This window comes from Adhaeribacter radiodurans, from assembly GCF_014075995.1.
Lineage (GTDB): Bacteria > Bacteroidota > Bacteroidia > Cytophagales > Hymenobacteraceae > Adhaeribacter > Adhaeribacter radiodurans.
This window is the reverse complement of sequence record NZ_CP055153.1, coordinates 4,556,048-4,613,718: the sequence shown is the minus strand read 5'-3', so window position 1 is coordinate 4,613,718 and position 57,671 is coordinate 4,556,048. Positions and strand designations below refer to the sequence as shown.

Sequence of the window (57,671 nt, the reverse complement as noted above, 5' to 3'; positions counted from 1 at the left end):
TGGATACAAATAAGGGAGTCCAGCTAGGGTCCGTAAAGGCGGTAACTAATATATCTCCTTCTTCCAGATTAGCCTCTTCCATGTTTAAGATTACCCGCGCCCGCCCTTCTGTTACTCCCGCAGAAACAGCCAGGCCTACTATCGCTTTATTGGGCAGATTTTCCCGTTTATACGTACCTGTAATGACTTCCCCCTCGGAGGTGATTACCCGGGGTGGCGTTAGTCTTTCATACCATTGGTAGTACCCTTTTCGTTGGCAGATGATTGGGTAATCTAGTTTATGGGTGCGGACAACCTCGCGCAGCTCTTCAAACGTGAGGTAGTAGATATCTTCTTTTTCGTGAATAGCAAGAGCTTGCACGAGTCGCTCCGCTTCCTTCAATAGGGCTTGCTTATAAATAAAGTAACGATTCATCATGCCGTACTTGGGGTATTCCCGGTAACCAATGAAGTTTCGGAGCAAACTGATCTGGTGTTTAGTTTCTTGGGCTTTTTGTTCACCATCCGGCAATTGCTTTAATCGTTCCAGCAAGTCTTGTTCCTTCTTCAAAGCTTCCTGTTGCCCTTGCGCAAATTTCCGCTTGCCGGCACCAGGCTCAAAGTTTTTAATATTACTAAGAATAAGAGGAATAAGAATGGTTGGTTTTTCGCGCCAACGCGTTCTGGTAATATCAATTTCCCCGACGCAGCGCATCCCGTACAAGTCTAAGTAAGCACAGATAGCCTCTCGGGCTTGCTGCCCGCCATTCAATTGAATTAAATCGTCCGGAAAGTTCTCCTCTTGTACGTGCTGCAAATACGCCATTACTTCGGGGTACGGACGAATTGCATCAGCGACATCCAGTAGCGCCAATCCCATTTCTGACGTAATATTGTTTGGTGCCGACTGAGAAAGCGTATCTGCTGCATTTTTCTCCCCTAACCACTCCCTCATTTTTTCATTAATCCACGATAGAGCATTCATGCCCGTCATAATCGCCCCAAAACTTTGCGTATCAGATAAACTTTGCCTTAGCTTTAGCCGGTCTTCCAGGATAAAATCTATCAACTCCACCCCTGACTTTGCCTGGATGTCCTGCTTTAAGGTTTTAATTAATGCCTGGCTGCTCTTAATTAAATCAGCAACAATCGTCGGATCGTTTTCGAGCTGCACTTGAAAGGCTGCCGGCACCATACCTTTATGGCTGGAACTGGGTTTCAACTCAGTCTTATCCTCTGGCAACGGTGGAATAAAATCTTCCCGCTCTAAGATGGTCGTCAGGGCGTCTTTGATTAGCGGATCGGATTTGCCCAGCACATTTATTAAAATCTCTCTTCCGGCAGCAGAAGCTAAATCCGGGGCAACATCAACAAACAACCGGCCACCCGCTTGATACATGGGCCGGGCAGCGGTTAGCTGCCACAACGACAAGCCTAATGGTTTCATAGGATCGGTCATCATTTGTTGATGGCCAACGGATACATACACGTGATTTTCAAAATCCTTCGCTTCCGGGATGGGGAATAAGGTGGTGATGGGCCTACTTTGGACAATATAAAAGGTATCCTCTACCAAACACCATTCAATGTCCTGGGGGTGGCCGAAATACTTTTCGATTTTTTTGCCGAGGCGCTCTAACTGTAAAATTTGTTCATCCGTCAGCGCTTGCCTGTTCTGGAGCTCCTGCTCCAGCTCCTGTTCTTGCGTTCCACCATATTTAACCGCATAAATGCCCCGCTTTTTAGCAGCTATTTTCTTATCGATTATCTTGCCGTTACGTACCTGGTAATTATCTGCATTTACCAGGCCGCTAACCAAAGCCTCGCCCAGACCAAAGCTGGCATCAATGGACACCACCTTCCGATTAGAAGTAATGGGATCGGCGGTAAACAAAATTCCGGCTGCCTTTGGAAATACCATTTTCTGAATTACCACCGCCAAATAAACTTTACGGTGATCGAAGTTATTTTGCAGGCGGTACATTATGGCCCGCTCCGTAAACAACGAGGCCCAACATTTACTAATATGCTTAAATATTGCCTCTTGGCCGATGATGTTCAAATAGGTATCCTGCTGCCCGGCAAAAGAGGCGGTTGGTAGATCCTCGGCGGTAGCGCTGGATCGTACGGCGTAAGAATTTTCTTTGCCAAGTCTGGTGAGGAACAACGTGATTTCTGCCCGAATGTCCGGCGGAATGGTTATTTCTTCTATAATTCTGCGGATTTCAGCACTTAACTCGCCAATTTTATTTCGGTCTTCTACTTTAAGAATTGCTAAAGATTCCAGTAGATTTTGAACCAACGGTGTTTCTGCTATAATTCTTTTAAAAGCCGCCGTAGAAATACAAAAGCCATCCGGAACCTGAATGCCATGTATCCGGGAAAGTTCGCCCAGGTGGGCACCTTTACCCCCGGCCAATGCCAGCTTTGTTTTATCAATTTCCTGAAAACCCAGAATGGAAGACCTACTATTTTTCATTTTGCGCTTCTTTATTATTCAGATGATGCGTTGATTCCTGCATGATTTCAATTGCTTTTGAAAAGTAGGATTCAATAATTTTAATTTCCTCGTTTGAAAAAGAAGCCGTAAGATTTTCTGACTTGCTCCGGTACTCTTTATATAGCGGTTCCAGTAGGGCCATTATATTGTTGGTGTTTGGTTGAATAATAACTTTGCGTCTGTCGTCTTCGGCGAAGCATCTTTTTACCAGGTTTTTCTTTTCAAATCGGTCAATTAAACCCGTAACAGCACCAGTAGTCAGGCCGCTTAAATTAGAAAGTTCGCCGGCCGTCATTTGCCCTTTTTCAATTAAGAAGCCTAAGTATTTATGGTCAGTTCCGGAAAGTCCGGCCTGGCGGGCAACGGTTTCGTGCATCTGGATAGAAGTGTAAGCATACAGTTGGCTTAGCTTTCTTATTCGTGTGATTAAGGCGTTATCCATAAATTATCTTATCAACTAAATATCTTAGTTACTAAGATAAGTTGAAAATAAATATAGACAAATAATTTTGTTGAGTTTTTAAGCCTTATGGATTTCCAAAGTGGAGTTGTATTAAGTAAAAAGGCACCAGTAACCTGTTAGTATACTTTTGTGATAAATGAATGATTATCAGTAATGTTTACCAATAATTTCGGCAGCATGAAGAGTAATTAATTATGTTTAATTACTAAATAAAAAACCCGCTCTAAAAGCGGGTTTGAATTCAATAATCCGGATGGAAATGGATGCCATAATTAGTAGTTTAATTAGCTGGTACTAACATTGAATTAATAATGAGGCTAAAAGGATTAGGTTTTAGTAAATTTTTTCCTTTAGCCCTATAATAGTGGAGAAGAAACCAGGCCATTTCCCCATAGCGGGCAGGCGAAGGCTTCCATATTCCATAGCTGATTAGTAATTGTTTTAAGAGCTAATTACTTCTTACAAGTAGAAATTTTAACTTTTGACTAGGCTTTAATGACGAATGCTTTTAATTCGGCCATTTTATCTTCGCGAAACCGCCATATATCGCAGTATAAATGGCGGGCTGCTTCTCCGTTTTCATCCTTAAGGGTAATTTCCCCAATTGCAGTAACAAAATCACCGTCGCCAATTAAGTTTTCGACTATAAATTGGGGAGGTTCTGTGTAAGCCTCTAACATCCACTCTCGGACGGCTTCTTTCCCCTCTAAAGTTCTGTCGCCTACAAATACCCATTTAGTGTCTTCGGTGCAATGAGACAGAAATCCCTCATTGTCGCCGGTGCGAATAGCCGCGTTTGCCTTTTCTAAAATTGCTTTATTATTCTCCATAATGTAAATTTTCTTTTGTTTGATGTTCCAGCTTATTACAAATGAATTTTTAGTAAAATTTGCTGCTAACGGTTAACGAGTTTGCGTAACAGCGGAAATAAAAGCACCATAGTTTAGGTTATCGCTACCGTAGCCAATACTTTTTGTCAATTACTAAATTACAAAAAAGCCCCGCAAAAAGTATTGGAACTATAGAAGCACCAAAGTTGAATTTTAGTTCTTCGCCTTTGTTGTTGTAATAACTACCACGAACAACACCATTCACCACGAAACCGATTTGTCGGGAAATTTTACCTGCTTCCGAAAATACTCGTCCTTAAGAAGTTCTATTTCTTTTACTTTGTTTGTAATCAGGTCAACTTGCTGTTTATTCAGGTTGCCAAACTGCAAAATACATTCAATTAATTGTTTCATTGGCGCAAAGGTAGGCAATGGCCTTAGTTATAATTTACCATTTGATAAAAAGTACCGGACTGTGTGTTCGTTGTTAACATTTAGTAAATTTTGTTAGCCCTTGCTTTTTATTTTGCTTGCTTTTTGCAGGTTATAATCCAGAATTTTTGTGAACGTTTGTTTTCCATATTCTTGGCAGGCTCATCTATCTCTTTAAATTCAACTATTCCATATTTGCCAAATTCCTCTTCTACAGAGTCTGAATCATAGAAAAATAGTTGAACGCCGTGCTTCGTTTCAAATCTGTCCTTACTTAATTTTTCTCCATTCCCATAAGCAGCATCATTTTTTGAAATTGCCACAAAAACCATGTACCCATTGGGCTTTAGTTGATGGTAACAATCATTAATCAACTTAATCCGCTCTTTTTCATTTAACAGGTGGATTAAAGCGTAACAAAAAATTCCATCGTATAACTCCTGGTCAAACGGCATAGCACTAACCGAACCGAGATGTATTCTTACATCATTTCCGTAGTGCTTTCGGGCCAGGTCAATGGCGGTTTCTGAAATCTCTATCCCAGTTACCTTAAATCCAGCATCAGTGAAGATTTTTGCATTTCTACCGTAGCCAAACCCAGGTATTAAAATTTTGTTAAGCCCATTTTCTTTAAATAAGTTTAGGGTTACAATTGCGGAATCTGCCGGTTCAAATCCCCACATAGTCTTTTTATCTCTAAAGCTTAACTCCCAGAATTCTGTCATAAAATTTCCTGTAGATTCAAAATACGAAAATATTTCCCTTTGCTTGTTGTTAACTTTAATAGTATTACCAACAATGCGGCATTGGAAAGTATTAATCTCAATTAACCGCAAAAGCAAAATAGTAATGTTTTTGCTAGTAGTTATGTTGTTATCTATTTTCGTTGGGTCGCTGCTTGTATCTGTGCAGGATAGCGTTCGCCAACGATTTTGATTGCCGCCAGTGCCGAATTTATTTTACCTAGCTCGTCCGTTGTCAATAAAATAGTTGTAGCGCCCATATTTTCTTGTAAGCGGTGCAACTTTGATGTACCCGGAATTGGAACAATGAAAGGCTTTTGAACCAATAGCCAGGCTAATGCAACTTGTGCCGGCGTAGCATTTTTGTCGGTCGCAATGGAAATTACTAAATCAACCAACGCCTGATTGGCTTCCCGGTTTTCTTTGTTAAAACGGGGCGAAAAACTTCTACCGTCTGTTTTATCAAACTCGGTGCTAGCATTAATTGTTCCTGTCAAAAATCCTTTGCCTAACGGGCTAAAAGGAACAAAACCAATTCCTAATTCTTCTAATGTAGGTAGGATGTCTGTTTCGGGTTCCCGATAAAACATGGAATACTCACTTTGCAAAGCCGTTACCGGCAAAACAGCGTGCGCCTTGCGAATGGCCTCGGCAGTTGCTTCCGATAAACCGAAATGTTTTACTTTACCCTGTTGAATTAAATCTTTTACCGTTCCTGCCACGTCTTCAATCGGCACATTAGGATCAAAGCGATGTTGGTAAAACAAACTAATCACGTCAGTTCTTAATCGCTTCAAAGAAGCTTCGGCTACTGCTTTTATGTTTTCGGGGCGACTGTCTAATCCTAATAACATTTTACCTTCTTTGAAACCAAATTTGGTGGCGATTTCTACTTCATTACGAAATGGTGCAAGTGCTTCGCCAACCAATAATTCATTATCGGCATAGCCTTGGGCTGTGTCAAAAAACGTTATGCCTTGTTCAACCGCCGAACGCAACAATTTAATGTTTTCTTCTTTTGTAGGGGCGTTTGGAAAACTTAATCCCATAGCACCAAAACCCAATGCAGATACTTCTAATCCGCCGTTTCCTAATTTTATTTTTTCCATTTTATTGATTTTAAAATTTGACATTACAAAACTGGTTCAATAAAAAATGGAATCATTTGCCATTTGGCAAAAAGCGATTTTAGCCAATGTTTTTTCTTATTCGGCTCAAGGAAGATTGCGTAACTCCCAGGTAAGAAGCGATATATGATAAGGGTACACGATTTACCAACGTCGGAAATTTTTTAATAAAGTCAAGGTAACGTGTAGTTCCGTCTTGCGAAACTAACTCACTTCTTCTTGCCATTTTTTCGCTGTGGTATTTTGCAATTATTTTTTGAAGAATAGTGTCCCAGCCAATAATAGTGTCGGAAATTTCTTTCCAATCTTGCTTAGAAAAAACAATCAATTTACACGAAGTAATGGCTGACAGGTATTCAGAAGGCGTAAAAACTTCGTCAAGCGTGTTGCCCGATAAAATCAAATGGTTTTCGTCAATAAAATAACGGGTAATTTCTTCGCCTTTGTTGTTGTAATAAAAAACCCGAATAACCCCGTCGGTAAGAAAGCCAATTTGTTTAACTGTTTTTCCCGCTTCCCAATAATAGTCGTCTTTGCGAAGTTCTAACTCTGTTGCTTTGCTTTTTATCAGGTCAATTTGTTGCTGGTTCAAATTGCCAAATTGTAACACATACTCAATAAATTTTTCCATTCATCAAAGTTAGAAGTAGTTATCTGTCGGTTATTTGCCATTTGGCAAAAATTGTAGGGTGGTAGGCGGGACTCATCGGTTGATTGACTAACCGTTATGGTCGTCTATAATTGTCTGTAACGTACTTGTGTAAACGATGGCGAGGCCGTCGGCTGAAGCTAGCGTTTACACGTGGTTAGGGGGAAGTTGTTTTTTAGTTATTGTTTAGAATATCCCTTGTTTCCATCAGAGCGAATCCTAATAAATTAAGTCCTTCCCAATTTTCAGGATTTTCGGACTTTTTGTCGTCGGCTGCTAACCCAATCCCCCATATATTATCAACAGGACTTGCCTCTACCAGTATTCTATCTTTGGTATTTATTAAGAATTCTTGCAAGTCTTGGTGCTGTCCGAATTTTTGAAGGCTTCCATTGACCACAATTTTAAAGCGTTTTTCTTCCCAAACGGAATCGTCGAAGTTCTTGACCTTACGTCCAATGGCTTTGGCTTCACCAGGTGTCCTTGCCTTTACTATTTTCTCAAAAGCATCATTGTCACCAAACAGGTTTGCCTTCTGAGCCATCATCCAATGCTCTGCGGTTTTGTAGATTACATTATCAACCGAAAAAGGGGCAACCCACCACTGGCTAAAACAAGAAGCTGTAATTTCTTTTTTACTTGACTGGTGACCCCAGAAGTAGAGATATTTAAATCTTTTCCCTTCTTCCAAGGTTCTTTTAAGCCATTCAATACTATACTTCATTTTTCTTTCAATTACCCCTAACTAACAGATAAACGGAGTAACTCCGGTTATCGGCATTATATTTTACTTCCTTATTCCATATATCCATCCAAAATCAACCGAATCCGAAATGCACCTCCATTATTACCCATTTATTTCCATTAAGATACAGCCATAAAATACACCTAAAAGATATTGCAGAACGGACTTTAAATGAGGAACAGTTATTACTGCTTTATGCCGTATTTTCGCAAATCCGCATCAATGCGGCTGTTCCAGGTTTCCTGCATGGCAGCGTTGGTCCCATGACCGGTTTCGCCGTCGTACTTTTCCTGCATCTTGTTCATTTCCCGGAACGACTCGATAAATTTGTATTGCACGATGCTGTTGTAATCGTCCAGGGTTAAACTATCCGGTTGAATTTTGCGCTTAAAGCGTTCGGCTACTAGTTTTACAATATCAAAGTGCCGTTGTTCGTGGTTTAAGCTATAGGCATCGCGGGCCGCGTCTTTCACCCACGACGAACTCCGGATTACGTAAACTTTTACGGTTAAATTTAACTGAATTACTCCGTTTATTACTTCGCTGCCGCCCTGGTAGGCAAAACTCGGGAAAACCAAGGCGGCGTACTTACCCCCGCGGGGAGTAGCAGTAAAGTCATTCCACTTTAAAGGGCGGTTAGGCGTATAAAAAACCGTATCATCTTCGGCGTTGCGCACGTAATCCGTAAAATTTACCTGAATACCTGTAGCTAGTTTTTCATTCCGGCCGGCTTCCTGGTCCATCCAAATATTTATGTACCGAATTCCCGCAATTAAAGACTGGCGCAATGTTGGTTCTATTACCGTAAGCGAATTGGCCGGGCGGCTGTAGCGGGCACCACCCCGGTATTCTACTAAATGCACGGGTTTGCCTTCGCGTCGGTAATCATAGGCCAAAGCAATCGAAATATGGCCATCTACCCGCCCTTTGGTAGCACTCGGGGTTTCTACTACTTTACATTCTTTCAGGCGAATAATTAACGGACGTAGTTTATTATTTTGCGCCCAGCTACGCTGAATAAATTCGCGGATGCCGGCCAGACCGCCGCCTTGTAAATCTATGGGTTGGGGAGTAGTAGCCAAGGGTAGGCCAGGAGCGGCCGGAGCCGGAATTAAATAAGCAACGGCTTTACGGTCTTCGCGTTCGTCTTTTACTTCGGCAATGTAAAATTCTTTGGGCGTAAAAGGCAGAGGCATATTACGTAAAACAATAGGGGCCATTTTAACGGTGGGCTGCGTGGCCGCGCCGCAAACCAGAGTAAGGCATACTAATACCCAATATATAAATTTATACCGGATTACAGATGATTTATACTTTATAACCAAGTTAATTGTACTTTTAAATGGATGCGTCATTTCTTAGCAAATAGCCTGAAAGGTAGCTTATGGATGATACGTACTACGCAAAACTTTATTGCGGTGGTCAGGCCAGGTAAAACATTTGCCACCTGGTTTCGGTTCGTTCCTTTAAACCTGGATCGAGGCGGTGTACTATCCGAAAAAGTAAATTCTGAAATATTTCTTACCCGAAAGTCCAGGAAAACTAGTTTTGTGAAAACTAAAAAAGAATTTGCGTAGTATCTCGGCTTATCTTAAAATGTCTTCATTATTCTAAACAATCAGCTCTATGACAAAAACCATTTTTATTGCCTCGGCCGAACCATACAGTGGTAAATCGATGGTAGCATTAGGTTTGGTGAATATGCTGCTGGGCAAAGCTCAAAAAATAGGGTACTATAAACCTATTATTCAGTCGAACCCCGCGGAGAAGAAAGACGTGCACATCCAAACCATTGTTAATTATTTTAATCTGCCGGTGCAATATTCGGATACTTATGCTTTTACCGGGCAGGAGGTATTGCGCTTAATTGAGGCTGAAAACGAAGGCGAAATTATAGATACCATTATTAATAAGTTTAAACGGTTCGAAGAAAATTACGATTTCACGGTAGTAGAGGGAACGGACTTTGTAGGCGAAGGAACCGCTTTTGAGTTTGATGTAAACGTAATGGTAGCCAAAAACCTGGGCATCCCCATAATTCTCGTAGTTTCGGGCGAGCGCAAAACTACGGCTCAGGTAATTAATTCGGTGATAACTACTTTGCGCAATTTTGAAGCGCGGGAACTGCAGATTATAGCCGTAATTGCCAATAAAGTAAATCCGGACCAGGCCGATGATGTACGCGAACTGTTGCAGGGCCAACTACCCCCCGATTTAATTTTTACGGTAATTCCGGATGATAAAAGTTTGAAAAACCCGACCATGCGGGAAATCTACGAAAACCTGGGCGGTAAATTACTTTTCGGCGAAGAGCAACTCACCAACCGGGTAGATAATTTCGTGACCGGAGCCATGCAAGTGCCGAATTTTTTAAAGCACATAAAAGATAATGTATTGATAGTAACCCCCGGTGACCGCGGCGATATTATTATTTGTGCGTTGCAGGCCAATTTATCGGTTAATTATCCCCGTATTGCCGGTATTGTACTTACGGCCGGTTCTGAACCCGAGGAGCCAATTCTGCGCTTAATCGAAGGTTTGCAAACCGTAGTACCTATTATTGCGGTAAAAACCGGTACTTTCCAGACTACCACCGAAGTAGGAGCTATTAAATCGCAGATTACACCGGATAATACCAAAAAAATTGAGCTGGCCATTGATACTTTCGAGAAATACGTGGATGTGGCCACCCTCGATCAAAAAATTATCACCTTTACCCCCGAAGGCATTACGCCGCACATGTTTCAGTACCAATTGGTAAAATGGGCCAAAAGCCAGAAAAAACACATTGTGCTACCCGAAGGGAACGACGATCGCATACTTAGAGCTGCCACCCGGTTAATTAACCAGGAAATTGTAGATTTAACCATTCTGGGCAACGCAAGTGAAATTGCCGCTGCCGTAAAACGGATGGGCTTGCCGCTGGATATGAGCCGGGTGCGCATTATTAACCCCGCCGAATCGGAATACTACGAAGAATACGTGCAGACTTTATACGAACTCCGGAAAAGTAAAAACGTGGAGCTGGAAATGGCTTACGACCTGATGACGGACGTATCGTATTTTGGTACTATGATGGTGTACAAAGGCCACGCCGATGGCATGGTTTCGGGGGCAGTACATACCACTTTGCACACCATCCGGCCGGCTTTGCAATTTGTGAAAACCAAACCGGGTGTTTCCATTGTGTCGTCGGTATTTTTTATGTGTTTGCCCGATCGCGTATCGGTGTTCGGTGATTGCGCCGTAAACCCGAACCCTACGGCCGAACAATTAGCCGAAATTGCCATTTCTTCCGCCGAAAGCAGTCGGCGGTTCGGGATTGAGCCGCGCGTTGCCATGCTCTCGTATTCGTCGGGTACTTCCGGCGAGGGCGAAGAAGTAGAAAAAGTGCGCCGGGCCACCGAAATTGTAAAGCAAAAACGCCCTGATTTAAAAGTAGAAGGACCCATTCAGTACGATGCGGCGGTAGACCCCGTGGTAGGAAAACAAAAATTACCCAACTCCGAAGTGGCCGGCCAGGCCAGCGTACTTATTTTCCCGGATTTAAATACCGGTAATAATACCTACAAAGCTGTGCAACGCGAAACCGGCGCTTTAGCCATTGGTCCAATGCTGCAAGGCTTAAATAAACCCGTAAACGATTTAAGCCGTGGCTGCACCGTAGATGATATTTTTAATACCGTGGTAATTACAGCTATTCAAAGCCAGGGGTAGGGGAGTTGCAGGTTTAAAAGTTAGAAAGTTGCAAGGTTGAAGATTGAAGAATGTAATCCTAACTGGCGCGAGCGTCCTCGCTCGTGTCTATTATGTGGTAGGCCTCTGGCCGAGCCAACGGATAGGCTTCCCTTTACAGTAACTAAGTTAGATTCCTCCCGGCCAGAGACAGGACGATAAGCATCACGAGCGTGGACGCTCGCGATAAGGGAGATTATTGTTCCGTGATAGGAAAGATTATTAATCAATAAGTAGAAAATTTAAATAAAAGTAAGCTCTACTTTGAGCAGCGTATAACCTAAAACGTTAAACCTACTACGTAATAAAAACTACATGAACATATTTGTTGTAAACGCCGGCAGCAGTTCTATTAAATACCAATTATTTAGAATGCCTTCCGAGCAACCCATTTGCAGTGGTTTAATTGAACGGATTGGCTTAGAAGATGGCCAAATTACCCATCGGGTATTTACCAGCACTCCGGAAAATGTAATTCGTTTAACTTTAGATTTGCCCGATCATGCGGCCGGTTTACAGGAAGTAGAACGCTTATTAACTGACTCCGAAGCAGGAGTAATTCAGAATCCCGATGAGATTGAGGTGGTCGGGCACCGGGTAGTACATGGCGGCGAAACTTTTGCTGCTACTACCATTATTACTCCGGAAGTAAAAGCCGAAATCAAAAAATTATTTCCATTAGCGCCTTTACACAATCCTTCTAATTACCTGGGCATTGAAGTAGCCGAAAAAACCTTCCGTAAAGCTCGGCAAGTAGTTGTTTTTGATACGGCTTTTCACCAGTCCATGCCGGAACGCGCGTTTCGGTACGCCTTACCCCAATCATTTTACACCGATTTAGGCATCCGGGTGTATGGATTTCACGGAACCAGCCACAAGTACGTAGCCGAGCAAGCGGTGCAGTATTTAGGTAAACCCAATGCCAAACTTATTACCATTCACCTGGGAAATGGTTGTAGTATTACCGCAGTTAAAGGCAATCAATCCCTGGATACCAGCATGGGCTTTGGCCCTTTAAGCGGTTTAATTATGGGAACCCGTTCCGGTGATATTGATCCTTCCGTAATTTTTCATTTAGTAAACCAATTAGGCTACGACCCGGAGCAGGTAAATGCTTTATTAAATAAACGCAGCGGTATGCTGGGCTTAACCGGTTTCAGCGACATGCGCGATATTACCAAAGCCATTGAGGAAGGAGATACGGTCGCCAATCTGGCTTACGACCTGTACGCGTACCGGATTAAGAAGTACATTGGGGCTTATGCCGCCGTGTTAAACGGTTTAGATGCTATTGTATTTACCGCTGGTGTAGGGGAAAACGATCCGGAAGTGCGCGCCCGCGTTTGCCATGATATGGACTATTTAGGAATACAACTAGACGAAGAAAGAAACCTGATTCGCTCAAAGGAACTACGCGAAATTAACCGTTCCGAATCGCCGGTGAAAGTATTCGTTATTCCTACCAACGAAGAACTGGAAATAGCAAAGCAATGTTTTGAACTGCTAACATAATCAATGTAGTGGTATTTACTGGAATAGATAAATTGGGGTAGGTAGTTATAACAAATTAAATTTTACTAATTATACTATATCTAATGCAGCTTATTTAAAGTTTTAGAATAAACAGTTCCTCCTACGTTAATAGCATTCAAATTTTACGTATTGTAAGTTTTAGTAAGTGACTTATATTCATATAATTATATTTATTCTCTGCATTTAATTTCTTAAACTGCTTATTTATATAAATATAAAAATAAAAATTAACATAAATTTAATAAGGGTATTGCTTTAATTATAGTTGGAAATTCTTTATTTAATATTTATCATTAAAGATAATATAGGTTTATTTAAAGCTTTACCAGCCTTTTTCATAATCTCTCAGGTTTCCTATGTTTTCGTAACCGAAATTAATTTTGGAATGCAAGCCCTTGAAGCTGCATTTGAAAATTATTTATGAAATTATCATAAATAATAGGTAACAATTTAGCTGTAGACGGAATGTATAAGGTAAGCTTTTTAATAAAGTAATTTAATCAACTTGTTTAAGACTAACCTTTGTTGATAAATACACTATTGCCTAAATGGTGAATAGGTGTAAACCGCCTTTGTGTGATATTTTAATGAAGTAATTGGGGAGGTTATAGTTCCCTAACCAGATGCTTAGATGTTTGACCTTGTATAAAGTACTGTTTGTTTTTTTGATACCTTAAATCGCCTATGAAGAAAAAACTACTAATATAATCCGCCTGAATAAATTCCTTTAAACTTTCTTGTCAACCTGTTAAGCAGAAGATAAACCTGCCATTCTTTGGAATAGCCAGGATAAAGTTGGCCATTCGGTCCATCAGGGAGCTTACTATTGCCTGTAATAACCAATTTTGATAGTTCTCAATTTTAAAGAATTAAATAACCAGCCAAGAGAAAATTCTTTTCTGCTGAATTCTAATACCCATATATAACCTTACGGTAACCCAAACTACTAAATATGAAAAAAATCTACTTATTGTTCTTCTGGTGGGTTCTTGTGCTTATAACCGGCCGCAGCTTTGGTCAGACTTATATTCTGAACGAAGACTTCTCTTCGGCTTCCGAAACTACGCCACCTACAGGCTGGCTCAATAATGCCACGGGAGGTGGAGCGGCCGATAAGTGGCGCTTTAATAACCCGGGTATCCGTACCCTCAATTATCCGTTTACGGGCAACTTCGCTATTTTCGACAGCGATAATTATTCACAGGCAGATGGGGCGGAAAACGTAATTCTGGAATCTAAGTTTTTCGATGCTTCCATCAGTAGCAATACCCTGCTTACCTTCGACCATTTTTTTGCCGGCGGTAAAAACGGCAAAGGCACCCTCGAAATATTTAACGGTACCACCTGGAGCGTGCTGGATACCTACGTAGATAGTACCGCTAACCCCGAAAGCAAACTGTATAACATTTCGGCGAAAGTAGGCGGGGTAACCAATGCCAAAGTCCGGTTCCGCTGGACAGGTAATGCCTCGTACTACTGGGCCTTAGACAATATCAGGATTTATGCGCCTTTGTCGCGCGACGGCGGGTTGGTAAAGTTAAGCGCTCCCGAAATGCCTTTTAGTTCGGGCAGCCAAGCCATAAAAGTGGGTTTGGGCAACTATGGCATTAATTCCTTAACCAGTACAACCTTAAACTGGCAGGTAAACGGGGTCGCCCAAACTCCCTATAACTGGACCGGCTCTTTGGCTTTCGGAAAAGTGAAGGACGATATTACCCTGGCCAATTATAATTTTCAGCAAGGCAAAGCTTACCAGTTAAAAATCTGGCAGGAGAACCCGAACGGGCAAAAAGACTTAAATGCTCTAAATGATACGATAATTGCCACCTTGTATAGCAGCCTTTCTGGGGTGTACACGATAGGGGGCAGTTCACCAGACTTCAAGACGTTCACCGAAGCGGTGACGGTTCTCAACAATGCGGGCGTGGTTGGACCGGTGACGTTCAAAGTACGCAACGGCACCTATAATGAGCAGGTGGTGATTGGCAAAGTAACCGGTGCTTCAGCTACTAACAAGATTGTATTTGAGTCAGAGAGTGGCGACAGCACGAAAGCGGTTCTAAGCTATAATCAGGAAAATTCAGTGCTGGATTATACTTTACTGGTTAATGGGGGAGAATACCTCAGCTTTAAGAAGCTTGGCTTTATTAGGAGTAGTAACAGCAATATAGTGAAGATTGAAAAAAGTAGGTATACGGATTTTGCTAACTGCTCTTTCAATAGTGGTAATTACTATTTTCAAGCGAAAACAATAAGTATACGTGAGTCTAACAACATCACTATTGCAAATAGCCGGATGTTATACACTTACATAAGTTTACAAAGTACTAGTGGTGATGTAGCAGGTTGCAGTGATATTATTATAAGGAGAAACCGAATAGAAGGTTTAAAACCAGGGTATTATTCCGTATATGCATATGGGGCCTATGCGCCTATGAACAAAGTATTTATAGATTCAAATCTTATTACGGGAGAGATCAATTTAATCCATAGATGGAGCAATAGTGCCATAACCAGTAATACAATCAGTGATGGCAAAATTTATCAATATACCGGTGGATATAGCACTTCAGGCAACGTGATATCGAACAATAGTATTGTCGCTTCTGCCCAAACGGGTTATGCTATCAACATTGAAGGCAATGGTGTAGCAGAAATCAGCGGTAATAAGATAACGGGTGTTACTAATGCCAATGCTATAAATTTAAATGGGGCACAAGGCACCTTGATAGCCAACAACTTTGTGCAGACGCAAGGGCAAGGAACGACTTACGGCATATCGCTGAATAGCAGTTCGAATGTAAAAGTAGTTTTCAACAGCGTGCATACCACGGGGACGGACCTGAGCCAGGCGCGGGCTTTTTCGGTGCAAGGCAACAACGGCAACTTCACGGTGAAGAACAACATCTTCGCCAATTCCGGTGGGGGTTATGCGGCTTTTATTGGCACGGCTCTGACAGGTACCAACGACCTCGACTACAACGACTATTATTCTTCGGGCGGCAAGCTGGGGCATTATGCCGGTACGGACTACACGAACCTAAGCACGTGGGGGCAGGCCTTGAAAGGGGATGCGAACTCCAAAGCTGTTAACCCCTTCTTTAAAAATAAAACCGAGCCACATATAAACCACATTGCTTTAAATAATGCGGGTACAAGTATCAGTGGCTTTACTAAAGATATAGATGGAATTACCCGGGATGCGAGAAAACCAGACATTGGTGCCAAAGAATACATTCCAGTAGCAATCGATGCCGGCTTAGATGCGATAACTTCTCCTCAAAGTCCATTGAGCGGTACAACTATACCCGTAAAAGTCCTATTGCGCAATCAAGGATTAAGTACACTTTCTTCGGCTACTATTAATTGGCAGGTAAATGGTGTAGCCCAACCACCAATTAACTGGAGCGGAAGTTTGGCAAGTACTGCATCGGAGGAAGTTACACTCAAGACTTATACTTTTACCGGTGCTCCTTTGTTCAATATAAAAACTTGGACCAGCAGCCCTAACAATCAGCTTGATCCTAATCGTTATAACGATACAGCAACGGTGCAGAACCTGGTAGCGGCTCTTTCTGGGGTATACACGATAGGGGGCAGTTCACCAGACTTCAAGACGTTCACCGAAGCGGTGACGGTTCTCAACAATGCGGGCGTGGTTGGACCGGTGACGTTCAAAGTACGCAACGGCACCTATAATGAGCAGGTGGTGATTGGCAAAGTAACCGGTGCTTCAGCTACTAACAAGATTGTATTTGAGTCAGAGAGTGGCGACAGCACGAAAGCGGTTCTAAGCTATAATCAGGAAAATTCAGTGCTGGATTATACTTTACTGGTTAATGGGGGAGAATACCTCAGCTTTAAGAAGCTTGGCTTTATTAGGAGTAGTAACAGCAATATAGTGAAGATTGAAAAAAGTAGGTATACGGATTTTGCTAACTGCTCTTTCAATAGTGGTAATTACTATTTTCAAGCGAAAACAATAAGTATACGTGAGTCTAACAACATCACTATTGCAAATAGCCGGATGTTATACACTTACATAAGTTTACAAAGTACTAGTGGTGATGTAGCAGGTTGCAGTGATATTATTATAAGGAGAAACCGAATAGAAGGTTTAAAACCAGGGTATTATTCCGTATATGCATATGGGGCCTATGCGCCTATGAACAAAGTATTTATAGATTCAAATCTTATTACGGGAGAGATCAATTTAATCCATAGATGGAGCAATAGTGCCATAACCAGTAATACAATCAGTGATGGCAAAATTTATCAATATACCGGTGGATATAGCACTTCAGGCAACGTGATATCGAACAATAGTATTGTCGCTTCTGCCCAAACGGGTTATGCTATCAACATTGAAGGCAATGGTGTAGCAGAAATCAGCGGTAATAAGATAACGGGTGTTACTAATGCCAATGCTATAAATTTAAATGGGGCACAAGGCACCTTGATAGCCAACAACTTTGTGCAGACGCAAGGGCAAGGAACGACTTACGGCATATCGCTGAATAGCAGTTCGAATGTAAAAGTAGTTTTCAACAGCGTGCATACCACGGGGACGGACCTGAGCCAGGCGCGGGCTTTTTCGGTGCAAGGCAACAACGGCAACTTCACGGTGAAGAACAACATCTTCGCCAATTCCGGTGGGGGTTATGCGGCTTTTATTGGCACGGCTCTGACAGGTACCAACGACCTCGACTACAACGACTATTATTCTTCGGGCGGCAAGCTGGGGCATTATGCCGGTACGGACTACACGAACCTAAGCACGTGGGGGCAGGCCTTGAAAGGGGATGCGAACTCCAAAGCTGTTAACCCCTTCTTTAAAAGTAAAACGGACCTGGATACAAATCATATAGCCCTTAATGACGCAGGTACGCCCGTCACCAATATTACCAAAGACATTGACAGTACTACACGGAATAGTAGTAAACCCGATATAGGAGCTAAAGAGTACACGCCAATTGAGATTGATGCAGGGCTAGATGCCATTATTACTCCTACAAGTCCGCTTATTAGTACATCGGTGCCAGTGAAAGTATTACTAAGAAATCAAGGGCTAAATACACTTTCTTCGGCTACCCTTAATTGGCAGATAAATAAGGTAACTCAAACACCTGTTAATTGGAGTGGTAACTTAGTTAGTGGGGCATCGGAGGAAGTAACCCTAAAAACACATAACTTCTCGGGGGCTTCCATTTTTGACATTGATGCCTGGGCTACTAATCCCAATAGCCAACAGGACCTGAACCGCTATAACGATACAGCAACGGTGCAGAACCTGGTAGCGGCTCTTTCTGGGGTATACACGATAGGGGGCAGTTCACCAGACTTCAAGACGTTCACCGAAGCGGTGACGGTTCTCAACAATGCGGGCGTGGTTGGACCGGTGACGTTCAAAGTACGCAACGGCACCTATAATGAGCAGGTGGTGATTGGCAAAGTAACCGGTGCTTCAGCTACTAACAAGATTGTATTTGAGTCAGAGAGTGGCGACAGCACGAAAGCGGTTCTAAGCTATAATCAGGAAAATTCAGTGCTGGATTATACTTTACTGGTTAATGGGGGAGAATACCTCAGCTTTAAGAAGCTTGGCTTTATTAGGAGTAGTAACAGCAATATAGTGAAGATTGAAAAAAGTAGGTATACGGATTTTGCTAACTGCTCTTTCAATAGTGGTAATTACTATTTTCAAGCGAAAACAATAAGTATACGTGAGTCTAACAACATCACTATTGCAAATAGCCGGATGTTATACACTTACATAAGTTTACAAAGTACTAGTGGTGATGTAGCAGGTTGCAGTGATATTATTATAAGGAGAAACCGAATAGAAGGTTTAAAACCAGGGTATTATTCCGTATATGCATATGGGGCCTATGCGCCTATGAACAAAGTATTTATAGATTCAAATCTTATTACGGGAGAGATCAATTTAATCCATAGATGGAGCAATAGTGCCATAACCAGTAATACAATCAGTGATGGCAAAATTTATCAATATACCGGTGGATATAGCACTTCAGGCAACGTGATATCGAACAATAGTATTGTCGCTTCTGCCCAAACGGGTTATGCTATCAACATTGAAGGCAATGGTGTAGCAGAAATCAGCGGTAATAAGATAACGGGTGTTACTAATGCCAATGCTATAAATTTAAATGGGGCACAAGGCACCTTGATAGCCAACAACTTTGTGCAGACGCAAGGGCAAGGAACGACTTACGGCATATCGCTGAATAGCAGTTCGAATGTAAAAGTAGTTTTCAACAGCGTGCATACCACGGGGACGGACCTGAGCCAGGCGCGGGCTTTTTCGGTGCAAGGCAACAACGGCAACTTCACGGTGAAGAACAACATCTTCGCCAACTCCGGTGGGGGCTATGCCGCATACATTGGTGCAGCTCTGAGTGGTACGAACGACATTGACTACAATGATTATTATTCTTCGGGCGGCAAGCTGGGGCATTATGCCGGTACGGACTACACGAACCTAAGCACGTGGGGGCAGGCCTTGAAAGGGGATGCGAACTCCAAAGCCGTTAACCCTTTCTTCAAAAGTAAAACGGAATTTAGAACCTACCAGCGTAATTTAAACGGAGCCGGTATACCGGTGGCTGGCGTTTTACTGGATATTGATGGTGAGATTCGCAACAGCTCCGCCCCGGATATTGGCGCCGATGAATTTACCGTCGACTTTGGGATTACCCGCCTCATCAGCCCGGCCCTGGATTGTGACCAAACCTCGTCGGAGTCGGTAACGGCTAATATTATTCAGTTCGGAGATATTCCGTTTACTAATCTGAAAGTAGCTTACCAGGTAAACAAAGGCCCCATATTTACCGAAACCATTCCGGGCTCCATTAACAATGATATTGAATATACCTTTAAGGAAAGCCAGAATTTGTTAAAAGAAGGGCAATATGATTTTAAAGTTTGGCTCGTAGGTATTCAGGACGATAATGTAAGTAATGATACTTTACGGGTTGCCCGCTTTAAAAAGCCAAGTCCTACCGTTAGTTTTAATTTTACGACTAAATGCGCGGGGGTAGCGGTACCGTTCCTGGGAACTGCCAGTGTAAGCCCCGGTACCATTACCCGCTACGAATGGAATTTCGGCGATGGGGATAGTGCTGTGGTGCAGAACCCGAACCATATATACGCTCAATCCGGAACCTATACCGTTACCTTAAAAGCTTACTCCGACGAAGGCTGTTACAGTGCCGTGAGCAAAACCGTTACCATAATTGCCACGCCCGAAGCCAAATTCGCTGAGGTGGAAGCCTGCATAAACGAGCCGTTGACCTTCACCAACCAAAGTACGGTTAGTTCTGGTTCTATGACGTATAACTGGAACTTTGGGGATGGCAGCACGTCCACGGAACAGCATCCTTCCCACACGTATCGTGCCTCCGGAACGTATAAAGTGCAGCTAACGGTAAGCAACACCCTGGGATGCTCCAATACTTACACGCAGGAGGTTAAAATCTATTCTTTGCCAACTGTTACGCTGGCCGCTTTTACCCCGGTTTGTACCGAGGCAGCAACCTTTACTTTAGCTGGCGGCTTACCGAAAGGTGGTTCTTATTCCGGAACCGGCGTAAAAGATGGGCAATTTAGTGCTTCCGTTGCCGGCATAGGTACCCACACGATTACTTATACTTATACCAATGAAAACGGCTGTACCAATGCAGCCACATCTACCATCGTGGTAAAATCCTTGCCTACTGTTTCGTTTACCGGTTTACCGACCAGTCTATGCGTAAACGCTGAAGAAGTTACGCTTTCCGGTTCGCCGGCAGGAGGGGTTTGGGTAGGAAATGGCATGAATGCCAATGGGGTATTTAACCCGGCTACGGCCGGAGTAGGTACCCATACCATTGAGTATATTTACTCTGAAGCCGGTGGTTGCTCGAACAAAGCTACTAAAACTATTACCATCAACGAGGCACCCGAAAATTTAACTGCCAGTAGCAATAGCCCGGTAACTGCCGGCGCTTCCTTAACTTTGAGTGCTGCTACTATTACCAATGCAATCTATGCCTGGACTGGCCCTAATAATTTTACGGCAACGACCCAAAAGGCTACCATCGAGAATGTGACTTCTTCGGCTGCCGGAACCTACACGGTTACAGCCACCGTAAATGGTTGCAGCGTTTCGGCAACGGTTTCTGTTTCCATTCAGCAGGCAGTAGCGGTTAGTAGTTTTAGCCCGCTAAGTGGTCCGGTGGGAACCGTAGTTACTATAAAAGGAAGTGGATTTACCAATATCAGCAGCGTAAAATTTAATAATACTAACGCTTCTTATGCGGTAAAAGATGCTCAGACTATTGTGGCTACCGTACCTGCGGGCAGCAGTACCGGCTTAATAAGTGTAACTACTCCCAATGGCACCGCCACCAGCAACAGTAATTTTACAGTTCTAAGCAATACCATTACCGGTTCCGCCTTAAGTGTTTCCAGATTGTGCGCCGGCAGCCCCGTAAATGTGCCTTTTACTACCACTGGTTCTTTTAACGGCTCCAATATCTTTAAGGTGCAGTTATCCGATGCAAAGGGTTCCTTTGCCGTGCCCATTACTATAGGAGTAGGAAATACCAGTCCGGTTGCGGCCTTTATTCCGGTTACTACTATTACCGGCACTGGTTACCGGGTACGAGTTATATCTTCTAATCCGGCGGTTATCGGTACCGATAATGGTACCAATTTATCAGTGCAAGGTAAACTCGCCACCCCCGTAGTTTCGGCAAACAGTCCTGTATTAGGTGGCGTTCTGAAATTGCGCGTCAACACGGTGCCCGGAGCTACCTACAAGTGGACCGGACCAAATGGTTTTACTTCTACTTTACATAACCCTACTATTAACAAGGTAACAGGTAGAGCTGCCGGCATGTATTCAGTTACCGTTTTGGTAAATGGTTGTACCAGCAACCCGGGTACTGTTCAAGTAATTATTGTTCCGGTTCCCAAAGCCATTACCTTAGTAGTAAACACGGTTAGCGGCTATTCCAATACCCAGGTGTTAGTGCCGGTACGGGTAAAAGATTTAAAGAATATTATGTCCATTCAGGGCAGTATTAACTGGAATACTGCTGTGGCAACTTATGTAGGTGTTGAAAGTTTTGGTTTGAAACAGATGACCAGGAGAAATTTTGGCACTACCCAGGTAAATACTGGTAAACTGTCTTTTTCCTGGAAAAGCGCGGGAAGTATTTCGCAGAGCTTAAATGATAATGCAATCTTATTTGCGGTTCGTCTTAAGTTAGTAGGCCCGGCAGGTTCCTTTACACCTATATCCGTAACAAACAAACCCGTGAAAATAGAAGTTACAGATAAAAACCTGAATGTGGTGGAAGTAAAGACTAAAGCCGGAGCGGCCATTATCTTATCCGAAGTAGCAGTAACAGGTACTATCCGGAGTGAAGCTGGCAGTAGCATAAGTGGGGTAACCATTAAAGCTACCAGCAGCAAAACCAATCTTGGCTCTAAAAAGGTAACTACTTTGTCCAACGGAAATTACCGGTTCAATCTGTCCTATAATCAACCCTACGTACTCACTCCATCTAAGAAAAACGACGTAGAAGTGACGAATGGGGTTACTACTTTGGATTTGGTACATATTCAACGCCACATTTCTAAAAAACAATTGTTGAACTCTCCATACAAAATTATTGCTGCCGATGTGAACGGTTCCGGTACTGTAACCAATCAGGATATTAATTTAATCCGGGCTTTCATATTAGGTTATACAAAGAGCTTCCCTGGAGGACGTTTATGGAGATTTGTGCGCAGCGATTTTACTTTTGCTAGTATCACTAATCCATTTCCTTTCGACAGTGCCCGTACGTATAGTAAAATAAGTTCTTTAAGTAATCAGGATTTTATCGGGATGAAGTTGGGAGATGTAACCAACAGTTGGGATGCGACAAATGCCCGGATTCAGATTGCCGGAGATTTAAACTTTAACCTGCTGGATCTGAAAGTATTGCCGGATACCGAAATTCGGGTGCCGGTAACGGTGAAGAACTTTAGAAACGTGAGTGGTTATCAGTTTACCTTAAACTGGGATCCAACCGTGCTCGAGTTTACGCAAGTAGAAAATGCTGCGGTAGAAGGTATTTTTGGTACACATAGTGTGCGGGATGGTAAGCTTACCACTGCCTGGTCGGTTAATGACAATGACAGCTTGAGTTTAGCGGACGATACGCAGGTATTTCAAGTACGGTTTAAAGTAATTGGGAATGGTGGTACAAAAAGTAAAATAGCTATTAACTCTGCTATTACCGGGAGTGTAGCTTATACAGGTAGTTTAAAGCAGTTAAATGTCTTAAATACCGAGGCTTTAATAAAAGTAAAAGATTTTGGCTTTGAGTTAAAGCAAAACTATCCGAACCCATTCCGCAGCGAAACTACCATTGGCTTTACTGTGCCCGAGCAACAACAAGTAACGTTCACTATTTATAACGCGTTAGGCCAGGTGGTGAAAAGAACTACTGGCATTTATCCGAAGGGCGAGCACGCTATTATCTGGAAATTAGATGATTCTAGCGGCCTTAAAGTAAGTTCAGGTACATACTTCTGCCGGATGCAAGCGGGTAAGTTTTCTGAAACAATACAGATGATTGTTTCGGATTAGCCAATAAAGGACATGATCATTCATATCAAACAAGATGTCTTAATTTTAATCTGTTTAGGATAAGTCTTCAAAACAAAAAGCCGAATACTAACTTAAAAGAGAAAATCTTTAGGTTAGTATTCGGCTTTTATTTTTGAAATTGACATTGTAAGATTGAATTCCTTAATGACTAAACCCGCTCAAAAGAACTACGCGAAATTAACCGTTCCGAATCGCCGGTGAAAGTATTCGTTATTCCTACCAACGAAGAACTGGAAATAGCAAAGCAATGCTTCGATTTGCTAACGGATACTACGCAATAGAAAATCCAACCTGGATAATTAGGAGAGAAAAAACAAACCTGGGTTAAGAAGTAACTAATTTAAGAGAAGAACGGCTTAGCAAAACAGTTATTTCTGGCTGTTGCCGGATGTTGGTTAAAGCGCGCTGAATATAGTTTAACACCGATTGGTAACTTAAATCCATTAATTGCGCTATTTCCGTAAGGCTTAAATCTTCGTAATACCGCAGGTAGAGCACTTCCCGCTGCCGCTTAGGTAAATTGTTAAGCAACGATGTTAATTTTTGGGCGATTTCGTGATTTGCTTCCGACTGTACCGTTATTTCTTCGGCGGAGAAAACAATTGTGGCGTCTGGTTTAAAAATTTGGGTGAGTAATTTTTGCTGCTTTTTTAAATGCACCAAAACCAATCGCCGGTAAGAAGTAAATAAATAAAATTTAATGGATTGCACGGCGCTAATTTGTTGCCGGGAAGCCCACAAATTAGCAAACAAGTCCTGAATGCAATCTTCGCTAATGTCCGGGTTATGGCTTAATTTAACTCCGTACCGGAAAAGACTTTTATAATACGTTTTATGAAGTTGGGCAAGTGCTGCTTCGTTTCCCTGGCGTAAACTTTCCCATAGCTCCTGTTCCGGCAAATCAGTATGCTGCTGAAACGAAGTTTCATGTAAGGCCGGGAAGGGTAATATTAAAGCCATAAATAATTACACCAGGTAAACAACAATTTCTGTTTTAATAAATATTCCTTAGCATTAATCTCCCGGCATTTCTGGTTAAAAAAGCGTCGTCGGCCCAATTTTACAAGAGCCGGTTAAAAATCAATAGGATAATGAAAGGCAGTTATAATACTACTAAAAAAATTTGAAACAAGGTAATTCTGCAGCACATAAATTATACACATTCTAATATCTGAAATTCAAATTTTTTAAAATTCTTGCTCTAATTTCCCTATAAAAGCTATTAAAGTAGATAATAGAAATACCAACTACTATAATTTTATTTAAAAATGTCAAAACAACAATTAATTTTTTGAAAATTATTAAAGAGGATTGCATTAAACCTGTAGAAATCATATTTATTTAAAAAACACTCTTTCAGGTGGGTAGAAAATGAATCGAATTCGCTCTTAATAATTAAAGAGAACTTATTCAGGTAATAAACGCCACATGAACTTGCCGGACTATACACTTCAGGATTTTCTACAGGATACAACCTTTCCGCATTGGGTGTATAAAACTAATCCGGTGGAAGAGCAAAGATGGAGTGCTTGGCTAGAAGCAAATCCCGATAAAAAAATAGTTGCCCAACAGGCGGCTTTAATGCTTATCGGTATCTCGGTGGTTCCAACTCCCATTCCGGATAGCCAAGTGCAGGAAAGCTGGCAACGCTTAAAACACCGGCTTGCCTTTCAGGAGAACGCCGAACTATTACATCCTGGTAAAACTACTAATCGTTCCTATCAGCAATGGTCAAAATGGGCCGCTGCTTTTATTTTATTTTGCCTGGGAGGTGCTTTATTTTACTACGCAACCCTAAAGGAAAAGCAGCAAATCTATCGCACCAACTACGGCGAAACCGCTACCCTTATTTTACCCGATTCTTCTATGGTGGTGCTAAATGGGAATACCACTTTGCGTTACCCCGCTAACTGGAACTCCCGTGAAAGCCGGGAAGTGTGGCTGGAAGGTGAAGCTTTTTTTAACGTTTTAAAAAAACCGGGTAAAGGAAACGCAAAATTCACAGTGCATACTCCCGAAGTTAATGTGCAGGTATTAGGCACTAGCTTTAACGTAACCAATCGGCGCCAGAAAACCCGGGTGGTACTTAATTCCGGTAAAGTTAACTTGTTTGCCAAAGGCTCCGCCGAAGAACCCTTAACCGAAACCTTAAAGCCCGGCGAAATGGCAGAGCTGATTCCCTCAAAGCAAAAATTTACGAAGCGGCAGGTAAATCCGGAAGTATATTCTTCCTGGACCCACAAAAAACTCATTTTTCAGGCTACGCCGCTGGCCGATATTGTGACTTTGCTGGAAGAAAACTACGGCTACCAGGTGCAGGTAACCGATCGAAAAATATTGAGCCGTACCATAACTGGCGAGATTTACATTGATAATGTAAATACCTTATTGGTAGCACTATCCACCTCTTTTAATTTAAAATTCGAAAATAAAGATCAAAGAACATTACGCATCACCTCACCTATATAATGCCTTGTAAAATTTAAAAAATATAAATTAAAGCTCGTGAAAAATGATTACTAACAAGAAAAAAGTGCTGCTCCGCAATGCCTTAATTCTGGCCTGTATGGCCTCTTTACCGGAGGCTTACGCGCAAGATCTGTTATTAGCGAACAATCAGCCCAGTAAAAACCAAAGTGTTGCTACTTCCACCAAAAAAGCTCTTTTAACAGATGTATTGCAAGATTTGCAGCAGCAGTACGATGTTTCTTTTATTTACGAAACGCAGAATCTGGCGGGTAAATTAGTAAATGCCGGAGCGCTGCCTTCGGGCAAAATGGAAAAAGGGTTAGATAACTTATTAGCTACTGTTAATTTGCGCTACGCTAAAATTAACGAGCGAACCTACGCCATTGTGCCAGGAACAAAAAACGCCGAAATCCGCGAAAATAGCGCCTTTGGCTCGCTTACCGCGACCAACGAAAACGCGGAAAGCAATACGGCTATAGAATGGTTAGCTGCTAGCCGTCCGGCGCTGTTGCCGCATTATAAACCAACCAAAGCCCCAGACTGGCAAATTACCGGTACGGTTACCGGTTCCAATGGCGAAGGTTTACCCGGCGTAACTGTTTTATTAAAAGGTACTACCACCGGAGCTACTACCAGTCCGAACGGTACTTTTTCGTTAAATATTCCGGAACAGGCGGGCACTTTGGTGTTTTCGTTTATTGGTTATGCTACCAAAGAAGTACCGGTAAGCGGCCCAGGCCCGGTTAACGTTACCCTCAGCGAAGATACCCAAGCTTTGGAAGAAGTAGTGGTAGTGGGTTACGGTACGCAAAAGAAAGAATCCGTAACAGGTGCCATTAGTTCGGTTTCGGCGAAGCAAATATCTGAGTTGCCGGTACCTAGCGTGGCGCAAGCCATCCAAGGTAGGGCTGCCGGTGTAAGCGTCGTAAATACGGGTACTCCGGGTTCTAACCCAATTGTACGGGTAAGAGGCGTGGGTTCCATAAACTTTGCGGCCGATCCGCTGTACATAGTAGATGGGGTTCCAACCGGTGGTTTATCTAACATCGATACCAAAGATATTCAATCAGTGGAGGTGTTAAAAGATGCGGCAGCAACGGCAGTTTACGGCTCCCGAGCGGCGAACGGCGTTATTCTGATAACTACTAAAACCGGCGGCAAAGACGGTAAAATAAGAGTGACAGTAGATGCTAACTACGGTGCCCAAACTGCCTGGAACCAGATAGAAACTTTAAATACCCAGCAGTACCTGCAATATGCCAATACTTTATTAAATGGAGCACTTCCTCCCCGTTTACAGCCCGACAACTTTAACCAACCCATTTACCCGGGGGCTACGCAGACCTATGCTCAAACCAATACAAACTGGCAGGATGCGCTTTTCCGGACCGCGGTGCTTTCCCAAAATAACATAACCATTTCGGGCGGAACAGATAAATCGCAGTTTTATACCAGCGGTGGTTACTTTAAGCAAGATGGGATTACAGTAGGTACCGGTTTCGACCGCTATAGCTACCGGCTGAACTCTACCCATAAACTAAATAGCATATTTACCGTGGGCGAGAACTTAATGGGTTCTTATACTACGCAGCAATATGAACCCGCTGATAACAGAACCCGGATTATTCACGCCATTCGTTCTTTACCTTATTTACCAGTGCATGACCCAACCTTATTAGGTGGTTTTAGAGCGGCCCAAAACTCCATTGATGGTTCTGACCCTTTCAACCCTATCCGGTTAGCCGAGTTAGATCAGAATGAGAACCGTAATTTTAAAATTTTAGGGAATATTTTTGCCGAAGCTAATATTACTAAATGGTTAAAATTCAGATCTACCGGTGGGCTTGACTATTACAACAACCTGCAGGCTATTTATCTCCCGATTTTTAACGATTTATCTTCTGGCTCCAGACCGGCTTCTACCATTAATAATAACAGAGGCACTGGCCGTACTTTTGTTTTAACTAATCAGTTAACAGTTGATAAAACGTTTAATAACCATTATATCAACTTTACTGCGGTGCAAGAACGTACCGACCGTAGAAACATACAGGAGAACATGAATGGTAATCAACCAAACTCAGTGGTTGTTACTTTAAATCAGCCGCTTAACCCAGGTTTAAGCCAAACCATCGGAGAGAATGTTTTACTTTCTTACTTAGGCCGGTTAAATTATGAATTCAAAGGCAAATATTTACTGAGCGCTTCGTTCCGGCGCGATGGTTTTTCGGGTTTTGCACCAGGCAACAAATGGGGTAACTTTCCGGGTGCTTCTGTTGGCTGGCGCGTTTCCGAAGAACCTTTCTTAAAAGGTGTTTCGCAACTTTCGGATTTAAAATTAAGAGCTAGTTACGGTAAAATTGGTTTTAATGGCATTGGTAACTACGACTACGTAGTAAACGCTAACTTAAATGCCACTCTTTATCCGTTTGGTGATGCCAGATCATTAGGTACTTATACCAATGGTTTAGCTAATCCAGATCTTAAATGGGAAATTACCACCATGCAAAACTATGGTTTCGACTTTGGTTTATTCAATAACAAAATTGTATTCTCTGCGGAGTATTACCAAAGATTAACCGATGAAAAGAATGGTTTAATTTTGAGCATTCCAACACCTAACTCCTTTGGATTTGGTGGTGGTGGCGTTAACGCCAACGTGGGCCAAATGAAAAACTCAGGATTTGAATTTACGGCGGGCTATAACCAAAACGAGGGAGCCTTTAAATGGAGCGTTAACGCGAACTTAACTACCTTAAAAAATGAAGTAGTAAAATTCAGTTCTCCTACGGCTACCCTGGATGAAGGTACCGATCAGGACTTTGCCGCTGGTTATGCCATTACCCGTACGCAACAAGGTCAGCCAATCCAATCTTTCTACGGCTGGGTAATTGATAAAATTTACCAAAACGAGGAAGAAGTAAAAGCCGACAATGCCGCTGCTGTAGCTAAAAAAGGAGCAGGCGCCTTCTATCAAACAGAAAAAACAGCTGCCGGCGATATCCGGTTTAAAGATTTAAACAATGATGGTGTAGTTAACAGCGACGACCGGCAATTCTTAGGTAGTTATTTACCTAAAGTTTCTTACGGGGTTAATGCTTCGGCTAACTACAAAAACTTTGATTTAAGCTTATTTGTACAGGGTGTAACGGGTAATAAAGTTTATAATGCTACCAGAGCAGCTTTAGAAGGTGGTTTGCGTTTATTTGGCGCCGGTACAGCCGTTTTAGATGCCTGGACTCCTACTAATACCAACACTGATGTGCCAAGAATGGTAAACGGCGATCCAAACCAAAACACCCGTCCTTCCGGCCGGTTCTTAGAAAATGGCGCTTTCACCAGATTAAGAAACATCACGCTTGGTTATACCATTCCTACAGCTGCCCTTACCTCTTTCTCTAATGGCAAAGTAAGCGGCCTAAGAATTTATATAACTTCTCAAAACCTGTTTACAATCACTAAATACTCAGGTTTAGATCCGGAAGTTGGCCAGGCCCGTGGATCGCTTTTAACCAATGGTATTGATTTTGGTACTTATCCGCAGCCAAGAACTTTCCTGGGTGGTATTCAATTAAATTTTTAATTAATACCTATTATTTAAAAATTATAAACAGTTTTTAACATTATTATAATGAGAAAAATATATTTATCGGCCTGTTTTGTAGGAGTACTACTCTTAACAAACTGCCACGATGATTTAAACACGGTTAACCCCAATAACCTTACCTCTGCTACTTATTTTAAAAATGCCAGCGAATTACGCGAAGCAGTTAACAGTATATATGCCGTAGCTCACTCTAACCGGTTAGCTTCCCGGGAGTGGTTTTTTGCGCATTCACTTCGTAGCCCGGACCATAAACCAGGCGGGGGGCAGCTGGAAACGCATCGCCGGGCAGTAATTGAAGGTACGGTAGCTCCAGGTAATGGCGTAGGTACCGAAATTTGGAATGGGTTTTATACCTTAATTCATCGGGCGAATACCGTAATTGCCAACGCCGCCACGGCAGAAGGTGATGCTGCTTCTATAAAGCAAAGCTTGGGGGAGGCTAAGTTTCTGCGGGCCTGGGCGTATTACGAATTAGTAAATTTCTTTGGTGGGGTTCCGGTATATACCGCTCCGGTTGCGGGTGTGGATGCTTTTGCCCCCCGATCAACTCCAGAAGAGGTATACAAACTAGTAGTACAAGATTTAATAGATGCCCAAACTAATCTGACAGCGGGTCAAACCATGGCTAACCAACCTAGCGATAGCAAAGGCCGGGCAACGGCGGATGCAGCTACTGCCATGTTAGGTAAAGCTTATATCCAGCAGGGCGATTACGCCAAAGCAAAGGTAGAACTGGAAAAGTTAGTAGGTAGATATAGCTTAACCCCGGTTTATAACCACAACTTCAGAGAAGAAAATGAATTTAACTCGGAGTCCATCTGGGAAATTAATTATGTAGGACGCCCCAGCGATAACGGTTATAACTGGGATGGAGAAGGTAATGGACAAACGGCTGCCCAATCTACGGTTCGGAGCCAGGAAACCAGCCCGATTGCCTGGCGGAACCTGATCCCGGCGGAGTATTTAATAAATGAGTACGAGGTGCCGGAAACTGGTTCTCCCAAAAGAGACCCGCGTTTAGATTATACGGTATATTTTACCGGAGATCTTTACGATGCTGGAACTAAAACTTTAACCGATGCCCAACAAAACGGGGAGACTACTAATTTCCATGGTAAAACTTTAAAAGCCAGTTGGGAAAAATACACCGTTATTTACCAGAAGCTAAGAAGCCAGCCTACCGAAACCAATTTACTAGATCCAGGTTTCCATCCGGGTGGTATTAACACCCGGGTAATCCGGTACGCCGAAGTATTATTATTATTGGCCGAATGTGAGAATGAAGTTGGTACCCAGGCAGCTGCGGTGGCTTACTTAAACCAGTTACGTAACCGGGCCGATGTAATGATGCCGGATTATCCGAATGCGCAATTCCCAACCGGGTCAAAAGAACAGGTTTATCAGGCCATTGTGCACGAAAGTGCAGTGGAAAGAGGCGGTGAAGAAGGCCGTGACTTCGACATCATGCGTTGGATGAAAAAAGGGGTGATAACTTCGCCTTACACGCTCTTTACCTTTAATCCGGCCCGGGATTATGTATTGCCCATTCCATCGGATGAAGTAAACAGGAATCCTGAGTTATCTTCAAGCGGCTTACCGGCTCAAAACCCTAATTATTAATTTTCCTGAAATTGTTTGAAGTAAAAACCCTTAGCCTTAGCTAGGGGTTTTTTGCTATACTTATTTTAAAAAAATACTTTTCAATATTTAATCCCGAATAGTTATAATTATTCTATAGTTCAAATTCAGCCGGTTTTTAAACGCGGCCAGGTTTATGCCACTATGGTTTAACCCTCCTTTTAATAGGAAACCGCTAAATACAATGGGGTATAACATATCAAGAAAACATACTGGTCAGTCTACTTTACTAATTACCAATACCAAGTGAATCCTGTTTAATTAAATCTTAATCGTTAGTTTACATTACATCATAATTGCTGCCATTGCTGTAGTTTAATAAAAGTTATTAGTGTATAAAATTGAAATTTAGTATTTTAGAGTAAGTGTTTTGTTTTTGTCCATGTCAAGAATTACCCTTTTTTTACTGTTATTATTTACTAGTTCTCTCTGGTCTTGCCAAAATAAAGAACGGGCAGCGCACGAAGAGATGCTTCTATTACTGCAAAAAACCGCAAAGCAATACAATCATCATCAGAATAAGTTTGCTTCCAGTGCCATTCTAGCGCATTACGATTCTTTATACCAACACTCTACCTCAGAACAGGATAAGATAATGCTAAGCGCTTCCAGGGCGCACGCTTTATTAATGGTGGGCAAAGAACAGGAAGCCGTTAATTTACTGCACGATGCCCAGTTAAAATTGGAAGCAATGGGGCTAGGTAATAAAGCTTTTAGCATCCTGGGACCTAAATTAGCCTTAGCTTACCTGCGGCTCGGCGAAAGAAGTAATTGTGTGATGCACCATTCTTCAGAAACCTGTATTTTTCCCATCCGGGGCACTGGCATTCACACGAAGCAAGTGGGCTCGCAAAAAGCAATTGAATTGTACCAGCAATTAGTGGCCGCTCATCCTGCCAACTTAACTTACCGGTGGCTGCTTAATCTATCTTACATGACTTTGGGGGAATACCAGCAGGTAAAAAACGTGTCTTACTATTTACCGGACTTAGATGTAGATACTTCTACTTTAGTAAAACCATTTCGGAATATTGCTAAGAATTTAAAATTAGACATAAATAATATGGCCGGCGGCAGCATTGCCGAAGATTTTGATAATGATGGCTATATAGACCTGGTTACTTCTGGCTGGGGATTAGCCGACGAAATGCATTATTTTAAAAATAATGGCCATGGCACTTTCTCCGATCTTTCGGAAAAATCAGGTTTAAAACCATTGGTGGGTGGGCTAAACATGATGCAAACCGACTACAATAACGACGGTTATAAAGATATTTTTGTTACGCGCGGCGGCTGGGTAGAAGACGAGTTTGGTCGGCAACCCAATTCTTTAATCAAGAATAATGGCGACGGCACCTTTACCGATGTGACGACTATTAGTGGTCTGCTCTCGTTTTATCCGACCCAAACCGCTACTTGGAACGATTTCAATAACGATGGTTGGTTGGATGTTTTTATTGGCAACGAATCCCGGCCGGGTAATAGTAAATTTATCAATCCCTGCGAAATGTACCTGAATAATCAGGATGGCACCTTTACCAATGTAACCAAAGAAGCGAATGTGCAGCTGGTTGCCTTCGTAAAAGGGGTAACTTCCGGCGATTACGACAACGACGGACGCCAGGATATTTTTATCTCTACCATGAACGGCGACCGGTATTTATTGAAAAACACATCTATCAAAGGCAAAACGCCCATTTTTAAAAATGTTACCGCTTCGGCAAACCTGGATAAAGATAAAGGGCATACCTTCCCGACTTGTTTCTGGGATTTTGATAACGATGGTTGGTTAGATATTGTAGTGTGCGACTATAATTTTGAAGCTCCTTTGGCCCATTACGCGGCGGCCGAAGCCATGAAAAAACCAGTTAAAAATGCCGGCATTGTTTACCTGTATAAAAATAACCGGAATGGCACATTTACTAATATTTCGGAGCAAGTAGGCTTAGATAAAGTTGCTTTTGCCATGGGTTCTAACTTTGGCGATATAGATAACGATGGTTTTTTAGATATGTACTTGGCCACAGGTAACCCCGATTACGAATCGTTGGTGCCTAACAAAATGTTTAAAAACTTAGGCGGGCAAAAATTTGCGGATGTAACTACCGCAGCCCGGGTGGGGCATTTGCAAAAAGGCCACGGCGTATCTTTTGCCGATATGGATAATGATGGCGACCAGGATATTTACACTGAAATGGGTGGCGCTTATATCGGTGATGCATACCAGAATTCTTTTTTCCTGAACCCCGGCCAGAACAATAACCGTTGGATTTATCTTGATTTAGTAGGTGTTAAAGCAAACCGCAGTGCTATTGGGTCGCGCATTAAAGTTACTTTCCGGGAAAACGGCATTGCCCGGAGTGTTTACCGCGACGTTAATTCCGGCGGCAGTTTTGGTGCCTCTCCTTTAAGACGGGAAATTGGTATTGGCCAGGCCAACGTGATTGACGAAATAGTAATTCAGTGGTCCGGCACCAATCAAAAACAAGTTTTCCGAAACATCCAACCCAATCAGTTACTTCGGATAAAAGAAGGTGAGGCCAAACCTGAAGTTATACCATTAAATAAAATAAGCTTCGAAGCAGTTAAGCTGCCTAGTTTAACCCAACTTAAATAATCAATATGCCCAGGTTGCCAAATTTAAAGCGGGGCAGCAGCTTAATTATTAATCGAGTTTAAACCACTGGTATTTTGTAAAGGGGCAAACTTCCTACTGCTTACTAATCAGGGATTATTATTATCCAGCGGAAATCATTACATTACTCATTAACTTTTTCTAAATACATTGATCTTTCCCTAATGAAGCCCATACGTGTACTATTTGTTTCTGCTTGTATTTTTCTATTAACCAATTGCCAGTTTTTTAAAAAAGAACCAGTCTTATTTACCTTGCTTGCCCCGCAGGATACCGGAATTGCTTTTAAGAATACGATAACTGAAACCGATTCTTTAAACATATTAACCTACGGGTACATGTATAATGGGGGAGGAGTGGCCGTTGGCGACGTGAACAACGATGGCTTACCGGATCTTTACTTTTCGGGTAATATGGTTTCGGGCAAGCTGTACCTGAACAAAGGCAATTTTAAATTCGAAGATATTACGGCCCAATCGGGTACCACAACTAACTTATGGGTGAACGGGGTAACCATGATCGATATTAACCAGGACGGCTTGCTGGATATTTACGCCTGTACCGTTAATCCGGCCGCAGATACCACGTACACGCCCAATCTGTTATTTGTAAATAAAGGTATGGATGCTGCCGGCAAGCCGGTTTTTAAAGAAGAAGGAAAAGCCTATAATCTGGCCGATGAAGGAAATAGTACCCAGGCGGCGTTCTTTGATTATGACAAAGACCAGGATTTAGATATGTATCTGTTGCGGAATGCCACCGACAATTTTGATAATCCGAATGTTTCCCGCCCTAAAATTACTAATGGTACTTCCCGGAGTACGGATAAATTGTTTCGCAACAATGGTAATAACACGTTTACGGATGTGTCTAAAGAAGCCGGTATTCTGATAGAAGGCCGGGGATTGGGTATTGCTGTGAGTGATATTAACCAGGATGGTTGGCCCGATGTTTACGCGGCCAATGATTTTTTAAGTAATGATTTGCTTTGGATTAATAATCAGGATGGCACCTTTACGAATAAAATCAGCCAGTACTTAAAACATACCAGCTACAACGGCATGGGCACCGACATTGCCGATTATAACAATGATGGTTTGCCCGATATCATCGAAATGGACATGCTGCCGGAAGACAACAAACGGCAAAAATTAACCATGGAAGCGCCCAATTACGAACGTTTTAGTTTAACCAAGCGCCTGGGTTACGAATATCAATACGTGCGTAATACCCTGCAATTAAATAACGGCAACGGTACTTTCAGTGAAATTGGTCAACTGGCAGGTGTTTACGCCACCGATTGGAGCTGGAGTGCCCTCCTGGCTGACTACGATAATGATGGCTGGCGCGATTTATTTATTACGAATGGCTACTTAAAAGACATGATCAACTTGGATTATATACATTACCAATCCCAACAATCGATGTTTGGTACGCAGGAAGCCATGGAAGCGAAGCTAAAAAAAGAATTTAATAAATTGCAAAGCGTTATTGTGCCTAATTATATCTACCAAAATAAGCATGATTTAACTTTTGAAAATAAAACTACTAAATGGGGCTTAGAAAAGCCTTCTACCTCTAATGGGGCCGCTTACGCCGATTTAGATAACGATGGTGATTTAGATTTAGTAATTAATAATTTAAACAGTGCTGCTTTTGTATACCGCAACAACACCGAAACGGTACAACCTGCAAATTTTATAAAGCTGAATTTGCAGGGGCAGAAACCAAACCAGGAAGGTATAGGAGCTACTGTAAAATTAAAAAGTAAAGGCCAGCAGCAATTCTACGAACATTACCTGACGCGCGGTTATCAGTCTTCTCAGAGTAAAAACATTCACTTTGGTTTAGGCAAAGTAACTACCGTTGATTCGCTGGAAATAAATTGGCCGGATGGCCGGTTTCAGTTGCTAACAAACGTACCCGCTAATCAAACCCTTAAATTAAATCAGGAAAATGCGGTTTTCCGGAAGCTTAAAGTTGAACCCGAGCCAGCGCCGCTTTTCCGGAAAGTAAACGCCGAGTACGGAATTGCCTTTAAACACGAGGAAAACGATTACGTTGATTTTAAAAACCAGCCTTTGCTGCCGCACAAGTACTCGCAAACCGGCCCAGGATTGACCGTGGGCGACGTGAATGGCGATGGCCTGGATGATTTTTACGTGGGCGGTTCGGGCAATTACACGGGTACTATCTTTTATCAAACTAAACAAGGCCGCTTTACTAATAAACCACTAAGCCATATTCCTAATAAGGCAGACGACACAGGAGCTTTGTTCTTTGATGCCGACGGAGATGCAGATCTGGATTTATACGTTGTAAGTGGAGGAAATGAATTTAGAACCGACGCCAACCAATACCGCCATCGCTTGTACCAGAATGATGGAAAAGGAAATTTTATGCTCGATAGCCTGGCTTTGCCCCGTATAGTTGCCAGTGGTTCGTGCGTAACTGCGGCTGATTTTGATAAAGACGGAGACCTTGATTTATTTATAGGCGGCCGAAACGAACCACAAAAATATCCGTTGCCAGGTCAGAGCTGTATTTTGCGTAACCAGGGTGGCCGTTTCTCCAATGTAACAAAACAGGTATGTCCAGAATTAGAACGTGCCGGAATGGTAACTTCTGCCCTTTGGACAGATTTTGATAACGATAACCAAATTGATTTATTGGTAACCGGCGAGTGGATGCCGATTTGCTTTTACAAGAACAATAAAGGGAATTTTACCAATGTTACCGCCTCTATGGGTTTGCAAAATTCCAATGGCTGGTGGAACAGCCTGATGGCCGGTGATTTTGATAATGATGGCGACATGGACTACGTAGCCGGTAACTTAGGACTTAACTCCAAGTACAAAGCCAGTCCGGAGCAACCCGTTAGCGTGTACGCCAAAGATTTTGATAAAAACGGCAGCATTGATCCGGTAATAAGTTATTTTATTCAGAATACCAACTACCCAGCCCCGCCGCGTGATGCTCTTACCGACCAGATAGTAGCCATGCGCCGCCGTTTTCCCCGGTACTCTGATTATGGCACCAGTTCTATGGATGCACTTTTTACCGACGAAGAATTAAAAGATGCTACTAAGTATAAGAGCTACACCTTTGCCAGCAGTTATATCCAAAACAACGGCAACGGAAAATTTACCCTGCAGCCTTTACCCATAAATACCCAGTATGCACCGGTTTTTGGAATGAACGTTGCCGATTTTAATTACGATGGTAACCTGGATATTTTATTAGTCGGGAATTCTTTTGCGACTGAAACAGCATTGGGGTATTACGATGCCTCGAATGGTACTTGTTTGTTGGGTAACGGCAATGGCACATTTAAAACAATACTCCCTAAAGCAGCCGGCCTGAAAGTTTCCGGTGATGCAAAGGCCATCGCCCGGGTATTAAATAGTAAAAATCAGCCCTTAGAAGTAATTACTTGTAATGCCGATAGTTTACAGGTGCTACAGGCACTAAATCCAGTTGGCAAAAACCAGGTTATCCGTTTAAGTCCCATGGATGCCTATGCGGATCTGGTATTTAAAAACGGAAAAAAAAGGCGGGAAGAATTCTTTTACGGAGCAGGTTATCTCTCTCAGTCCAGCCGCGCAATTGTAAGTGCTGAACTTGCCACAGTAGCCATCACAGATTTTAGCGGCAAGCAACGGCAGATTAAACTTTAATTAAAGTGCGTTCGAGATCAAGACTTGTCTGCACTAATAATAACTAAAAGTGCTAGCATGAAAGATAAAATTTTGTTTGCGGGTTTTTCCTTTCCATTTTAGTCATCCTTTAAGGATATAACCAGCAGGTAACCGATTATATTCCTACAGAATGACGTAATTAAAGATGAAGGCGCTTTAATTCTTTTCTTATCTCGAACGCTCGTTAAATAGAAATAATGACTATTTATTTGCTGATTTGCTGGTATTTTCTTTATAAGGTAGAACCAGTTAGCTAATTACAAAGATACCAGTTTGGCTCTCTCGGGCCTTTTAGCGTTCCGGTGCTGCAAAGCAGCATGGCGCAACGGAGTGAGCCAAGGTTCGCTAAACCGCCCTCAACAGCCAAACGAGGCCCGCCGGCCACAAGGCAAACTTGAAGTATAATAGATAGAACTATTACCTGGAGACTTGAAAAGGCTCCAAACACAAGCCTTTCATAAGTCTTTATAATTAGATTTGGTAAAAGAAAAAGGCTTTAAAAATAAAGGCAGTACCCGCTTACAGGTACTGCCTTTATTTTTAGAATCAAAGTATCGAAGCTGCTATCCGGAATTAGTGGTGAAGACACCATTAATGGCGACGTACTTCAATCTTATTGCATAGTCTAATCAGCTTCTTCAAAAAATTAGATTTAATTTTTAAATCTGCGAGTAGGAGGTAGGTGTTAAAAAAGTACGGGTAATATTCGATACAATTTTAGCGTCGGCGTACTCGGGCATACCGCTTATTTTTTTCCATTCTTGGTCGCCTCCAAAGGCTTTCCAGTTACGGTCGTGTTCGGCCATGTCGTCGAAAGTAAGCAAATATGTTAAGTTAGGACGCATTTCGCCAATTAAGGCTTCGCCAAAAAATACCGGGGTTAAACCTACCCGCTTAAATATGGCAATTTCGCCAATGTTAAACATTTCAATCTTCTTTTTACCGGCGGCTTCGCTGGCGCTTTCGTAACGGCGAAGTTCAAAAATACGAGGTTTGTTGGCAGGTATTTCCATTTTAGGCATTCCGGAAAAAGCCTCCAGCAATGAGCTTTCAATGCGCTCGTAAGCCGGTTCAGTTGCCGGAGCGTTTAAATAAGCGGCCCCTTTTTGTTGAAAAGTGGCATCGGCCAGCAGCCGTTCGTTAGATTTACTAAAATCATCCAGCGACTTGTACGGAATAATAGCGTAAATTTTGGTTTGGCCAGTAGGTTGTTGTTCCGTAAAAACGCCCACATTTTTACTGCCCAAACGATTAAGCGCCGGGATAGCCGCATTTTGAAAATAATCTTCGACTAGTTTTTGCTGAGTTTCGTTTTTTAAGGTGTATACCCGCAGTTCGTAGTATTCAGGTTTATTGGCTTTTTGTTTTACCGAAGCCATAGCAGGGTTTAAAAATGGAACAGCACTAGTAAGGCAGCCGCTCAGGAGCGAAGCTTTTACGAAAGTCCGTCGTTTCATCATAAAGTAAAAAAATTATGTAAATGGTAAGTTATAGCGAGTTTAAATCAAAGCAAATCACAATATCGCAAGAAAAAACAACTAGTTACTAGGTTCTGGTTATTAGTAAATTTACTTTATTTTAAGTAAGTCAGCATTTGTTCCGCAACAAAGCGGTTTCCGGCGGCATTTAAATGTACCCGGTCAGTGGTTAAAATACCTTGTTCGGCATTTTCAGTGTTCCGTTCTTTTAGGTGGGCAGTAAATGCCTTACGTAAATCACAGAGTTTTACTTTAGTATCGCGGGCTACTTTCCGGCTGATAGCGGCATATTGGTCCAGCATAGCATCTTCGGCGTTGCCGCCATCGGTTTTTTCTCCGATTACGCTGGGGGTACACAAAATTACTTTTGCGCCGCTGGCTTTAATTTGGTTAATAATATCTTTTAAACCGGCTTCGTACGGTTCAACGGCGGTTCCTCCGGCTTTATCTTTGCAGCACGGATGGGTAAAATGCCACACATCGTTAATGCCAATGTAAATAAAAACTAAGTCTGGATTTTTGGCGAGGACATCGGTAGCAATTCGTTTTTGTAAATCGGGTACTTTGTTGCCGCTTATTCCTGCTCCAACCAAGTTATATTCATCTGATTTACCTTTCTTTGCTAATTCCTGATTTAATATATCAATATAACCGCCGGGTTGTACGGCTGCCTGGGTAATGGAATCACCAAAAAAAACAACGGTTTTGGCTTTAGGTGCGGAGGTAAATGCCCAAATAAGACCTAGGAGCAGGAAAAAAGGAAGTGCCAAAAAGCGGGTGTGTTTCATATAATATGTATAAAATAATAGTTTTACAAAATTACTTTTATCTGTTAAGCCAGCACTATCCTGTAAAGCAATAGTGGTAGCAGAATCCTGAATTTGATTCTTTTTTTGTACAAAACAAATTTGCTGTTCGGAAAAATTTTAACTTGGAGGTTTATTAAGAAAAGAGTCTCCGGGAACAAAAAAATAGTTAAATAGTTTATGTAATTAATAAAGGAGGTGTTTTATCTGAAAAGTAAGTACTTATCAGGTAATTAGCTCCCTTGATAGTAGTACTTAGTACCGAATTAAAATCTACGTTCATGCTCGCTCCATTGGTTGTTCATTCTCCTATTAAATGTAAATGCTTAATTATAGACGACGATATTTTTTCGACAAAGATTATTCAGAAATTTGTATCTAATACCGATTTTTTAGATCTGATGGGTACGGCGAATGGAGGAATTGAAGCTGCCCGAATGCTAAGAGATACTCCGGTAGATATTCTGTTTTTGGATATGGAAATGCCGGATATGTCGGGGCTGGATTTACTAAGTACAATCAGCAACAAAGATTTCCTTGTGATTGTAACTAGTGCCAGCCGGGAATACGCCGTAGAAGCTTTCGAAAAAAACGTGATTGATTACCTGGTAAAACCCATTACCTATCCACGGTTTCTCATTGCTGCCCAAAAAGCGTACGACAGATTAAGCCAGCGCCAGTTTACCAATACACCGGTCGCCGATTTTACCTTTGTGAAAGTTGAGCAGAAGCTTGTAAAGATATATTTTGCTGATATTCAATACATAGAAGCTCTCGGGGATTACGTACACATTGTTTCTCATAACAAGAAAACCATTGTGTATACCACCATGAAAGCGATTGCCAATCGTTTCCCGGTTAATAAATTTATCCGGGTGCACCGTTCTTTTATCGTTAATTTAGATGCCATTACAGCAGTAGAAGATAATAACGTAACCATCGGCTCTAAATTTATTCCAATTGGGGCTACTTATGCCAAAGGCGTATTACAACTGCTCAGTAAATTTTAAATACTCTGATTTCTTTCGTACAAATTATTTAAATCGGCCTGAGCCAATTCTACCAGATACCCTGCAATATTGGTTGAGGTAGCTTCCAGAAATCTTTGACCTTTTTCGGGGGTGGAGCGAGCCGGATTACCAACACCAGTATCGTTGGTAGCTTTGGTCCAGGCGCGGGGAGTCCAGGCCCAACCTTCCTGATGCGCCTTTAATTTTAATTTATTACTTTTTCCTAAGCCAGCTTCCGATAAGGGCAATACCCAATCGGGAGTCACATGCATTACCGCACTGGTTTCGAGTTCGCCGGCATGGTCGCCGGGTTCATCAAAAAAATCGGTATCCTTTGCAGTTCGCCACCAATTAACCGTAGAAATAAACATATCCGGATGGCTACCCTGCAATTCCCGGATTATCTGCCGGAAATCGTTGCCACCATGGGCATTTAGAATAACCAGTTTTTTAATGTTTTGCCCCGAGAGCGAATCAACAATATCGCGCAGTACCAAGGCCTGAGTAGCCGGGTTCATATTTATGGTAAATGGAATATCTAACTGGCCCGTATTAACGCCAAACGCAATAGAAGGCAGCACCATTACTTTAGTATCTTGTCCCCAGGCCAACCGGGCTGCCTCAGCCGCTACGTGTTCGGCCAGAATAGTATCGGTGGCGTATGGCATATGGTAATTATGGGCTTCGGTAGCTCCCCAAGGCAATATTGCTACTTTATAGCGATTCTCTTTAACGGTTTTCCAGTTGGTTTCGGAAAGAATATAAGGTCTGGGCGACATAGCTTTCGGAGTTTTTGTCAAAATGTTGAGCTGTTTAAAAAGTTAAATTAAGAATTTTGCTTTACGTTAGGTTCGCGTGTGGGTTAAAATGTTTTCCGAAAGTTTGCTTCTGGAGCTAGTGATTGAAGCTGTGGTATCTAAGTGGTTAATAGGATAAGTCACCATTTTGTGGGGCTATCTAGCTTGACAAGTAACCAGTTTGCCTCGTTGCCAGCGGGCTTCGTTTGGCTCTCTCGGGCGGTTTAGCGAACCCTGGCTTGTCGCACTGCGCCATGCTACTGCGTAGCACCGGAACTCTAAAAGACCCTCCACAGCCAAACTGGTGTAAAGTGTACTTAGCTAAGGTTTTTACTTTTTTTTAGTATAATTAGATGGTATGAAGCCAAATTTATTAGAATTTGCTGAGAGGGGAAGCAGAATCAGGAAGTTTAATTCCGTTAATCCTTGTCATTAGTAGCAGCTCATTAAAATCATTATTCTTTTCCTTAATGATACAAGATGTAAAAGAAAAGCTGTAGCTATAAGCAACAGCCAAACGAGGCCCGCCGGCCACGAGGCAAACTCAGTTGTATCTAATAAGATGGAACCAGTACATGGAGAATTGGAAAGGCTCCAAAGAACAACCTCAAAGTGCGTTATTGCAACTACTTCTAACTATTTGGTATTATTCAGGTGCACTAAATCACGAATGAAAAAGCAACGTTAAAATTATCAGATGTTATAGAAGCCTTTTTAAGTGAAGCTTTAGCTAAATTCAAGAGTTGATAACTAGTAGAATTACCAAACCCAACTCAAAGATAAGTAGATAAAGCTTAAGCGATGCTTACCGATTTTTCGCCGGCGGGGGCAGTGGTCGACTTAGGTTCTATGTCGAAGAGGAAGTGGTTGAGTTTAGAACGAAGATCGGCTGCAGCCAGGTTACGGTACACTTCGCCGTTGCGTACCAGCGCAATTTGGCCGGTTTCTTCCGATACTACCAATACTACGCTATCTGTTACTTCGCTTAATCCAATAGCGGCCCGGTGCCGCAAACCCATGGAGGCAGGTACATCGTTGTTTTCGGTAACCGGTAAAATACAGCGGGCCGCTTTAATGCGATTATTGGCAATAATTACTGCTCCATCGTGCAATGGACTAGTTTTATTAAAAATAGAAAGCAATAAACGTTTCGATACCACTGCATCAATTAAATCGCCGGATTCGGCGTAAAATTTTAGTTCGGAGCTGCGGGCAAATACAATTAAGGCTCCAATATTTTTACCAGCCAACGATTTGGCCGCTTCAATAAAAGGAGTAAGATTAATACGGTTCTCGTTTTCGGATTTGCGCCACGGAAAACCCAGGAAAAATTTATCGCTGTTAAAAGGCGTACTTTTGCCAATCATCATTAAAAAGCGCCGGATTTCCTGCTGAAACAAAATAATCATGGCGAGTACCCCAACTCCCATAAATTGCCCTAAGATAATAGTGAGCAATTCCATACCGGCGGCTTTTACAACCAGGTACAACAGGTAAATAGAAAGCAAACCCACAAATATTTTAAGGGCTACACTACCGGTTAGCACTTTATATAACTGATAAAGCAATACCGTTACGAGCAAGATATCTGCTATATCGAGCCAGTTTATTTCTAAAAAACCAATGGTAAATAACGGTATCAAAATTAAATTCAGTTTATATAAAGTTACAGGTTAGAGGTTGCAAGTTGCAGGTTATAAGTTTATCTTAAATTATTTATTCTGTTTAGGTTTTAGTTAAAAAATTAGGTAACGTCTATTTTTAATATTTATTTCCGAATTATGTTGCCACTTCTTTTTTAAATTTTAACTAGTAATAAAACCAATACAAGTTGCTATCAACCGAGATGCCGTAATCATGCTATGAATCATTTAATAACATGAAACCTGCAACCTGTAACTTAGATCAACCTGCTTACCAATTTTATGGTTTGTACGGCCTCTTTTACGTCGTGTACCCGTAGAATGCTGGCACCTTGTAACAAAGCAACCGTATTTAAAGCAATGGTGCCCGGCAGAGCCTCCGAAGCTTCAATGCCCAGGGTTTTGTAAGTCATCGATTTGCGCGATAAACCAACCAAAATCGGTAATTCAAACAAGCTAAATTCGTTTAAGTTTCGCAGTAACGTAAAGTTTTGCTCTACGGTTTTGGCGAAGCCAAAGCCTGGATCTATAATAATATCTACTACTCCGGCGGCGCGTAGTTGAGCTACTTTGTGTTCAAAATACGTTACCAGCTCTACTATTAAATTATCGTAACTGGTTAACTGCTTCATGGTTTGGGGCGTACCCCGCATGTGCATTAAAATATACGGTACTTTTAATGTAGCAGCAGTGGCAAACATTTTATCATCCAGACTGCCTCCGGAGATGTCATTAATAATAGAAGCTCCGGCTTGTACGGCGGCTTGGGCTATCTCGGAACGAAAGGTATCAATTGAAATAAAAGTACCCGGAAAGGCCCTCCGGATGGCTTCAATGGCGGGTATCACCCGCGCCTTTTCTTCATCTACCGAAATATCGGTGGCGCCGGGCCGCGACGAATAACCTCCAATATCCAATATATCGGCTCCCTCTGCCAACATTTTTTCGGCTTGTGCTACTACCTCATCGGTGGTAGTGTGCCGACTGCCCTCGTAAAAAGAATCGGGCGTTACATTTAATATCCCCATTACTATAGGGGAAGCCAAAGAAAGGATTTTTCCGTGGCAGTTAAGCGTACTCTTTTTGTAAAAAAACGTATCTTTCGCCTTCAAACCGGGATATCTGTTTACGATTCTCTAAAATAAGCCGAAAAAGTTGATTAATCAAACGCTGTCCGAATATAAACGGGTTATTCAGGCCTGTCAGGAAATTTTTATTAAAAAAACTATTGATTACGGTACTGCCTGGCGCATTTTGCGCTTGCCTTCCATCACCGATCAAATATTTATCAAAGCCCAGCGCGTCCGATCTATCCAGGAAAAAGGCGTACAGAAAGTACCCGAGGATATTACCTCGGAATTTGTGGGAATTATTAATTATTGCGTGATTGCGCTCATGCAAATGGATTTGGTAGGCGAAACAGAACTGGAAATTCCTTCTGCTAAAGTAGCCGCCTGGTACGAGGCGCACATCGAAAAGAATATTCAGTTATTATTGGCAAAAAACCACGATTACGGCGAGGCCTGGCGCGATATGCGAGTTTCGTCTATAACCGATATTATTTTAATGAAGCTTTACCGCACAAAGCAAATAGAAGATAATCAGGGACAAACCTTGATCTCGGAAGGGGTAGAAGCCAATTACCGCGACATGATTAACTATGCCGTATTTGCACTTATAAAATTAAATTTTGGCAGCCATGAAATTAATTAGCAAACTAAGTTGGCTTTTTGTAGGCGGCCTGTTTATTTTTTCGGGTTTAATTAAAATAAACGATCCCGTTGGCACAGCCATTAAATTGGAAGAATACTTTGACGTATTTGCGGCCGATTTTGCTTCATTTTTTTTATTTTTTAAACCTTATGCGCTTTATTTCTCTATTTTTTTAAGTGCGCTGGAGATAATTTTAGGTGTGGCTTTGCTGCTGCGCTGGCGTTTGCGCCCGATTTTAAGAGGCTTACTGGTATTAATAATCTTCTTTACGTTTCTTACTTTTTACTCGGCTTATTTTAACAAGGTAACCGATTGCGGTTGTTTCGGCGATGCTATTAAACTAACTCCCTGGCAGTCGTTCTCGAAAGATATAGTATTGTTAATTTTAATTATAATATTGCTGGCCACCCGTCGCTATCTGCCCGAAACCAAAACGGCCAGAGTAGCAGGTGCATTAGTAGCTCTTACGGCTATTTTTTCGTTTGGCATTGGAATCTACGCTTATAACCACGAGCCGTTTATTGATTTCCGGGCGTACAAAGTAGGTAATAATATTCCGGCTTTAATGAAACCTTCTTCGCCGTTGCGTTACAAATACATTATGGCGAAAAACGGGGAGGAAAAAGAATTTGCCGATTATCCTACAGACTCGACCTGGAAGTTTAAACAGATGATAGCTATAAATCCGGAAGATGGTCCTAAGATTACCGATTTTAACGTTTGGAACGATCAAGGCGATTTTACCCAGGAAATTTTTAACGGTAATAAATTACTGATTCTGGTGCAGGATGTAACTAAAGCCAATACTAAGAGTTTTGCAGAAATTAATAAATTGATTGCGGCAGCCGAAAAGTCGAATAAGAATATTAAACCAATAATACTTACGGCGAGCAGCAGCCAGGATTTTGATGTATTCCGGCACGAGACTAATATAAGCGCGCCTTACTATTACGGCGATGCTACTGTTCTTAAAACCATGATGCGTGCGAACCCGGGTATTATGTTATTGAAAAACGGACAAGTAGCCGGTAAATGGCATTATAACGACACCCCAGATATTCAAACGGTAGACCAAAAGCTATGAATTGGCTGCGCTTCGTCGGGCAAAGATTAGTACATGGCCTGCTGATTATGGTGGGAGTAGTAATAGCCGTCTTTTTTTTGTTCAACGTTTTGCCCGGCGATCCGGTAGCCATGCTAGCTGGCCAGCGGAATGATATTGCTACCCGAGCGGCCATTACGGCCGATTTAGGGTTAGATAAACCTTTACCCGCGCAATTGTTATACTATCTCAACGACATCTCACCGGTTTCGGTGCATCCGGATACACCCGATAATCAACAGAAATATAAATATCAGCGGCTTTTTTTTATTACTAATAAAGCATTCGTTTTAAAACAACCTTACTTACGGCGGTCATTTCAAAGTAACCGACCCGTTACCGAAATTTTACTGGAGCATTTAGTAGGTACAATTTGGTTAGCGGGTGCCGCTATGGTAGTAGCTACTCTCTTCGGCGTATTTTTAGGCATTGCAGCCGCTCTTAAACCGCATAGCTTCCTCGACCATTTCTTAATTACAACTTCAGTGTTAGGAATTTCGGTGCCTTCGTTTGTGGCCGCTATTATAATTGCCCTTACGTTTGGCTTTTACTGGAGTAATTTTACTAGCCTGAGTCTTACCGGGCAGCTTTACGAAACCAATGCTTTTACAGGCCGGCATTTAGTTTGGCAAAATTTAATATTACCCGCCTTAGCTTTGGGTATTCGACCATTAGCCGTAATTATGCAGCTTACCCGGGCTTCGATGATTGATGTTCTAACCCAGGACTTTATTCGTACTGCCCGGGCCAAAGGCTTGTCTTACTACCAGGTTGTCTGGCGGCATGCTTTAAAAAATGCGTTAAATCCGGTAATTACGGCAGTTTCAGGTTGGTTAGCTTCGCTAATGGCCGGAGCCTTTTTTATCGAATATATTTTTAACTGGAAAGGCCTGGGTTCCGTTACTTTGCACGCCGTCGAAAATCTGGATTTTCCAGTAGTAATTGGCGCCACTCTGCTTATAGCCTTCTTATTTATCTTAATTAATATCCTCGTTGACTTGCTTTACGCCGTAGTAGATCCGCGGGTAAAGTTGTAACTCTTCCGCCCTAAAGGGCACCTCCCATAAAAACAGGGACGAAGAGGCCGTATAACCTTCTTAGTGCCTTGATAAAAGAATTTACTAGAGTATATCATTACTATTTTAATTATTTTAAACTTAATGAGAGGTGAGTAGTTTAACTGATTATTAGGGTTAGTGCGCGCATAGGGGTATAGAGAAAAATTGTTTTTAATACAGGAAGAAGTAAGATTAACGGAGTTTAATGCAAATGAACAGCTTCTTCTCCCTTGTTCTTAGGAGAGGTGTCGCAAGCCGAGGGGTAATATTAAGAGCTATAACCAAGATATAAATGCTACTTAGTGAACAAGTTAAGGCGAGTAAGTAAAACTTATCTCCTTCTTTCTAGCTTGCTAATGAAACTCTTAATACTTTTACAGCCATATTTAATAATATTTGTGACAGAAAGCCGTATTTATTTGGTAGGTATGCCAGGGTCGGGTAAAACTACTTTAGGCCGTCAACTAGCCACGCACTTACATTTGCCTTTTATCGATTTAGATCATTACATAGAAAGGAAAGAAGGCAAAAGTGTCCGGAAGATATTTGAAAAAACCGGTGAGTGGTGGTTTCGGAAAACCGAAGCGTTGGCATTGCGGCAAGCTACCGAAGAAAACGACCAAGCAGTAATTGCTACCGGAGGTGGCACTCCTTGTTTTGAAGGAAACATGGATTTTATTAATCGGCACGGGTTAAGTATTTACCTGCAGGTACCGGTAATTGAAATTTTATCCCGGATGAAAGCCGAAGGTATTGCGGTCCGGCCTTTGCTGGCCGGAAAGACGGATGCCGAATTGCATCAGTTTTTTTCCGAAACATTAGCCAACCGTCAACAGTTTTACTCGAAGGCAACTTTAACCTATGCCAGTTTAAATCCTACTGTTGCCGAATTGTTTCAGTTGGTAGATAACTGGCGACTAAAAAAGGTATAGCGGTGTGCTTTACCCTTTTTATAAAATGAATCTTTTTTACTTTATAAGTACGTTTAATTAATCGTTTGTTAAAGAGATGAAACCAAATCACAAAGGCTCGGCACAACTTTTTAAAAATCCGGTTCTGGAAAAACTAACGCATACGCATATTGCGTTGCCTATTTCCATATTCATAGTAATTGCTACCGGTCTTATTTATTACGGTTTAACCCACGGATTTATAACGGTTTTATCGGCTCTCGGACTTTTTATGGTAGGTTGGTTTATCTTCACTTTTGTGGAGTATATGGCCCACCGGCATGTTTTTCACATGGATACCGATACGGAAGTTAAGAAAAACATTCAGTACACTTTTCATGGCAATCACCACGATTATCCCAAAGATAAATCGCGGTTAGCCATGCCCCCCATTGTTAGTTTGTTTATATCATCGTTTTTCTTTTTTGTATTTAAGCTAATTTTTGGTTCGGCGGTATTCGGTATTTTATCTGGCTTTTTATTTGGCTACGCGGTTTATTTGTTCGTGCATTATGCTGTGCATGCCTACGCGCCACCTAAAAACTTCTTAAAAATTCTATGGGTTCACCATAGCATTCACCATTACAAGCACGATGATAAAGCTTATGGCGTTTCGTCGCCGCTGTGGGATTGGATTTTGGGAACTATGCCACCCGAAAAGTCTAAGTAATTTCAGGTTATTAAGTTTTAATCAGATTAAACTTTTCTAAAAACAAAAAGCTCCCGAAAAGGAGCTTTTTGTTTTTAGGGGTTATTCGTTTTACACTCTAGGTCCGCGTATTTTGCGTAAAATCCAGAGAATGAACAATACTACTACTACTATCCCAATAACGGCAGTCCACATGCCAGCTTTAAAAATGTCGCCGATTACCTCACAACTAGTTACAGTGAGGGCCAGAAACATAATAAATATCGGAAAAAAGTATCTAAAATTTTTCATAGTTAGTTGGTTATAAAGCTTGATAAATAAAGTTGATTTCCGGCGATTCTAATAAAAATAACAGAATAAACCAGTATATAGAAGTAATACTATAGCCAGAAAAAAAGGTTGGATAAATAGCGCTGGAAACGCTAAAATTATGTTTTTCTTCTTTTTTATCTCCCGGAAATGGTAACGCTGTAGCCACGGGAATTATTAAATTAAAGCCTTTTAGATTGTTCCCTTATTTCCTCATTAATTTTGTAAAGTTAAAGTCACAAAAACGCTTCAAAAACCAATTGATTTTCCGTTTCCTACTTTGCCTAGAGTATTTTTTGCCTAGAGTATTTAATATGGAGCATTACTAATTCCGGAGAAATTAGTAATGTTCCATATTAAATACCTGTACGAAAACAGAAAATAATAGCACCGAACTCAACTTTTATCGGGGTTTTTAGTAAACTTTTGTAAAACGACTCATTCATTTACTAACAAATAATTCCATGGCAGAAGAAAATAAAAAAGGTAAAACAATAAAAGACGACGAAGGTCATGAATTTACATTCGACGAAACAGCCGAATCAAATGAAGGTGATCTGCAGGTTTTGGATGTAACCGATGAAGAAGAGAAAAAGGGCGGTACCGTAACCGACGAAGAACGGCAAGCCAATTTTGATTTAGATTAGCTAATTCATCATTTGTAATTGAAAGCCGAACCAGTTAAGTTGTTGGCAATGAAGTTAGATAGATAAAATTTCGGTTCGGCTTTTTTTAAAAGGATTTCTCTATAGTAAATTTTTGGTTAAAGTTGGAGCAAATAACATTCGTGTTCCTACTCTGTGTTATAAGTTGCCGGATACTTGCTAAATGAGACATTAAAACTACTGGAACTATAAAGCAGGGTAACCAAACAAACGGGAAATACAACAAAGCAATATTTGGCTGGTCGAAGGCAAACTGCTGAAAAGGCGTTGGTACGGATAAAATAGCATTTACCACAATATTTAGTAAAAGCCCCAAACAAGCAAAATTCCAAATTAAAAGTAGTTTAGGAGATAAGTGGTGCTTCACAAAGCCAAAGTAATAAACAATTGGTGCCGTTATTCCGGATAGGATATCCAGGTTACGACCTTCAAACGTCATTAAATCAGGAACTACCTGGTGTAGCGCCAAACTAAAAAGAACCAACTCTACAGGTATTCTAACTACATGCAATAAGGTAAGCCATTTTAAATTTAAACCCTTCAAGAAATACCGGCCTTTTTGGGTTAAAAATAAAGTAATAATTAAAAACAAAGGCGGTAGTACCAGAAAGATAAATCGAGGTGGCAGGGAATGCGTATTGAAATAAAACTGCGAAATGCCCAGAATACTTTGAATACCAAGCCATAAAATTATTACAAGAATAATTGTTTTAGATTGGTTAGCAGCCCGATAAAAGAACCAAAGAGTAAGTGCCGTAGTGCATCCAAATAAAATACTAATGTAAGCAGGTAGATTTCCCATAGTGTTAATAATTAAGGTTTTAGAATAAAACAAAGGAAATGCTGTTGTAGGTTTTCTCTCTTGCCAAATGACAAGAAATCCATTTATTGCTTATTTTTTACATATTCTTTGCGAATGCGACTTAAAGAGGTATCTGTTAATCCCAGGTAAGAAGCAATGTGTTTTAAGGGGGCGTATTGAAAGATTTCCGGATTTGATGTAAGTATGTGCCCGTATCGTTCTTCGGCTGTTTCGGTAATGGTTGAAAGCATTCTGGTTTTAAGCTGGGTAAGGCCTTTTACCAGAATAGAGCGCCCAAACTCCCTGAATTCGGGTAAGGCGTGAAATAAATGATTTAATTGTTCGTAGGTAATAAACCAACCTGCGCAATCGGTTAAAGCCTGGATATTTTCTTTAGAGGCAGTTCGGTTAAAAAAAGAAGAAACTTCAAAAACAACCTGTGAGTTAGAATAAAAGCTAGTTGTTACATCAAGGCCGTTTGTGTCGTAGGCAAAAGCCCGCATAAAGCCTTTTTCCAGGAAAAGGTATTCGTTGCAAACCTGCTCCTGCTTTAAATAAAATTCATTTTTAGGAATAATTTTTTGCGTGAATTTACCAGCTATTTCGGTTGCCTTAGTTGTTGAAATAAGCTTATTACTCTGAAGAAATTGAATTAAGCCTTCCTGCTTCATTTAACGGAAATAGTAAATTAACCAAACCATCTACTTAAATTTTTAAACAACCAAAAAATATACAACTGACATTAAAATTTTTTACAGTTGCTGTAATCCAGTATGATTAGTAATAGGCGCCACGGGAGTACATAAGCTGTTGTCTGGTGCCTCAGTTCCTTTGTCGTTGGTTGTAATAAGCTAAACAAAGTAAGATACTAAAAGTACTAAATTCTTTTGAATGACACTTTCATCAGAAATAGCTTTATTTTCTTTATGTGCTTGCACCTGTATCTGCTACCAGTTACATATTTTAAAAATTTTATTTATACTGTTAAAATCAGACTTGTTCGTTAAGGTAAAAAGTCGAAAAACTACCTTTTGTTTTTAATTAAAATTAAAAAAGCAGGCTCAATGGCCTGCTTTTTTATAATTCTTGACTAGCTGCGAAAGCGTATTCGCTTACCTACTTTCACGGATAATTATTGGTAGTTTCTTCGGAGTAGGTTGGGTAACTAGGATCCTCTTCGAGGGTATCTAAATAACGGGCGGGCTTTTTGCGGCGGCTAATGGCAATAACTGCCATGCCAGCTAACGCTACTAAACCGGCCGTTACTAAAGCTTTAGGCACCACCGGATTAGTTACCGGGGGCGGCAATTTTACTACGCCCCGCTCATCGGTTACCGCAGGTTCGTTTACGTAACGGCCCGTAGTAGGCACTGCTAACTGATCGAAATAATGAACTAATTCATCGAGTTCAAATAACATGGTTTCACCTTGCATGGGCATACCATGTCCGCTAGCTACAGTTTCCGGGCGTAAATCAGCCAGTTTTTCTACCGAACTCCTGGCAGCTTCCCAATCGCTGGTATAATACGCGGGCGGTCCATGAATTTCTTTACGGTCGGTTACCACGGCAATCGCCGATTCGGGCTCTCGGGTACTAAAAGCATCGCCTACAATTAAAGTGCGGTCGCTGTCGCGGAACAAGGATACGTGGCCCGCCGTATGGCCAGGCGTGTGCAACCAACGCCAGCCGGGTAAACTTGGTACCGAGCCATCCGAAGGTAAAGCTTGTACCTGACCGGTTACATCAATAGGCTTTTTCGGATACAGCCAAGCCATATAAGCCATAGCTCCTCCGCCAACAGAAGAATCGGGGGGAGGATACGAGGACAAACCCGTTAAATAAGGCATTTCCAAAGGATGTGCATAAATAGGAACCTGCCACTCGGCGGCTAACTCCTTTAAAGCACCCACGTGGTCGAAGTGGCCGTGCGTTAAAATGATGGCAGAAGGTCGGGTTCCTTTCCCATACAAACCTTCGGCGATATGTTTAATTTTACCGGCTGAACCGTACAAACCGGCATCTACCAATACCCAGGAACCATCGGAATTGCTTACCAGAAACAGGTTCACGAACACAATTTTAACTCCGGTTACGCCAGGTGCTACCGGAAAATGATTTTTATCCTTTGTGGATAATTTACCTGTTGTTGTTTCCATAATATAAATTAAGATGATTAGCTGTCTTCCCGGCCGGCAATACTTTCTTCGTTTCCTTTGTCGTGAGTGCTGTTCTGGTCGCTGTCCGTCGATTTAGCACCCTGGCCACCCTGGCCGTGCTGGGAATAATCATTACCACCTTCTTCTTCGTGGTTTTTGGTGTTTATATTTTGTTGATCGGGAGCAGCAATAATTTCTTGATCATTATCAGATGATTTCTGTTCTTTATTTTCCATAGGTTAGGTTTTAAGGATGAAACAAAAACACCGGCAACAGTGCCGGAATTTTTCTTACGAACATTTACGCCTTAAGTCTATAAACCCGGTTAAAAAAGTGTAAGTAAGGTGGGTAAGAGCTGTTTTATAGACTCCAGCTAATTACTTTTTCTAAAAACGCTACTCTTTTACCGCAACCTGTTTTTACTTCAGCATGAATTAAAAAATAGCGCAGTTAATCTAAACTAGTCAGGTTGGGGGGTTTTAATTTTTGGTATCGTATTAATTTGATAAAGATTTTTTATACTTACAGAAAGATTATTTTTTCAAATTTTATGTTTCAGAAAGCAAAATTAGTGCTTTGTGGTTGGGCGATGCTAGCCTTATCCTTGCCAATTAGCGCTCAAAAAACGGGTTCATCTTCTAAACCAATAGAAAAAGTTACCCGTAAAGGCAGCGAATTAGTTATTCCCTTCGAAAAATACGTGTTACCCAATGGCCTTACCTTAGTAGTACACGAAGACCATTCCGACCCAATTGTGCACGTAGATGTAACTTACCACGTAGGCTCCGCGCGCGAAGAAGTAGGTAAATCTGGCTTTGCGCACTTTTTTGAACACATGATGTTCCAGGGCTCTGAACACGTAGCAGATGAGGAGCATTTTAAGTTAGTAAGCCAGGCCGGCGGTACCCTAAATGGTTCTACTAATAAAGATCGTACTAATTATTACGAAACTATTCCCAGTAACCAACTCGAAACGGCTTTGTGGCTGGAAGCCGACCGGATGGGCTTTTTGCTCGATGTAGTAACCCAGAAAAAATTTGAAATTCAACGCTCTACCGTTAAAAACGAGCGGGGCCAGAATTACGATAACCGCCCTTATGGCTTAGTAGGCGAAACTAATGCCCGTACTTTATATCCGTATGGTCACCCGTATTCGTGGTTAACCATTGGCTACATCGAAGACCTGAACCGGGTAAATGTTGACGACCTGAAGAACTTTTTCCTGCGCTGGTATGGCCCCAATAATGCCACCGTAACCGTGGGCGGCGACGTTAACCCCAAAGATGTGCTGAAAATGGTAGAGAAATATTTTGGCTCTATTCCGCGCGGTCCGGAAGTTAAAAACATGAAATTAGCCGCAGTTACTTTACCGCAAGACCGTTATGTTTCTTACGAAGACAATGTTCGTTTTCCGCTTTTGCAAATGGTATTTCCAACCGTACCTAACCGCCACCCAGATGAAGCGCCATTGGATTGTTTAGCTGAAATTTTAGGCGGTGGTAAAAACTCTATTTTGTATAAAAATTTAATAAAAGCACAGAAAGCAATACAAGCAAGTGCCTCCCATCCGGCTTTTGAACTTGCCGGCGAATTTACCATCCAGGTACGGCCATTTCCGGGCCAGACTTTAGCCGACATGGAGAAAATTGTGCGGGCTTCTCTAAGTGAGTTTGAGAAAGCCGGCGTTACTGACGATGCTATAGCCCGCTTTAAAGCTAAATACGAATCGAATATTATTAACAGTCTGGAGAGTGTAGCGGGTAAGGTGACGCAATTAGCGTCCTATCAAACTTATACCGGAAGTCCTAATTACTTGCCTACCGACTACAAAGTACACATGGCCGTAACCAAAGCCGATGTAATGCGGGTGTACAACCAGTATATTAAGAACAAACATGCCGTAATTTTAAGTGTAGTTCCCAAAGGGCAATCGCAGGCTGTAGCCAAACCCGATAATTTTAAACCTACTACAGATGGTTATAAAGCACCGGCTAACCAATACGCGGGCCTTAAATACGTAAAACCGAAAGATAATTTCGACCGGAGCCAGCGGCCCGGAGCTGGTAAAAACCCGGTAGTAAATGTGCCTCCTTTTTACCGCGATAACTTGCCGAACGGGATAAAAATAATTGGTACCGAAAACAAAGAGGTTCCAATGGCTACGCTTTTATTCAGCGTGCAGGGTGGGCATAAGTTATCGGCTAAAGATCCTTCGCGGGCGGGTATTGCCTCATTAACGGCGGCGATGCTCAACGAATCTACCGAGAAATATACGGCCGAAGACCTCAATAGCGAGCTCGAAAAATTAGGCAGTAGTATTTTTATTTCGGGTGGAACGGAGGCTATTAACGTTTCGGTTGAATCGCAGGTAAAAAATTTAGATGCTACTTTAGCTTTACTCGAGGAAAGAATGCTGCGCCCGCGGTTTGATGTAACGGATTTTGAGCGATTGAAGAAACAACGTTTAGAGGCGATTGCCAATCAGGCTACCCAGCCTACCGTTATTGCCGATAACGTGTACAATAAATTGCTTTACGGCGAAGGCAACATTCTAGCGGTGCCTTCCATTGGTACTACTGCTACCGTAACCAATATTACCCTAGACGATATTAAGAAGTTCTACCGAGAAAATTTCTCGCCTTCGGTTACGAACCTGGTAATTGTAGGGGATATTAAGCAGCAAGATGTTATGTCCAAGCTGGCATTTCTAGATAGATGGACCGCTAAAACAGTTACCATGCCGGTTTTACCTCCCATGCCTTCCGTAGATAAATCCAAAATTTACCTGGTAGATAAAGAAAAAGCGGCCCAATCTGAAATTAGAATTGGTTATTTGGCCTTGCCTTTTGATGCCACCGGCGATTATTACAAATCGGGGTTAATGAACTATACGCTGGGTGGTAATTTTAACAGCCGGATTAATTTAAATCTGCGCGAAGCAAAAGGCTATACCTACGGGGCTCGTTCGGCTTTTTCGGGTACCGAGTTGGTAGGGCCATTTACCGCCCAAGCCGGTGTACGTGCCAACGTATCGGATAGCGCAGTAGTGGAGTTTCTGAAAGAAATAAAAGCTTTCCGCAACGAAGGAATTAAAGACGATGAATTAACTTTCCTGAAAAGCTCGGTAGGGCAGCGGGATGCTTTAAAATACGAAACCCCTTATCAGAAAGCCATTTTCCTGAATAATATTATTAAATACAACCTGGAAGCCGACTTTGTGAAAAAGCAAAACGAAATTTTACAGAACATCACCAAAGAAGAAATTAATGCTTTGGCTAAGAAAAATCTGCCACTGGAAAAAATGAATATTATGCTGGTAGGCGATAAAGCTTTAATAAAACCCGGTCTCGAAAAATTAGGCTACGAAGTAGTAGAACTGGACACCGAAGGTAATCAGGTGAAACAAACGGCTACTCCCGAAGCTCCGGTAACACCAGCTACACCCGCACCTACCAAAAAAAGTAAAAAAACTCCGGCCAAACCCCGTAAATCGGTTCCGGAAATCCGGACATCGTAATTCTATTAAAAAAATTAAGTTTAAAAGCCCTTGCCGCAGCAAGGGCTTTTTGCTTTGTATCAGTACCTCAACAAAATTAGCTTAAACTTTGGTTTTAGTAAATTTCTGATAATTGGGAGTTTATTAAACTAACAACGAACAACTAATATCGAACAAATACTTATGTTTTTATATTTGCGGCTTCTTTCAAAAACTATGAAAAAAGAACTTGCCCTGGATAACTGGAACCGTAAAGAACATTTTCAGTTTTTTTCTCGCTTTGAGGAGCCTTTCTTTGGTTTGGTAGTGAACATGGACTGCGCGAAGGCCTACAAAAAAGCCAAAGCCGAAAATCTGCCTTTTTATTTGTATTACTTATACCTGTCGTTAAAGGCGGTGAATGAAATGGAGTCTTTCCGGTACCGGATTGAGGAAGATAAAGTAATTTGCTACGATACCATTCATGCTTCTCCTACGGTTTTGCGCGACGATAAAACTTTTGGATTTGCTTTTTTGCCCTATCAACCTACGTTTGGCGAATTTTTAACATTCGCCAACCAAGCCATCCAAATTGTAAAAGCCACTAGTGGTTTATGCTTAACCGATAATACGGGCCGGGTAGATGTGATTCATTTTTCTTCTATTCCCTGGGTTAGTTTTACGGGTCTAACGCACGCCCGCAGTTTTACGTTTAAAGATAGTGTACCCAAAATTTCTTTTGGTAAATACTTTTGGGAGCAAGATAAACTTTGGTTGCCGGTTTCCATTACGGTGCATCATGGTTTAATGGATGGTTACCACGTAGGCGAATACCTGACTACTTTTCAAGAATTGTTAAATCAAGCATAATGGAAAAGAACGAATCAAGAGATATAAAAGTAATTGCTTTTGATGCCGATGATACGCTTTGGGTAAATGAACCTATTTTTACTTTTACCCAGGAGCGGTTTATGGAAGTGCTGGCGCCTTACGTAGATTCAAAAATCCTTGAAGCTAAATTGTACGAAATTGAAATCCGCAACTTAAGCCTTTTTGGTTACGGCATAAAAGGTTTTATTTTATCTATGATCGAAACGGCCATTGAGCTTACCGCAGGTAAAATTTCCGGCCACGAAGTGCAGCAAATTATTAATCTGGGTAAAGTAATGCTGGATCATCCGGTAGAAGTTTTACCAAACGTGCAAGAAACCCTGGAAGTACTACAGGATAAATACACCCTTATTCTTATTACTAAAGGCGATTTATTTGACCAGGAAAGCAAAATTGCCCGTTCCGGCTTAGGCGATTATTTTAGTAAATTAGAAATTCTGAGTGAGAAAAACGAAGAGGCCTACCGGCGTATATTAAAACGAAATACTATTGCAGTAGAAGAATTTCTGATGGTCGGTAATTCTTTAAAATCGGATGTGCTACCCGTTTGTAACTTAGGAGCGCGCGCCATTTATATTCCATTTCATACAACTTGGGTGCACGAGCAGGTAAATTTAAATGAGGACCACCTCCTAACTTACATAGAACTGCCCGATATTAGTTTGCTACCCAAATACTTGAATGTATAATTTCGTTTAAACTATTAAAAAATAGAAA

Annotated in this window: 42 protein-coding genes (1 of these 42 cut by a window edge); 19 read left to right on the top strand and 23 right to left on the bottom strand. The window is 41.7% G+C overall.

What is annotated here, in order from left to right; all coding sequences use genetic code 11:
* The 9 genes from ppsA to HUW48_RS18370 form a co-directional block, all read right to left on the bottom strand.
* Positions 1 to 2,458: the 5' portion of a phosphoenolpyruvate synthase gene (gene ppsA, locus HUW48_RS18410; RefSeq protein ID WP_182412332.1), read on the bottom strand. 167 nt of this gene lie to the left of the window's left edge; only the first 2,458 of its 2,625 coding nucleotides appear in the window; the start codon lies at positions 2,456 to 2,458; the stop codon falls past the left edge of the window.
* Complete coding sequence (locus HUW48_RS18405) at positions 2,448 to 2,921, bottom strand: MarR family winged helix-turn-helix transcriptional regulator (RefSeq protein WP_182412331.1); 474 nt, start codon at positions 2,919 to 2,921, stop codon at positions 2,448 to 2,450. Before HUW48_RS18405 ends, ppsA begins: the two co-directional genes overlap by 11 nt.
* A 506-nt stretch (positions 2,922 to 3,427) precedes the next feature.
* Positions 3,428 to 3,772, bottom strand: a complete 345-nt coding sequence (locus HUW48_RS18400) for a nuclear transport factor 2 family protein (protein ID WP_246343544.1) — start codon at positions 3,770 to 3,772, stop codon at positions 3,428 to 3,430.
* 261 nt (positions 3,773 to 4,033) lie between these two features.
* Positions 4,034 to 4,186 (bottom strand): hypothetical protein, encoded by a 153-nt coding sequence (locus HUW48_RS18395; protein WP_182412330.1) that lies wholly within the window; start codon positions 4,184 to 4,186, stop codon positions 4,034 to 4,036.
* A 107-nt stretch (positions 4,187 to 4,293) separates the two neighbouring features.
* The gene (locus HUW48_RS18390) at positions 4,294 to 5,040 is read right to left on the bottom strand and encodes a class I SAM-dependent methyltransferase (RefSeq protein WP_246343543.1); all 747 of its coding nucleotides are present in this window, start codon (positions 5,038 to 5,040) and stop codon (positions 4,294 to 4,296) included.
* A 41-nt stretch (positions 5,041 to 5,081) separates the two neighbouring features.
* Positions 5,082 to 6,056, bottom strand: coding sequence for an aldo/keto reductase (locus HUW48_RS18385; RefSeq protein ID WP_182412329.1), 975 nt, complete (start codon positions 6,054 to 6,056; stop codon positions 5,082 to 5,084).
* 79 nt (positions 6,057 to 6,135) lie between these two features.
* Positions 6,136 to 6,705, bottom strand: a complete 570-nt coding sequence (locus tag HUW48_RS18380) for a Crp/Fnr family transcriptional regulator (protein WP_182412328.1) — start codon at positions 6,703 to 6,705, stop codon at positions 6,136 to 6,138.
* 193 nt (positions 6,706 to 6,898) lie between these two features.
* Complete coding sequence (locus tag HUW48_RS18375; protein ID WP_182412327.1) at positions 6,899 to 7,447, bottom strand: NADAR family protein; 549 nt, start codon at positions 7,445 to 7,447, stop codon at positions 6,899 to 6,901.
* Positions 7,448 to 7,653: 206 nt separating this feature from the next.
* Entirely contained in the window at positions 7,654 to 8,823 is a 1,170-nt protein-coding gene (locus HUW48_RS18370; protein ID WP_182412326.1) for a hypothetical protein, read from the bottom strand.
* Between HUW48_RS18370 and HUW48_RS18365 the strand changes: the two genes are divergently transcribed.
* From HUW48_RS18365 to HUW48_RS18350, 4 genes are all read left to right on the top strand, one after another.
* The gene (locus HUW48_RS18365; RefSeq protein WP_182412325.1) at positions 8,815 to 9,045 is read left to right on the top strand and encodes a hypothetical protein; all 231 of its coding nucleotides are present in this window, start codon (positions 8,815 to 8,817) and stop codon (positions 9,043 to 9,045) included. The genes HUW48_RS18370 and HUW48_RS18365 overlap by 9 nt on opposite strands.
* A 49-nt stretch (positions 9,046 to 9,094) precedes the next feature.
* Positions 9,095 to 11,185 carry a phosphate acetyltransferase gene (gene pta, locus HUW48_RS18360; protein ID WP_182412324.1) on the top strand — a complete coding sequence of 697 codons (2,091 nt, stop codon included), beginning with the start codon at positions 9,095 to 9,097 and terminating at the stop codon, positions 11,183 to 11,185.
* 333 nt (positions 11,186 to 11,518) lie between these two features.
* Complete coding sequence (locus HUW48_RS18355) at positions 11,519 to 12,715, top strand: acetate/propionate family kinase (protein ID WP_182412323.1); 1,197 nt, start codon at positions 11,519 to 11,521, stop codon at positions 12,713 to 12,715.
* A gap of 973 nt (positions 12,716 to 13,688) precedes the next feature.
* Positions 13,689 to 23,381 carry a PKD domain-containing protein gene (locus tag HUW48_RS18350; protein ID WP_182412322.1) on the top strand — a complete coding sequence of 3,231 codons (9,693 nt, stop codon included), beginning with the start codon at positions 13,689 to 13,691 and terminating at the stop codon, positions 23,379 to 23,381.
* Between the two features lie 345 nt (positions 23,382 to 23,726).
* Here HUW48_RS18350 and HUW48_RS18345 read toward each other — a convergent pair whose 3' ends face one another.
* The gene (locus HUW48_RS18345) at positions 23,727 to 24,362 is read right to left on the bottom strand and encodes an RNA polymerase sigma factor (RefSeq protein WP_182412321.1); all 636 of its coding nucleotides are present in this window, start codon (positions 24,360 to 24,362) and stop codon (positions 23,727 to 23,729) included.
* A gap of 468 nt (positions 24,363 to 24,830) precedes the next feature.
* On the opposite strand from HUW48_RS18345, the gene HUW48_RS18340 reads away from it, so the two are divergent.
* The 5 genes from HUW48_RS18340 to HUW48_RS18320 all read left to right on the top strand — a co-directional run bounded on the left by HUW48_RS18340 (position 24,831) and on the right by HUW48_RS18320 (position 37,428).
* On the top strand, positions 24,831 to 25,871 hold the full coding sequence (locus HUW48_RS18340) for a FecR family protein (RefSeq protein ID WP_182412320.1): 1,041 nt from the start codon (positions 24,831 to 24,833) through the stop codon (positions 25,869 to 25,871).
* Positions 25,872 to 25,914: 43 nt separating this feature from the next.
* Complete coding sequence (locus HUW48_RS18335) at positions 25,915 to 29,454, top strand: SusC/RagA family TonB-linked outer membrane protein (RefSeq protein ID WP_182412319.1); 3,540 nt, start codon at positions 25,915 to 25,917, stop codon at positions 29,452 to 29,454.
* Between the two features lie 48 nt (positions 29,455 to 29,502).
* On the top strand, positions 29,503 to 31,098 hold the full coding sequence (locus tag HUW48_RS18330) for a RagB/SusD family nutrient uptake outer membrane protein (protein WP_182412318.1): 1,596 nt from the start codon (positions 29,503 to 29,505) through the stop codon (positions 31,096 to 31,098).
* A 400-nt stretch (positions 31,099 to 31,498) separates the two neighbouring features.
* A complete protein-coding gene (locus HUW48_RS18325) occupies positions 31,499 to 33,733 on the top strand; it encodes a CRTAC1 family protein (RefSeq protein WP_182412317.1) in 2,235 nt (744 codons plus the stop codon).
* A gap of 182 nt (positions 33,734 to 33,915) precedes the next feature.
* A complete protein-coding gene (locus HUW48_RS18320) occupies positions 33,916 to 37,428 on the top strand; it encodes an FG-GAP-like repeat-containing protein (RefSeq protein ID WP_182412316.1) in 3,513 nt (1,170 codons plus the stop codon).
* Positions 37,429 to 37,702: 274 nt separating this feature from the next.
* Here the strand turns inward: HUW48_RS18320 and HUW48_RS27355 are convergent, their stop codons facing one another.
* The 3 genes from HUW48_RS27355 to HUW48_RS18310 form a co-directional block, all read right to left on the bottom strand.
* A complete protein-coding gene (locus tag HUW48_RS27355; protein ID WP_262891455.1) occupies positions 37,703 to 37,834 on the bottom strand; it encodes a hypothetical protein in 132 nt (43 codons plus the stop codon).
* A 274-nt stretch (positions 37,835 to 38,108) separates the two neighbouring features.
* Positions 38,109 to 38,909, bottom strand: coding sequence for an NIPSNAP family protein (locus HUW48_RS18315; protein WP_246343542.1), 801 nt, complete (start codon positions 38,907 to 38,909; stop codon positions 38,109 to 38,111).
* 113 nt (positions 38,910 to 39,022) lie between these two features.
* On the bottom strand, positions 39,023 to 39,715 hold the full coding sequence (locus tag HUW48_RS18310; protein WP_182412315.1) for an SGNH/GDSL hydrolase family protein: 693 nt from the start codon (positions 39,713 to 39,715) through the stop codon (positions 39,023 to 39,025).
* Between the two features lie 299 nt (positions 39,716 to 40,014).
* Here HUW48_RS18310 and HUW48_RS18305 point away from each other — a divergent pair, with 299 nt between their 5' ends.
* Entirely contained in the window at positions 40,015 to 40,743 is a 729-nt protein-coding gene (locus HUW48_RS18305) for a LytR/AlgR family response regulator transcription factor (protein ID WP_182412314.1), read from the top strand.
* Here the strand turns inward: HUW48_RS18305 and HUW48_RS18300 are convergent.
* The 4 genes from HUW48_RS18300 to folP form a co-directional block, all read right to left on the bottom strand.
* On the bottom strand, positions 40,740 to 41,522 hold the full coding sequence (locus tag HUW48_RS18300) for a creatininase family protein (protein ID WP_182412313.1): 783 nt from the start codon (positions 41,520 to 41,522) through the stop codon (positions 40,740 to 40,742). The genes HUW48_RS18305 and HUW48_RS18300 overlap by 4 nt on opposite strands.
* A gap of 391 nt (positions 41,523 to 41,913) precedes the next feature.
* Positions 41,914 to 42,075: a hypothetical protein gene (locus HUW48_RS18295; protein ID WP_182412312.1), complete on the bottom strand. Its 162-nt coding sequence runs from the start codon at positions 42,073 to 42,075 to the stop codon at positions 41,914 to 41,916.
* A 259-nt stretch (positions 42,076 to 42,334) separates the two neighbouring features.
* Entirely contained in the window at positions 42,335 to 43,183 is an 849-nt protein-coding gene (gene cdaA, locus HUW48_RS18290) for a diadenylate cyclase CdaA (RefSeq protein WP_182412311.1), read from the bottom strand.
* Positions 43,184 to 43,440: 257 nt separating this feature from the next.
* Positions 43,441 to 44,295, bottom strand: coding sequence for a dihydropteroate synthase (folP, locus tag HUW48_RS18285; protein ID WP_182412310.1), 855 nt, complete (start codon positions 44,293 to 44,295; stop codon positions 43,441 to 43,443).
* 43 nt (positions 44,296 to 44,338) lie between these two features.
* Here folP and HUW48_RS18280 point away from each other — a divergent pair, with 43 nt between their 5' ends.
* From HUW48_RS18280 to HUW48_RS18260, 5 genes are all read left to right on the top strand, one after another.
* On the top strand, positions 44,339 to 44,896 hold the full coding sequence (locus HUW48_RS18280; protein WP_182412309.1) for a DUF1599 domain-containing protein: 558 nt from the start codon (positions 44,339 to 44,341) through the stop codon (positions 44,894 to 44,896).
* A complete protein-coding gene (locus HUW48_RS18275) occupies positions 44,883 to 45,980 on the top strand; it encodes a BT_3928 family protein (RefSeq protein ID WP_182412308.1) in 1,098 nt (365 codons plus the stop codon). The genes HUW48_RS18280 and HUW48_RS18275 overlap by 14 nt, the downstream gene beginning before the upstream one ends.
* Positions 45,977 to 47,035, top strand: a complete 1,059-nt coding sequence (locus HUW48_RS18270) for an ABC transporter permease (RefSeq protein ID WP_182412307.1) — start codon at positions 45,977 to 45,979, stop codon at positions 47,033 to 47,035. Before HUW48_RS18275 ends, HUW48_RS18270 begins: the two co-directional genes overlap by 4 nt.
* A gap of 419 nt (positions 47,036 to 47,454) precedes the next feature.
* A complete protein-coding gene (locus tag HUW48_RS18265; protein ID WP_182412306.1) occupies positions 47,455 to 47,988 on the top strand; it encodes a shikimate kinase in 534 nt (177 codons plus the stop codon).
* A gap of 76 nt (positions 47,989 to 48,064) precedes the next feature.
* Positions 48,065 to 48,676 (top strand): sterol desaturase family protein, encoded by a 612-nt coding sequence (locus HUW48_RS18260; RefSeq protein ID WP_182412305.1) that lies wholly within the window; start codon positions 48,065 to 48,067, stop codon positions 48,674 to 48,676.
* Between the two features lie 90 nt (positions 48,677 to 48,766).
* Here HUW48_RS18260 and HUW48_RS18255 read toward each other — a convergent pair whose 3' ends face one another.
* Positions 48,767 to 48,946 (bottom strand): hypothetical protein, encoded by a 180-nt coding sequence (locus tag HUW48_RS18255; protein ID WP_182412304.1) that lies wholly within the window; start codon positions 48,944 to 48,946, stop codon positions 48,767 to 48,769.
* 10 nt (positions 48,947 to 48,956) lie between these two features.
* Complete coding sequence (locus tag HUW48_RS18250; RefSeq protein WP_182412303.1) at positions 48,957 to 49,133, bottom strand: hypothetical protein; 177 nt, start codon at positions 49,131 to 49,133, stop codon at positions 48,957 to 48,959.
* A 295-nt stretch (positions 49,134 to 49,428) separates the two neighbouring features.
* On the opposite strand from HUW48_RS18250, the gene HUW48_RS18245 reads away from it, so the two are divergent.
* On the top strand, positions 49,429 to 49,611 hold the full coding sequence (locus HUW48_RS18245) for a hypothetical protein (protein ID WP_182412302.1): 183 nt from the start codon (positions 49,429 to 49,431) through the stop codon (positions 49,609 to 49,611).
* Positions 49,612 to 49,696: 85 nt separating this feature from the next.
* On the opposite strand, the gene HUW48_RS18240 is transcribed toward HUW48_RS18245, so the two are convergent.
* From HUW48_RS18240 to HUW48_RS18225, 4 genes are all read right to left on the bottom strand, one after another.
* Complete coding sequence (locus HUW48_RS18240; RefSeq protein WP_246343540.1) at positions 49,697 to 50,431, bottom strand: hypothetical protein; 735 nt, start codon at positions 50,429 to 50,431, stop codon at positions 49,697 to 49,699.
* 83 nt (positions 50,432 to 50,514) lie between these two features.
* Positions 50,515 to 51,102, bottom strand: coding sequence for a Crp/Fnr family transcriptional regulator (locus HUW48_RS18235; protein ID WP_182412301.1), 588 nt, complete (start codon positions 51,100 to 51,102; stop codon positions 50,515 to 50,517).
* A gap of 451 nt (positions 51,103 to 51,553) precedes the next feature.
* Positions 51,554 to 52,588 (bottom strand): MBL fold metallo-hydrolase, encoded by a 1,035-nt coding sequence (locus HUW48_RS18230; protein ID WP_182412300.1) that lies wholly within the window; start codon positions 52,586 to 52,588, stop codon positions 51,554 to 51,556.
* 17 nt (positions 52,589 to 52,605) lie between these two features.
* The gene (locus HUW48_RS18225; RefSeq protein ID WP_182412299.1) at positions 52,606 to 52,824 is read right to left on the bottom strand and encodes a hypothetical protein; all 219 of its coding nucleotides are present in this window, start codon (positions 52,822 to 52,824) and stop codon (positions 52,606 to 52,608) included.
* A 314-nt stretch (positions 52,825 to 53,138) separates the two neighbouring features.
* Here HUW48_RS18225 and HUW48_RS18220 point away from each other — a divergent pair, with 314 nt between their 5' ends.
* The 3 genes from HUW48_RS18220 (at position 53,139) to HUW48_RS18210 (ending at position 57,643) form a co-directional block, all read left to right on the top strand.
* Positions 53,139 to 56,105 (top strand): M16 family metallopeptidase, encoded by a 2,967-nt coding sequence (locus tag HUW48_RS18220; protein ID WP_394368416.1) that lies wholly within the window; start codon positions 53,139 to 53,141, stop codon positions 56,103 to 56,105.
* A gap of 195 nt (positions 56,106 to 56,300) precedes the next feature.
* Complete coding sequence (locus HUW48_RS18215; protein ID WP_182412298.1) at positions 56,301 to 56,933, top strand: chloramphenicol acetyltransferase; 633 nt, start codon at positions 56,301 to 56,303, stop codon at positions 56,931 to 56,933.
* Positions 56,933 to 57,643 carry an HAD family hydrolase gene (locus tag HUW48_RS18210; RefSeq protein WP_182412297.1) on the top strand — a complete coding sequence of 237 codons (711 nt, stop codon included), beginning with the start codon at positions 56,933 to 56,935 and terminating at the stop codon, positions 57,641 to 57,643. Before HUW48_RS18215 ends, HUW48_RS18210 begins: the two co-directional genes overlap by 1 nt.
* The last annotated feature ends 28 nt before the right edge of the window (positions 57,644 to 57,671 follow it).

Bases quoted from the DNA above. Each gene is read 5' to 3' on its own strand.
- HUW48_RS18405 (WP_182412331.1), bottom strand. From the start codon at position 2,921: ATGGATAACGCCTTAATCACACGAATAAGAAAGCTAAGCCAACTGTAT.
- HUW48_RS18400 (WP_246343544.1), bottom strand. From the start codon at position 3,772: ATGGAGAATAATAAAGCAATTTTAGAAAAGGCAAACGCGGCTATTCGC.
- HUW48_RS18395 (WP_182412330.1), bottom strand. From the start codon at position 4,186: ATGAAACAATTAATTGAATGTATTTTGCAGTTTGGCAACCTGAATAAA.
- HUW48_RS18385 (WP_182412329.1), bottom strand. From the start codon at position 6,056: ATGGAAAAAATAAAATTAGGAAACGGCGGATTAGAAGTATCTGCATTG.
- HUW48_RS18380 (WP_182412328.1), bottom strand. From the start codon at position 6,705: ATGGAAAAATTTATTGAGTATGTGTTACAATTTGGCAATTTGAACCAG.
- HUW48_RS18375 (WP_182412327.1), bottom strand. From the start codon at position 7,447: ATGAAGTATAGTATTGAATGGCTTAAAAGAACCTTGGAAGAAGGGAAA.
- HUW48_RS18365 (WP_182412325.1), top strand. From the start codon at position 8,815: ATGCGTCATTTCTTAGCAAATAGCCTGAAAGGTAGCTTATGGATGATA.
- HUW48_RS18370 (WP_182412326.1), bottom strand. From the start codon at position 8,823: ATGACGCATCCATTTAAAAGTACAATTAACTTGGTTATAAAGTATAAA.
- pta (WP_182412324.1), top strand. From the start codon at position 9,095: ATGACAAAAACCATTTTTATTGCCTCGGCCGAACCATACAGTGGTAAA.
- HUW48_RS18355 (WP_182412323.1), top strand. From the start codon at position 11,519: ATGAACATATTTGTTGTAAACGCCGGCAGCAGTTCTATTAAATACCAA.
- HUW48_RS18350 (WP_182412322.1), top strand. From the start codon at position 13,689: ATGAAAAAAATCTACTTATTGTTCTTCTGGTGGGTTCTTGTGCTTATA.
- HUW48_RS18345 (WP_182412321.1), bottom strand. From the start codon at position 24,362: ATGGCTTTAATATTACCCTTCCCGGCCTTACATGAAACTTCGTTTCAG.
- HUW48_RS18340 (WP_182412320.1), top strand. From the start codon at position 24,831: ATGAACTTGCCGGACTATACACTTCAGGATTTTCTACAGGATACAACC.
- HUW48_RS18335 (WP_182412319.1), top strand. From the start codon at position 25,915: ATGATTACTAACAAGAAAAAAGTGCTGCTCCGCAATGCCTTAATTCTG.
- HUW48_RS18330 (WP_182412318.1), top strand. From the start codon at position 29,503: ATGAGAAAAATATATTTATCGGCCTGTTTTGTAGGAGTACTACTCTTA.
- HUW48_RS18325 (WP_182412317.1), top strand. From the start codon at position 31,499: ATGTCAAGAATTACCCTTTTTTTACTGTTATTATTTACTAGTTCTCTC.
- HUW48_RS18320 (WP_182412316.1), top strand. From the start codon at position 33,916: ATGAAGCCCATACGTGTACTATTTGTTTCTGCTTGTATTTTTCTATTA.
- HUW48_RS18315 (WP_246343542.1), bottom strand. From the start codon at position 38,909: ATGATGAAACGACGGACTTTCGTAAAAGCTTCGCTCCTGAGCGGCTGC.
- HUW48_RS18310 (WP_182412315.1), bottom strand. From the start codon at position 39,715: ATGAAACACACCCGCTTTTTGGCACTTCCTTTTTTCCTGCTCCTAGGT.
- HUW48_RS18305 (WP_182412314.1), top strand. From the start codon at position 40,015: ATGCTCGCTCCATTGGTTGTTCATTCTCCTATTAAATGTAAATGCTTA.
- HUW48_RS18300 (WP_182412313.1), bottom strand. From the start codon at position 41,522: ATGTCGCCCAGACCTTATATTCTTTCCGAAACCAACTGGAAAACCGTT.
- HUW48_RS18275 (WP_182412308.1), top strand. From the start codon at position 44,883: ATGAAATTAATTAGCAAACTAAGTTGGCTTTTTGTAGGCGGCCTGTTT.
- HUW48_RS18270 (WP_182412307.1), top strand. From the start codon at position 45,977: ATGAATTGGCTGCGCTTCGTCGGGCAAAGATTAGTACATGGCCTGCTG.
- HUW48_RS18260 (WP_182412305.1), top strand. From the start codon at position 48,065: ATGAAACCAAATCACAAAGGCTCGGCACAACTTTTTAAAAATCCGGTT.
- HUW48_RS18255 (WP_182412304.1), bottom strand. From the start codon at position 48,946: ATGAAAAATTTTAGATACTTTTTTCCGATATTTATTATGTTTCTGGCC.
- HUW48_RS18245 (WP_182412302.1), top strand. From the start codon at position 49,429: ATGGCAGAAGAAAATAAAAAAGGTAAAACAATAAAAGACGACGAAGGT.
- HUW48_RS18240 (WP_246343540.1), bottom strand. From the start codon at position 50,431: ATGGGAAATCTACCTGCTTACATTAGTATTTTATTTGGATGCACTACG.
- HUW48_RS18235 (WP_182412301.1), bottom strand. From the start codon at position 51,102: ATGAAGCAGGAAGGCTTAATTCAATTTCTTCAGAGTAATAAGCTTATT.
- HUW48_RS18230 (WP_182412300.1), bottom strand. From the start codon at position 52,588: ATGGAAACAACAACAGGTAAATTATCCACAAAGGATAAAAATCATTTT.
- HUW48_RS18225 (WP_182412299.1), bottom strand. From the start codon at position 52,824: ATGGAAAATAAAGAACAGAAATCATCTGATAATGATCAAGAAATTATT.
- HUW48_RS18220 (WP_394368416.1), top strand. From the start codon at position 53,139: ATGTTTCAGAAAGCAAAATTAGTGCTTTGTGGTTGGGCGATGCTAGCC.
- HUW48_RS18215 (WP_182412298.1), top strand. From the start codon at position 56,301: ATGAAAAAAGAACTTGCCCTGGATAACTGGAACCGTAAAGAACATTTT.
- HUW48_RS18210 (WP_182412297.1), top strand. From the start codon at position 56,933: ATGGAAAAGAACGAATCAAGAGATATAAAAGTAATTGCTTTTGATGCC.